Source organism: Halomonas sp. IOP_14, from assembly GCF_021021315.1.
Classification (GTDB): Bacteria; Pseudomonadota; Gammaproteobacteria; order Pseudomonadales; family Halomonadaceae; genus Vreelandella; species Vreelandella titanicae.
The window spans coordinates 1-57,061 of sequence record NZ_JAINWD010000017.1; the positions used below are offsets into that span (position 1 = coordinate 1).

General features: G+C 56.1%; 52 protein-coding genes and 3 tRNA genes (1 of these 55 cut by a window edge). 20 read left to right on the plus strand and 35 right to left on the minus strand.

The features are described 5' to 3' along the window. Positions 1-15 precede the first annotated feature (15 nt). The 3 genes from K7H09_RS13180 to guaB form a co-directional block, all read right to left on the minus strand. Complete coding sequence (locus K7H09_RS13180) at positions 16-831, minus strand: phosphoribosyltransferase-like protein (RefSeq protein ID WP_230804880.1); 816 nt, start codon at positions 829-831, stop codon at positions 16-18. A 137-nt stretch (positions 832-968) separates the two neighbouring features. Beyond that, on the minus strand, positions 969-2,546 hold the full coding sequence (gene guaA, locus K7H09_RS13185; protein WP_035576859.1) for a glutamine-hydrolyzing GMP synthase: 1,578 nt from the start codon (positions 2,544-2,546) through the stop codon (positions 969-971). A gap of 97 nt (positions 2,547-2,643) precedes the next feature. Further along, the gene (gene guaB / locus K7H09_RS13190; protein WP_022519926.1) at positions 2,644-4,113 is read right to left on the minus strand and encodes an IMP dehydrogenase; all 1,470 of its coding nucleotides are present in this window, start codon (positions 4,111-4,113) and stop codon (positions 2,644-2,646) included. A gap of 170 nt (positions 4,114-4,283) precedes the next feature. On the opposite strand from guaB, the gene K7H09_RS13195 reads away from it, so the two are divergent. After that, positions 4,284-4,478: a DsbA family oxidoreductase gene (locus tag K7H09_RS13195; RefSeq protein ID WP_230804881.1), complete on the plus strand. Its 195-nt coding sequence runs from the start codon at positions 4,284-4,286 to the stop codon at positions 4,476-4,478. 97 nt (positions 4,479-4,575) lie between these two features. After that, positions 4,576-5,328 (plus strand): hypothetical protein, encoded by a 753-nt coding sequence (locus K7H09_RS13200; RefSeq protein ID WP_230804882.1) that lies wholly within the window; start codon positions 4,576-4,578, stop codon positions 5,326-5,328. Between the two features lie 20 nt (positions 5,329-5,348). Here K7H09_RS13200 and K7H09_RS13205 read toward each other — a convergent pair whose 3' ends face one another. After that, entirely contained in the window at positions 5,349-5,861 is a 513-nt protein-coding gene (locus tag K7H09_RS13205; RefSeq protein WP_230804883.1) for an opioid growth factor receptor-related protein, read from the minus strand. Positions 5,862-6,023: 162 nt separating this feature from the next. Then, complete coding sequence (locus tag K7H09_RS13210; RefSeq protein WP_230804884.1) at positions 6,024-6,800, minus strand: DeoR/GlpR family DNA-binding transcription regulator; 777 nt, start codon at positions 6,798-6,800, stop codon at positions 6,024-6,026. Positions 6,801-6,911: 111 nt separating this feature from the next. On the opposite strand from K7H09_RS13210, the gene K7H09_RS13215 reads away from it, so the two are divergent. The 7 genes from K7H09_RS13215 to K7H09_RS13245 all read left to right on the plus strand — a co-directional run bounded on the left by K7H09_RS13215 (position 6,912) and on the right by K7H09_RS13245 (position 13,820). Then, entirely contained in the window at positions 6,912-7,559 is a 648-nt protein-coding gene (locus tag K7H09_RS13215; RefSeq protein WP_230804885.1) for a DNA-processing protein DprA, read from the plus strand. A 68-nt stretch (positions 7,560-7,627) separates the two neighbouring features. Further along, on the plus strand, positions 7,628-8,419 hold the full coding sequence (locus K7H09_RS13220) for an ABC transporter permease (RefSeq protein WP_230804887.1): 792 nt from the start codon (positions 7,628-7,630) through the stop codon (positions 8,417-8,419). Beyond that, positions 8,416-9,444: an ABC transporter ATP-binding protein gene (locus tag K7H09_RS13225; protein WP_230804888.1), complete on the plus strand. Its 1,029-nt coding sequence runs from the start codon at positions 8,416-8,418 to the stop codon at positions 9,442-9,444. The genes K7H09_RS13220 and K7H09_RS13225 overlap by 4 nt, the downstream gene beginning before the upstream one ends. 9 nt (positions 9,445-9,453) lie before the next feature. After that, positions 9,454-10,518 (plus strand): extracellular solute-binding protein, encoded by a 1,065-nt coding sequence (locus K7H09_RS13230; protein WP_009286804.1) that lies wholly within the window; start codon positions 9,454-9,456, stop codon positions 10,516-10,518. Positions 10,519-10,527: 9 nt separating this feature from the next. After that, positions 10,528-11,352 (plus strand): ABC transporter permease, encoded by an 825-nt coding sequence (locus K7H09_RS13235; RefSeq protein ID WP_009286803.1) that lies wholly within the window; start codon positions 10,528-10,530, stop codon positions 11,350-11,352. Between the two features lie 92 nt (positions 11,353-11,444). Further along, entirely contained in the window at positions 11,445-12,794 is a 1,350-nt protein-coding gene (gene xseA, locus K7H09_RS13240; RefSeq protein WP_159176111.1) for an exodeoxyribonuclease VII large subunit, read from the plus strand. A 66-nt stretch (positions 12,795-12,860) separates the two neighbouring features. Further along, the gene (locus tag K7H09_RS13245; RefSeq protein ID WP_230804891.1) at positions 12,861-13,820 is read left to right on the plus strand and encodes a hypothetical protein; all 960 of its coding nucleotides are present in this window, start codon (positions 12,861-12,863) and stop codon (positions 13,818-13,820) included. An 88-nt stretch (positions 13,821-13,908) separates the two neighbouring features. Here K7H09_RS13245 and K7H09_RS13250 read toward each other — a convergent pair whose 3' ends face one another. Continuing rightward, on the minus strand, positions 13,909-14,052 hold the full coding sequence (locus K7H09_RS13250) for a hypothetical protein (protein ID WP_022519932.1): 144 nt from the start codon (positions 14,050-14,052) through the stop codon (positions 13,909-13,911). Between the two features lie 424 nt (positions 14,053-14,476). Between K7H09_RS13250 and K7H09_RS13255 the strand changes: the two genes are divergently transcribed. Together K7H09_RS13255 and K7H09_RS13260 are read left to right on the plus strand one after the other, a co-directional pair. Further along, positions 14,477-15,331 (plus strand): SDR family oxidoreductase, encoded by an 855-nt coding sequence (locus K7H09_RS13255; RefSeq protein WP_027957334.1) that lies wholly within the window; start codon positions 14,477-14,479, stop codon positions 15,329-15,331. A 229-nt stretch (positions 15,332-15,560) separates the two neighbouring features. Next, on the plus strand, positions 15,561-15,815 hold the full coding sequence (locus tag K7H09_RS13260; protein ID WP_041157636.1) for a helix-turn-helix transcriptional regulator: 255 nt from the start codon (positions 15,561-15,563) through the stop codon (positions 15,813-15,815). Between the two features lie 90 nt (positions 15,816-15,905). On the opposite strand, the gene K7H09_RS13265 is transcribed toward K7H09_RS13260, so the two are convergent. Continuing rightward, positions 15,906-16,796: a MurR/RpiR family transcriptional regulator gene (locus K7H09_RS13265; protein ID WP_230804893.1), complete on the minus strand. Its 891-nt coding sequence runs from the start codon at positions 16,794-16,796 to the stop codon at positions 15,906-15,908. Between the two features lie 163 nt (positions 16,797-16,959). Between K7H09_RS13265 and K7H09_RS13270 the strand changes: the two genes are divergently transcribed. Both K7H09_RS13270 and K7H09_RS13275 read left to right on the plus strand, forming a co-directional pair. Further along, positions 16,960-18,285: an aspartate aminotransferase family protein gene (locus K7H09_RS13270; protein WP_027957336.1), complete on the plus strand. Its 1,326-nt coding sequence runs from the start codon at positions 16,960-16,962 to the stop codon at positions 18,283-18,285. A 36-nt stretch (positions 18,286-18,321) separates the two neighbouring features. Further along, positions 18,322-18,897, plus strand: a complete 576-nt coding sequence (locus K7H09_RS13275) for a carboxymuconolactone decarboxylase family protein (protein WP_027957337.1) — start codon at positions 18,322-18,324, stop codon at positions 18,895-18,897. A gap of 23 nt (positions 18,898-18,920) precedes the next feature. Here K7H09_RS13275 and argA read toward each other — a convergent pair whose 3' ends face one another. From argA to K7H09_RS13290, 3 genes are all read right to left on the minus strand, one after another. Continuing rightward, positions 18,921-20,234, minus strand: a complete 1,314-nt coding sequence (gene argA / locus K7H09_RS13280; RefSeq protein WP_159176108.1) for an amino-acid N-acetyltransferase — start codon at positions 20,232-20,234, stop codon at positions 18,921-18,923. A 225-nt stretch (positions 20,235-20,459) separates the two neighbouring features. Continuing rightward, on the minus strand, positions 20,460-21,725 hold the full coding sequence (locus K7H09_RS13285) for an inorganic phosphate transporter (protein WP_022519938.1): 1,266 nt from the start codon (positions 21,723-21,725) through the stop codon (positions 20,460-20,462). Positions 21,726-21,735: 10 nt separating this feature from the next. After that, positions 21,736-22,416, minus strand: a complete 681-nt coding sequence (locus K7H09_RS13290; RefSeq protein WP_009286796.1) for a TIGR00153 family protein — start codon at positions 22,414-22,416, stop codon at positions 21,736-21,738. A gap of 137 nt (positions 22,417-22,553) precedes the next feature. On the opposite strand from K7H09_RS13290, the gene K7H09_RS13295 reads away from it, so the two are divergent. Together K7H09_RS13295 and K7H09_RS13300 are read left to right on the plus strand one after the other, a co-directional pair. Next, complete coding sequence (locus tag K7H09_RS13295; RefSeq protein WP_159176107.1) at positions 22,554-23,453, plus strand: CYTH domain-containing protein; 900 nt, start codon at positions 22,554-22,556, stop codon at positions 23,451-23,453. A 51-nt stretch (positions 23,454-23,504) separates the two neighbouring features. Then, entirely contained in the window at positions 23,505-24,422 is a 918-nt protein-coding gene (locus tag K7H09_RS13300) for an ion transporter (protein WP_159176106.1), read from the plus strand. Between the two features lie 106 nt (positions 24,423-24,528). Here the strand turns inward: K7H09_RS13300 and K7H09_RS13305 are convergent, their stop codons facing one another. The 3 genes from K7H09_RS13305 to K7H09_RS13315 all read right to left on the minus strand — a co-directional run bounded on the left by K7H09_RS13305 (position 24,529) and on the right by K7H09_RS13315 (position 27,125). Further along, positions 24,529-25,305, minus strand: coding sequence for a 5'-nucleotidase, lipoprotein e(P4) family (locus K7H09_RS13305; RefSeq protein ID WP_022519942.1), 777 nt, complete (start codon positions 25,303-25,305; stop codon positions 24,529-24,531). 188 nt (positions 25,306-25,493) lie between these two features. Next, positions 25,494-26,117, minus strand: a complete 624-nt coding sequence (locus K7H09_RS13310; RefSeq protein ID WP_138800955.1) for an L-threonylcarbamoyladenylate synthase — start codon at positions 26,115-26,117, stop codon at positions 25,494-25,496. 87 nt (positions 26,118-26,204) lie between these two features. Then, positions 26,205-27,125 carry a PHP domain-containing protein gene (locus tag K7H09_RS13315; RefSeq protein ID WP_230804895.1) on the minus strand — a complete coding sequence of 307 codons (921 nt, stop codon included), beginning with the start codon at positions 27,123-27,125 and terminating at the stop codon, positions 26,205-26,207. A gap of 144 nt (positions 27,126-27,269) precedes the next feature. Here K7H09_RS13315 and K7H09_RS13320 point away from each other — a divergent pair, with 144 nt between their 5' ends. After that, positions 27,270-27,569 (plus strand): YciI family protein, encoded by a 300-nt coding sequence (locus tag K7H09_RS13320; protein WP_022519945.1) that lies wholly within the window; start codon positions 27,270-27,272, stop codon positions 27,567-27,569. Between the two features lie 158 nt (positions 27,570-27,727). Further along, positions 27,728-29,734, plus strand: a complete 2,007-nt coding sequence (mnmC, locus tag K7H09_RS13325) for a bifunctional tRNA (5-methylaminomethyl-2-thiouridine)(34)-methyltransferase MnmD/FAD-dependent 5-carboxymethylaminomethyl-2-thiouridine(34) oxidoreductase MnmC (RefSeq protein WP_230804898.1) — start codon at positions 27,728-27,730, stop codon at positions 29,732-29,734. Between the two features lie 1,239 nt (positions 29,735-30,973). On the opposite strand, the gene K7H09_RS13330 is transcribed toward mnmC, so the two are convergent. From K7H09_RS13330 to ccmA, 13 genes are all read right to left on the minus strand, one after another. Further along, positions 30,974-31,249: a YheU family protein gene (locus K7H09_RS13330; RefSeq protein WP_022519947.1), complete on the minus strand. Its 276-nt coding sequence runs from the start codon at positions 31,247-31,249 to the stop codon at positions 30,974-30,976. Next, complete coding sequence (ligA, locus tag K7H09_RS13335) at positions 31,249-33,282, minus strand: NAD-dependent DNA ligase LigA (RefSeq protein ID WP_230804900.1); 2,034 nt, start codon at positions 33,280-33,282, stop codon at positions 31,249-31,251. The genes K7H09_RS13330 and ligA overlap by 1 nt, the downstream gene beginning before the upstream one ends. 196 nt (positions 33,283-33,478) lie before the next feature. Beyond that, on the minus strand, positions 33,479-35,317 hold the full coding sequence (gene zipA / locus K7H09_RS13340; protein ID WP_159176101.1) for a cell division protein ZipA: 1,839 nt from the start codon (positions 35,315-35,317) through the stop codon (positions 33,479-33,481). A 640-nt stretch (positions 35,318-35,957) separates the two neighbouring features. Next, positions 35,958-39,452 (minus strand): chromosome segregation protein SMC, encoded by a 3,495-nt coding sequence (smc, locus tag K7H09_RS13345; protein ID WP_230804902.1) that lies wholly within the window; start codon positions 39,450-39,452, stop codon positions 35,958-35,960. 24 nt (positions 39,453-39,476) lie between these two features. Next, positions 39,477-40,715 carry a c-type cytochrome biogenesis protein CcmI gene (ccmI, locus tag K7H09_RS13350; protein ID WP_039858736.1) on the minus strand — a complete coding sequence of 413 codons (1,239 nt, stop codon included), beginning with the start codon at positions 40,713-40,715 and terminating at the stop codon, positions 39,477-39,479. After that, on the minus strand, positions 40,712-41,182 hold the full coding sequence (locus K7H09_RS13355) for a cytochrome c-type biogenesis protein (RefSeq protein ID WP_039858734.1): 471 nt from the start codon (positions 41,180-41,182) through the stop codon (positions 40,712-40,714). The genes ccmI and K7H09_RS13355 overlap by 4 nt, the downstream gene beginning before the upstream one ends. Next, positions 41,173-41,700 carry a DsbE family thiol:disulfide interchange protein gene (locus K7H09_RS13360; protein ID WP_041157622.1) on the minus strand — a complete coding sequence of 176 codons (528 nt, stop codon included), beginning with the start codon at positions 41,698-41,700 and terminating at the stop codon, positions 41,173-41,175. Before K7H09_RS13360 ends, K7H09_RS13355 begins: the two co-directional genes overlap by 10 nt. Then, positions 41,697-43,730: a heme lyase CcmF/NrfE family subunit gene (locus tag K7H09_RS13365; protein ID WP_022519954.1), complete on the minus strand. Its 2,034-nt coding sequence runs from the start codon at positions 43,728-43,730 to the stop codon at positions 41,697-41,699. Before K7H09_RS13365 ends, K7H09_RS13360 begins: the two co-directional genes overlap by 4 nt. Before the next feature lie 52 nt (positions 43,731-43,782). Next, positions 43,783-44,292, minus strand: a complete 510-nt coding sequence (gene ccmE, locus K7H09_RS13370; protein ID WP_230804904.1) for a cytochrome c maturation protein CcmE — start codon at positions 44,290-44,292, stop codon at positions 43,783-43,785. Beyond that, on the minus strand, positions 44,289-44,480 hold the full coding sequence (gene ccmD / locus K7H09_RS13375) for a heme exporter protein CcmD (protein ID WP_022519956.1): 192 nt from the start codon (positions 44,478-44,480) through the stop codon (positions 44,289-44,291). Before ccmD ends, ccmE begins: the two co-directional genes overlap by 4 nt. Further along, entirely contained in the window at positions 44,480-45,247 is a 768-nt protein-coding gene (locus K7H09_RS13380) for a heme ABC transporter permease (protein ID WP_230804905.1), read from the minus strand. The genes ccmD and K7H09_RS13380 overlap by 1 nt, the downstream gene beginning before the upstream one ends. Before the next feature lie 14 nt (positions 45,248-45,261). Next, positions 45,262-45,930, minus strand: a complete 669-nt coding sequence (gene ccmB, locus K7H09_RS13385) for a heme exporter protein CcmB (RefSeq protein ID WP_223828158.1) — start codon at positions 45,928-45,930, stop codon at positions 45,262-45,264. A gap of 125 nt (positions 45,931-46,055) precedes the next feature. After that, complete coding sequence (gene ccmA, locus K7H09_RS13390) at positions 46,056-46,676, minus strand: cytochrome c biogenesis heme-transporting ATPase CcmA (protein WP_190373954.1); 621 nt, start codon at positions 46,674-46,676, stop codon at positions 46,056-46,058. A 197-nt stretch (positions 46,677-46,873) separates the two neighbouring features. Between ccmA and K7H09_RS13395 the strand changes: the two genes are divergently transcribed. Continuing rightward, positions 46,874-47,254 carry a LexA family protein gene (locus K7H09_RS13395; protein ID WP_230804907.1) on the plus strand — a complete coding sequence of 127 codons (381 nt, stop codon included), beginning with the start codon at positions 46,874-46,876 and terminating at the stop codon, positions 47,252-47,254. After that, positions 47,254-47,880: an IMPACT family protein gene (locus K7H09_RS13400; RefSeq protein ID WP_022519960.1), complete on the plus strand. Its 627-nt coding sequence runs from the start codon at positions 47,254-47,256 to the stop codon at positions 47,878-47,880. The genes K7H09_RS13395 and K7H09_RS13400 overlap by 1 nt, the downstream gene beginning before the upstream one ends. Before the next feature lie 230 nt (positions 47,881-48,110). Here K7H09_RS13400 and K7H09_RS13405 read toward each other — a convergent pair whose 3' ends face one another. From K7H09_RS13405 to K7H09_RS13415, 3 genes are all read right to left on the minus strand, one after another. Next, positions 48,111-49,433: a sodium ion-translocating decarboxylase subunit beta gene (locus K7H09_RS13405; RefSeq protein ID WP_022519961.1), complete on the minus strand. Its 1,323-nt coding sequence runs from the start codon at positions 49,431-49,433 to the stop codon at positions 48,111-48,113. Between the two features lie 10 nt (positions 49,434-49,443). Continuing rightward, complete coding sequence (gene oadA / locus K7H09_RS13410) at positions 49,444-51,258, minus strand: sodium-extruding oxaloacetate decarboxylase subunit alpha (RefSeq protein ID WP_230804909.1); 1,815 nt, start codon at positions 51,256-51,258, stop codon at positions 49,444-49,446. A 91-nt stretch (positions 51,259-51,349) separates the two neighbouring features. Beyond that, a complete protein-coding gene (locus tag K7H09_RS13415) occupies positions 51,350-51,607 on the minus strand; it encodes an OadG family protein (RefSeq protein WP_022519963.1) in 258 nt (85 codons plus the stop codon). A 159-nt stretch (positions 51,608-51,766) separates the two neighbouring features. Here K7H09_RS13415 and K7H09_RS13420 point away from each other — a divergent pair, with 159 nt between their 5' ends. Next, positions 51,767-52,762: a tRNA dihydrouridine synthase gene (locus K7H09_RS13420; RefSeq protein ID WP_223828023.1), complete on the plus strand. Its 996-nt coding sequence runs from the start codon at positions 51,767-51,769 to the stop codon at positions 52,760-52,762. A gap of 173 nt (positions 52,763-52,935) precedes the next feature. On the opposite strand, the gene K7H09_RS13425 is transcribed toward K7H09_RS13420, so the two are convergent. The 6 genes from K7H09_RS13425 to alaS form a co-directional block, all read right to left on the minus strand. Then, positions 52,936-53,012 (minus strand) — tRNA-Arg (locus K7H09_RS13425). A gap of 142 nt (positions 53,013-53,154) precedes the next feature. Next, positions 53,155-53,231: transfer RNA gene (locus K7H09_RS13430), tRNA-Arg, on the minus strand. A gap of 56 nt (positions 53,232-53,287) precedes the next feature. After that, positions 53,288-53,380 (minus strand) — tRNA-Ser (locus tag K7H09_RS13435). A 133-nt stretch (positions 53,381-53,513) separates the two neighbouring features. Next, positions 53,514-53,702: a carbon storage regulator CsrA gene (csrA, locus tag K7H09_RS13440; RefSeq protein WP_007111501.1), complete on the minus strand. Its 189-nt coding sequence runs from the start codon at positions 53,700-53,702 to the stop codon at positions 53,514-53,516. A gap of 194 nt (positions 53,703-53,896) precedes the next feature. Beyond that, a complete protein-coding gene (locus K7H09_RS13445) occupies positions 53,897-55,147 on the minus strand; it encodes an aspartate kinase (RefSeq protein WP_009286781.1) in 1,251 nt (416 codons plus the stop codon). Between the two features lie 99 nt (positions 55,148-55,246). Next, positions 55,247-57,061, minus strand: partial view of an alanine--tRNA ligase gene (gene alaS / locus K7H09_RS13450; RefSeq protein WP_230804911.1) — the 3' portion only. It continues 795 nt past the right edge of the window; the window shows 1,815 of its 2,610 coding nt (coding positions 796-2,610); its start codon lies beyond the right edge, outside the window; its stop codon occupies positions 55,247-55,249.

Sequence of the window (57,061 nt, forward strand, 5' to 3'; positions counted from 1 at the left end):
AATATCGGCAGTTATTCAGACCTTCCCTAATCCTTTATATCCCTTTCCCATTTTGTTAAAAAACCTTTTATTAAGAAATTTTTCAGCGACTTTTAAATACAACTCCTCAATATCTTCAATTTTTTTAGAGTTAGTTTCGAAAAAGCTATAGCTATCGTCAACAACTTCCACAGGTGAAACTAATAACTTAGGGAATTTTTTATTTACATTGCCTAAGCCTTCTTGATGAGCTAAAAGCGGGATATACAGAAATATTGCTTCCGTATATAAATCATAATTCACGTTTTCAAAAAAACTATTGAACTGATCTCCTGTTGCTAAAGTATCATCGATGAAAATAAATAAGCGAGCTCCTTTCTCATACGAGTCTCCTATAAGCCATGGCCAAGTCATATAATCTTCGGATACTTTTAATAACCGTTTATAAAGTCTAGCAACCGATGGACCACTTTTAGTAGGGGGGTCTGAGTCTCTAATGACTGGCACAATTTTTACATGGTCACCCTGGCTTCGTTTACTTGTTAAAAAATCATAATAGCTTTCATTTTCTAATGCTTCCAGTGGATTAGGATAAAGTGCAGAAGAAATTGCTACATCAATAGCAGTGGCTAAAAGCGACTTAGTCTGCTCGCTAGACCGGTGAATCAAACTCTCTAATAATAGACCTGCTAGAAGCTTCTCTTCAGGTTCTTTAAAATTAGATAACCAATTATCTAAATCATCATGAGTAATAGCATCCCAGATTTTCTCATCAATTAGTATTCTCGCATATTGGGTAGTTTTCACAATATATTCAGGTACTTCATCTAAAAAATCTTTATAAACAGGCACAATTTAAAACCTAATTAATTTAAAAATATTCTTTCATCAGATTATCACCAGAAGATAATTTCAGCAAAATTAATATTAAATATCAAAAAACCCGCCTTCCGGCGGGTTTTTTGCGAACAAAGGTAGCGAGTGTGCACTCACTCCCACTCAATAGTAGCAGGAGGCTTGCTGCTCACATCATAAGTCACCCGCGAAACCCCTTCCAACTCATTGATAATCCGGTTGGAAACCTTCTCCAGCAGCTCGTAGGGCAGGTGCGCCCAGCGGGCGGTCATGAAGTCGATGGTTTCAACCGCGCGTAGCGCGATGACCCATTCGTAACGGCGGCCATCGCCGACGACACCTACCGATTTCACCGGCAGGAACACGGCGAAGGCTTGGCTGGTTTTTTCGTACCAGCCAGAGGCGCGTAGTTCTTCGATGAAGATAGCGTCGGCATCGCGGAGGATGTCGGCGTACTCTTTCTTCACTTCACCCAGAATACGCACGCCCAGGCCGGGGCCAGGGAACGGGTGGCGGTAGACCATATCGTAGGGCAGGCCGAGTTCCAGGCCGAGTTTGCGCACTTCGTCTTTAAACAGTTCGCGCAGCGGCTCGACCAGCTTGAGCTTCATGGTTTCCGGCAGGCCACCTACGTTGTGGTGGGATTTGATCACGTGCGCTTTGCCGGTTTTAGAGGCGGCGGATTCGATTACGTCCGGGTAGATGGTGCCTTGGGCCAGGAACTCGACGCCGTCGATCTTGCTGGCCTCTTCATCGAATACGTCGATAAAGGTGTTACCGATGATCTTGCGCTTGGCTTCCGGGTCTTTCTCGCCCTTCAGCTTGCCGAGGAACAGGTCTTCGGCGTCTACACGAATCACCTTCACGCCCATGTGCTTGGCGAAGGTTTCCATGACCTGGTCGCCTTCCGCTTTACGCAGCAGGCCGTTGTCGACGAATACGCAGGTCAGCTGGGTGCCAATGGCTTTGTGCAGCAGCGCGGCCACCACAGAGGAATCCACGCCGCCGGAGAGGCCAAGCAGTACGTGGCGGTCGCCCACTTGCTCGCGCACGCGCTGTACCTGGTCTTCGATGATTTGTGCAGGCGTCCACAGCTTTTCGGCTTTGCAGATATCCAGCACGAAGTGCTCAAGAATGCGCTGGCCCTGCAGGGTGTGGGTCACTTCCGGGTGGAACTGTACGCCGTAAAACTGTTTCTCTTCCCAAGCCATGGCTGCAATCGGGCAGCTCGGCGTGGAGGCGGTCACGGTGAACTCGGCGGGCGCTTCGGCCACCTTGTCGCCGTGGCTCATCCATACGTCCAGCAGGGCTTTGCCGCTTTTAGCGTCTACGTGGTCTTTGATGTCTTTGAACAGCGCGTTGTCTTCGTCGATCTGAATCTGTGCGTAGCCGAATTCGCGCTGGTTGGAGCCTTCTACCTTACCACCCAACTGCTCGGCCATGGTCTGCATGCCGTAGCAGATACCAAACACCGGCAGGCCCATCTCGAACACGCACTGGGGCGCACGCGGGGAGTCCAGTTCCGTCACGGATTCCGGGCCACCGGCCATGATAATGCCGTTGGGGTTGTACTCGCGGATCTCTTCTTCGGTGATATCAAACGCGCGGACTTCGGAATAAACGCCGATCTCGCGTACGCGACGGGCGATCAGTTGGGTGTACTGCGAGCCGAAGTCGAGAATCAAAATCTTATGGGCGTGAATGTCACTCATGGCGGGGTCTCGGTTAAGCGGTGTGGGTGCCGCTGGTAAGGCCAAAAAGCAAGCGGCGAGCTGTTGTGCCCGCCGCCGTTTTAACTAACTACGCTGGTTAGCTCACCCGGTAGTTGGGGGCTTCTTTGGTGATCTGCACGTTGTGGACGTGGGATTCGTTAAAGCCAGCACCGGTAATTTGTACAAACTCCGGCTTGGTGCGCATTTCCTGAATATCGCGGCAGCCGGTGTAGCCCATGGAAGCGCGCAGCCCACCCATCAGTTGGTGAACGATAGCGCTCATCATGCCTTTATAGGGAACGCGGCCTTCAATGCCTTCCGGCACCAGCTTCTCGGCACCTTCGCTCTTATCCTGAAAGTAGCGGTCGGCGCTACCCTGGCTCTGCGACATGGCACCCATGGAGCCCATGCCACGGTAGGCTTTGTAGGTACGGCCCTGGTAAAGCTCGACTTCACCGGGGGCTTCTTCGGTACCGGCCAGCAGGCCGCCGACCATCACGGCACTGGCGCCAGCGGCAATCGCCTTGGCCAAATCACCGGAGTAGCGCACGCCGCCATCGGCAATCAGCGGAATGTCGTACTCTTTGAGTGCTTCGGCCACGTTGGAAACCGCGGTAATTTGCGGTACGCCAACGCCAGCTACAATGCGCGTGGTGCAGATAGAGCCAGGGCCGATACCCACTTTAACGGCATCCGCCCCCGCTTCGGCCAGCGCCCGGGCTGCACCAGCGGTGGCGATGTTGCCGCCAATCACTTGAATCTGTGGGAAGTGCTCTTTGATCCAGCGAACGCGGTCGAGAACGCCTTGGGAGTGGCCGTGGGCGGTATCGACAATGATCACGTCTACGCCTGCTTCAGCCAGGGCGGCCACGCGATCCGGGGTTTCCGGGCCGGTGCCTACCGCCGCGCCGACTAACAAACGGCCATCGCTGTCTTTGGCGGCCATTGGGTAGGTGCGGGCTTTTTCGATATCCTGGAAGGTGACCAGGCCGCGCAGGTGGAACTCGTCATCAACGATCAGCATTTTCTCGATGCGGTGTTCGCGCATTTTGGCTTTGCTGGTTTCGAGGTCGGTACCTTCTTTGACGGTAACCAGCCGGTCGCGCGGCGTCATGATCGCTTCAACGCTGTCGCCATGGTTGGGCTGGAAGCGCATGTCGCGTTCGGTCACGATACCCACCAGGGTTTCGCCTTCTACCACGGGGAAACCGGAGAAGCCGTATTCACGGGCCATGGCGAGCAGGTCTTCGAGCTTGGCTTTAGGGCTAACGGTGACCGGGTCTTTCACAATCACGCTTTCGTGCTTTTTGACCTTGCGCACCTCAGCGGCTTGCTGGGTCATGGCCATGCTCTTATGGATGATGCCGATGCCGCCTTCCTGGGCCATCGCAATCGCTAGACGCGCTTCGGTAACGGTGTCCATCGCGGCAGAAAGGAGCGGAATATTGAGCGAAAGATTGCGGGTCAGGCGGGTTTTGAGGCTGACATCCTTGGGTAGGACATCGGAGAAGCCGGGAACGAGGAGAACGTCATCGAACGTTAGTGCTTCTTGGGCCATACGTAGCATAGCGGCAACACCCTGATTGAGAGGAAGTGGGGCGTGAAAGGTTAATCGCCTATTATAGCGTTTTGAGGGCCTTTCCAGCAATGCAGTCAGGCTTTTGTGCTTATACCAAATGCTAATGACGTATGCTGTTAGGCTGATAGCTGGCCATTTTTAGTCTTCGAGGGGGCTTTTTGTCTCAACAGATTATTGTTTACACCGATTACGTTTGCCCCTTCTGCCTGCTAGCCGAAAAAGCCATTGTTCAGGCAACCGACGGTATGGGTGTGGAAATCCGCTGGCGGCCCTTTGAGCTGCGCCCTGCCCCGGTGCCCTTAAACGTTTTCTCATCAAGCGCGGGTAATTTTATGGCCTCCCCCACTTCCTAGGCACTCTCCGTCAACCAGCGCGCCAAGCAACCCCTTAAGCGAATAGTATGGCTAAGAGGTGTATCATGCTGTTTATTATTAATAAAAGGGAACAAGGATGGCAGACCAACCTAGGCAGCTCTACTACAGCAATCCGGATAACATCACGGGGGCACGTGTTTCGCGCGATATGATGGTGACGTTATGCAGTGCTTTGGGGGAAGCGCTTGACGATCCAGATACGCGTCATTTCATTCGAAATACACGTATTCCCAATGAGCGGGAACTCTACGGTACCTTTATCAAGGCGCTGCTAAGTGATGGCTTTAATAGCCAGATTGGCCACATTGCCACTGAAGTACAGGTATCTCGTCAGACAGATGAAGCCAGCGGCAAAGGCCGGGTGGACATCATTTTCGACTATCGCAGCACCAGCTTTCTCGTCGAACTAAAAGTCATTCGTGCTTCTGTGAATGGTCGTCAATCTGGTGAAGAATACGCAACAACGACACAGCGACTCGTTCGCCCGTGGCAGAAAGCCGTCAATCAGCTCATCGAGCTTGATGAAACAAGCCTGGGAAAAGCACTAAAGAAGAAGGTTATCAAACTCCCTATCGCACTCTACCTGCATGTGGATAACAGACAGAAGGGCAATACGGATCAATGGGAAGCGCTCAGCGCTGCAACACACGAAAGGATCGTATCTCAGTTAAATACCGACGTGAATAACGATGACCCAGCGAGCCACCATTTCAGCTATTTCCAGCCACTGACAGACCCGGTGACCACATCACGCCGAAGAGGCTGCCTCGTAGAGGGAACGCCAGACGTAAGGCTTTACGGCTTTTCTATTATTGCGGCATGCCAATAGCAACAACTGAGTAATTCAGACTACTCCTTATGTGCCTCGCTCCAATACTGGATCGAGGCATCTGAAACGATACCCTGCTCGGTACCAATACGTATCACCGCTTCCTGTAAAGCCAGCGCCAGATCGTACTGGTGACAAAGTGCCAACGAACGAATCATCCGCGAAATACGCAGGTGATTATGCCCACCTGCTTTGAGCCAAATATGCTCGCGGATATTAAGGCTCGGCTGGGCAGTAATGGTGAGCCCATCCCGAGTTAAACCCAAAAAACTCAGCATGACATCCAGCGAGACTCGCTGTTGCTCACGTAACGCACTATCGTCTTGAAATATGTCACGCTCGCCATCGGTCAGCCGCGGGGCAAAATGGTTAAAGCGGCCAACCTCAGGGATGGGAAAAAGCCACTGAATATAATCGTGGGTATGCTCTAGCCAGAAGTGAGATAAAGCCCAGATGGCATTGATATAGCGCCCTTTATGATCCGGTGCCTCGCCACGGTAAAAAGCGATCAACGGTGTTGGGTGGTGGCCCATAGCATTTCCTCGTCATCTCCTGGGTAATACAATGATATTTCGTAACAACGACGCCATTTTACGCCACTAGCCGTAAAGATTCCCGGATTCCCTAAAGCAAGGGACAGCAATGAACGCACCAACGCCCACTGCCCTCTACGTCAGCCAACTCAACCAGCGAGCCTATAAAGCTTCTTGCCAACGCTCAGGGTAGGTCATGAGCGCCTGAATTTCTTCCGGCACAGGCGCATCACAAATCACTTGATCAAACGCATCAAGATGAGCAACACGCTGGATACCGCGCTGACATAATTTCGCTGACCCCATCAGCAGCACCTTACGGTCAGCGTGGCGCATCATGGTTTGTTTTACTTCTATTTTTTCACTGTCGAAATCGAGCAGATAGCCCTCAGCATCTATACCCGAAACAGCAATCATCGCCACATCCAGCCGATAGCTGGTCAGCTCTTTGATGGTGCGCGACCCAGTCAACGCGCCATCCCGGCCCGCTACCTTGCCGCCCACCACATGGATATCCAACAACTGATGCTGGGCAGCGAGAGTCAGCGCGGCCGTTAAATTATGGGTGACCACGTGCAACCTTTTACGGTAGTTCAACAGCTCGCGGGCAACGTGATCGCAGGTTGTGCCCGTATCCAGAAACAGCGCCTCGCCTTCCTGCAACTGCGATACCGCCAGGGTCGCCATACGCCCCTTCTCTACCTGCTGCGAATCCTGTTTGGTGGCGTAGCCAAGCCTAACCTGGGGTTTTTCGATCCGGGCCCCGCCCCGAAAACGCTGCAGCACATTAGCGTCACACAGTTTACGAATATCGCGCCGCACGGTTTGAGCGGAGCAGTTGAGTCGCTGGGCAAGAAATTCGATCGAGGCATGCCCATGCAATTCAACCAAGGCAATGAGTTCGCGATGGCGTGGGTTCAAATGCGCTAGGTCAGTCATCGGTAACAAACAATCCCCTGATAAAAAAATCCGGCCTTGCGACCGTCCGTCATCAAATTGACACAGCGGGGCGCGACCATAACGTTCAAATTCTTACATTTTGATCAAAACATGACTCAGACATTACAAATTTATCTTGATGAATGCCAGCGTATCATGACGCACGCAGATGAGCCTCTGTCGCCCAAAATGCGTCCGCTTGGCAAGGCCAGTTGGCCAGCTGTACTGCAATCCCCCTGCCTGCCTCACGAAGCGCTGATTGCATTAAAGCACAGCAATACGCCGATGCAGCGCCCCCCAGTAGGCGTTATTGGCCCCCGCGAGGCCACCCAACAACAGCTTGAAATAGCCTATGCCTTAGGTGCAGGGCTGGCCGAGCTGGGCATTCCGCTGTTATGCGGTGGCCGGGGCGGCGTTATGGAAGCGGCCAGCAAGGGAGCCGTACTTCAAGGAGGCGAGGTCATCGGCCTGCTTCCCGATACCCACGCAGAGGCTGCCAACCCCTGGGTCACCCTACCTATTGCCAGCGGCTTGGGCGAGGCACGCAACGTGCTTATCGCCCGAGCCAGTGTGCTGCTGATCGCCGTTGGCGGAAGCTTGGGCACCCACACCGAGGTGGCCTTTGGCCGCCATTTTGACAAGCCTGTACTCACCTTCCCGGACGCCCCCACTGCTGAAGGCATTACACCTGTCAGCAGCGTAGAGGAAGCCCTGCGACTCACGGCTGCCCACCTATGGGGAGTCACACAACCGTCATGAATATATCAACAAACGATCAAAATCTTACATTATGGTCATTTATATTTAATCGTGGTTAGGGGTCAGACATGCGATTGATCACTTATGGTTACTTGGTTTACTTGCTGGCCCCTATCGTACTCCTGCTTATAGGCGCTTTCGGTGACCATTGGAGCAACACGCTGCTACCTGAGGGGCTAACCTGGCGTTGGTTTATCACGGTATGGGAAGACGCCACCTATCGAAATGCGATGGTAACGACCTTCAAGCTGGCCTTGACCACCTGCCTGATCAATATATTACTCGTCGTACCACTGGTGTATGGCGTCATGCTCAAGTTCCCTGCCGTGGCTCAGAGCATCACGCGTCTTTTGGTCATGCTGCCAGTAGCAATCCCTCAGCTGGTGATTGGTTTTGCTTTCATTCTGGCCTTTAGCACGGCCATGCTGCCATGGCTAGGCAGCTCCTGGCTGCTAGTGGCAGGGCATGTGGTGGTGACGTTTCCATACCTCTTTTACACCGTGTATGCCGATATCGAAGCCTCTCCACTCAAGGCGTATGAACGCATGGCCCAGTCCCTTGGGGCAGCCGAGTGGCAACGTTTTGTGCACCTCTATTTGCCACTGGTATATCGCTCGGTATTCACCGGCAGCTTAACGGTTGCAGCGCTGTCGATTGGCGAGTTTGAGCTGAGCAACCTGATTTCAGGTTTTATGACCCAGCCCTACCCAGTGGTGTTGATCCAAGCGTTTTACCGCACGACGGGCTTCGCCTGCGCCGCAACGCTTTTCCTGCTTTCACTCGCTCTGCTGTTTTCGCTGTTTTCCACCCTGGTGCAGTGGCGGCTGGGCCGACCCTCCTCTCAGGAGTTACCGCAATGATTGCGCTTGAAAACATCCAGTTCCACTACCCCCATAGCAGTGTGGGTGTTCACGACATCAACCTGCAGGTAGAAACGGGCGAATTTCTTGTGGTGGTGGGTGCCAGCGGATCGGGAAAAAGTACGCTTTTACAGCTTATCGCGGGCTTCCTCACCCCGCTTCAAGGGCGCGTTCTACTTGATCATCAAGATGTAACTCAGCTCACTTGCGGCGAGCGCGGGCTGGGAATCGTGCTGCAGGATTATGTGCTTTTCAACCATATGACAGTGCTTGGCAACGTCGCCTACCCGCTTAAGGTTAAAGGTGTTCGCCAGGGAGAGCGCCACCGACGCGCCCGCAAGATCCTCCATGATGTAGGCCTTGAGGCGTTGGAACATTGCTATCCATCCCAGCTTTCCGGTGGCCAGCAGCAGCGAGTGGCCATTGCACGCGCGCTGGTATTCGAGCCCCGTGCCCTTCTGCTCGACGAACCGTTTTCGGCGCTCGACGCTTCCCGGCGGGAGTCGATGCGCCAGGAGCTCAAGCATATACAGCGTCAATTCGGCGTCACCACGCTGATGATCACCCATGATCAAGAAGAGGCGCTGATGCTGGGCGATCACGTTGCCGTGCTTGAGCAGGGCGAACTCCTTCAACACAGCGCGCCCCACCAGCTTTACACGCAGCCTGTGAGTGAAGCCGTGGCACGTTTCATTGGTCGCACCAACTTTATCGACGCTCAGGTACTTGATTCGCAGCGGATTGAAACCGCCGACCTGGGCATCCTGGAAGTGGCACCACACGCCTTTACAGTGGGGCAAACCGTGCGCGCCATGATTCGTCCCGAAGCCATTATTGCCAACCCAGCTAGCGATATCGCTAACCAGGCACCTGCCACGGTGATAGAGAGGCAGTTTCTGGGCGCCCAGCAACGTCAGTACCTTCTCTGCGGCACTACCACGTTGTCGCTTGAGTCGGCTTCACCGCCGGAAATCATCACTCACGTGGCGCTTCCTCCCACACATATCCACCTGTTCAATCGCTGAGGTACTACCATGAAACGCTCTTTTGCTTACGGCCTACTCTCCGCCCTTAGCCTGCTGCCTTTATCGGCGTATGCGGCTAACACGCTTGACGCTGAGCTCTACGACGGCGAACAAGCACTCTACGATGCCGCCCAGGAAGAAGGGCTGGTTGTATCGTTCGATACCGGCCCAACCTGGGCCAACTGGCAAAGCCAATTCAATCGTTTCACGGAGCGCTACCCCGGCGTTCAGATTGTCTTTAACGACCTGGGCTCGGGTGCCACCGTGGTCGCTTTGGAGCAGGCCCGCAACCGCCCCCAGGCCGATACCGCCTACTACTACGCTTCTTCAGCAATTAATGCGCATGAGAAAGAGCTGTTAAGCCCCTTTACCCCCATCAATTTCGACAGCATTCCCAATGTCTTCAAAGCAGACGCGGGTGAGTGGTTCACGATCCACTCCTTGAACGTGGCCTTTATCGTTAATACGCAGTTAGTCGATGAAGTGCCGCAAAGCTGGGAAGACCTGCTCGATGAGCAGTACCGTAACAGCATTGTGTACCTTGACCCGCGCTCGACCGGGCAAGGCCAAGTTCTTACCCTGGCCGCCAACTATGCAATGGGGGGCGATCTCGATAATTTAACCCCGGGCATCGATTATCTTGCGGAATTGAGCCGCATCGGTAATGTTGCCCGTGTGGTTGGTACCACGCCCTATGCACAGTTCGTGCGCGGTGAAATTCCTATCTGGATCGGCTATGAAAACGACGGTCTAAAAGCCAGCATTACCGATGGCATGGGCGACAACGCAGCGGTGGTGATCCCCGAAGAGGCGTCGGTCGCAGCGCCGTACGCTATTTCACTGGTCAAGAACGGGCCAAACCCAAATGCCGGGCGCCTATGGCTCAACTATGTCATGTCGGACGAGGGGCAACGTACCTTTGCGGAAGGATTTGTTCGCCCTGTCAACGGAGATATCGAGCTGCCCGACACGCTGGTAGAGGCACCGCAGATTCGCCCGCTGGATGTGCAAAAAGCGTCGAGCATTAGCGCTGACCTCAGCCACCAGTGGACTCAGCACGTCCTTAATCAATAAGGCCACGCCATGCCTCGCCTGCGCTTTTTTAGCGTTTTGCCGCTGGTTCTACCCAGCGGCATTATTTACACGCTGTTTTTTATGGTGCCGCTGACACTGCTGATCATTGCAGCGCTTGAGTCACCTTTGGTCACGGGTGCTCGTCTTCTTGACGAAGGGCTGGTGTTTAAAAGCTTAATAACCAGCGTTGCTTTATCCATTAGCACTGCGCTCTTGTCGGTCATCGTTGGTGTCGTGATTGCTGAGTTTCTCTATCATCAGCCGGAACGGCGACGCTTTTTTCTTCTCTGGCTGATCTCTCTCCCGCTGATTTTCAGCGGCTTGATTGTGGCATATGGTTTTATCCTCTTGTTGGGGCGGGCAGGCTTTATCACCCTGTCCCTGGCATCGCTGGGCGTAGACCCGGCATGGTTTGGCCGCTTTGTGTATACCCCACAGGGATTGGTGTTGGTGTATGCCTACTTCTTGGTACCCCGCGTGGTGTTACTGATGCTGCCGGTGGTTCAAGGGCTTGACCGCCGCCAACTGGTGATGGCCGAAAGCTTCGGTGCCTCTCGGTGGCAGCAAATTCGTGACGTGTACCTACCGCCGTTACTGCCTGCGTTGATCTCCTCTTGGAGCCTTTGTGCTGCAGTGGCTTTTGGCGCCTATGGTACGGCCCTGGCGCTTACCGGTTCACAGATCAACCTGCTGCCGCTCCTGCTTTACAGCAATATTTCCGACGCAGGGTCTGATATGGCTTCTGTTGCTCTTCTTGCGCTGCTAATGATGTGTTGCTGCTTGTTGCTAACCCTTCCCGGCGAATGGATTCGTCGACGTTCTCAGCATCGATAGCGCTTGCGGGGCAACGAATTTGCCCCGCTCTATATTCGATGAGCGCTAGTATTTGATGCTAGGCTACAGTGCCCTGCATTCAGATATCCGCCATGACCCAAACACCCGCCCAAACACTCTCCGTCAGCCAACTCAACCAGCGCGCCAAGCAGACCCTTGAGCGCGATGTGGGCGAGGTGTGGGTAGAGGGCGAGCTCTCTAACGTTTCTCGCCCCGCTTCCGGGCATGTTTATTTCACGTTGAAGGATGACCGGGCGCAGATCCGCTGCGCGCTGTTTCGTCAGCGGGCACGGTTTGTTTCGGCGCCGATGCGCGACGGTGATCAGGTCAAGCTGCGCGGGCGGGTGTCGCTGTTCGAGCCCCGCGGCGACTACCAACTAATTGCCGATGCTGTGCAGGCGGCGGGCCTGGGAGAACTGCTGGCAGCCTTTGAGCGTTTGAAAGCGCAGCTAGAGGGCGAAGGTGTGTTTGCCAACGCCCGGCCGCTGCCCTTCCCGCCCCGCAAGCTGCTGATTTTGAGCTCCGCCACCGGGGCGGCCATTCGCGATGTGTTGGCGGTGCTGGAAGCACGCTGGCCACTGGCGGACGTGACGTTGATTCCGGTGCCCGTTCAAGGTGCCGAAGCCGCCCCAGCGATGATCTCGGCGCTGGCATTGCTTAACCGTCAGGCGCGGCTAGACCCTGAGCGGGACGTGATTCTGATCACTCGTGGTGGCGGTAGCCTGGAAGACCTCTGGGCATTCAATAACGAACACTTGGCGCGGGCGATTTTTCACTCCCGGCTACCGGTGATGTCGGCGGTAGGCCACGAGGTGGATATCACCCTGGCGGATTTTGCCGCAGACATGCGCGCGCCCACCCCATCGGCCGCCGCCGGACGCTTGGTTCCCGACCAACACACCCTTAAGCGCCAGCTTGAACATCAACACAGCCGTTTGCAGAGGGCGATGCAGGCCCGCCTGGAGCGCGACAGCCAGCGGCTGGATACCCTGCGCGCCAAGCTGCGCCACCCCGGCGAGCAGCTCAACCGTCAGCGCCAGCACTTAACCGCCCTTGATCAGCGCTTGAATCGCGCCATGCAGTTAACGCTCGGCCAGCAGAAAGCCCAGGTGACACAGCTGAGCAGGCGCTTAGCCAGCCAGGATATGGCGCGGTTGCACCGTGCAGAAAGCGAGCGTGTGAGCCAGTTACAGCGCCGTTTGGGGAGTGCGATGCAGCGCCAGTTGGAGAGCCGACAGGCACGCTTGAAAGCCGCCGCACGGGAGTTAAACGCGGTCAGTCCGCTAGCGGTGCTGGGGCGTGGCTATGCAATTGCCCAGGATGAGCAGGGCCAGGTCATTCGCCGCGCGAAAGATACCCAGCCCGGCCAGAAGCTGAAACTGAAGCTTGGCGAAGGCAGGCTAAGCGTGGAAGTTAAGCGGCGTCTAAAGTCCGGGGGTTAAAGACCGGGGGTTAAAGTCCTAAGTTAAATGGCCGATATCTTCTAACAATGAGGAGAGGATACCGCCATGAAGATTGGATTTTCGTCATTTACACTAATTAATCAGCGCCAAGATAAGCCGCAGTTTTTAACGCCTACCCGCGTCGCCCCCCAAAAGAGCGAGCCTGCTGAAGACGACCCGTTCACAAAGCGGCTTAAAAAGCAGCAGGAAGCCTTGGAGAGCTTGGCGTCGCTGCCTACTCCAAAGGAAGCCTCCCAGCAGCAGGCCACCGATAAAGTGGGCTTCCTGCGCCAGCGGATTGAAATGCTGAAAGCCATGATGGCCTTCGCCTCTCCTGAACAGCTTAAAAACATGGCCAAGGAGCTCAAGAGCATCGCCCGTGAGCTTGCCGGTGCGGCTAAGCTGTTGAACAACCAAGGTGGCGGTGGTGCAGGCATGACCGCTATCCCGTCCGTGGTTGCAACGCCAGCAGTTCCCACGACAGCAGCTCAACCGGCCGTGGCTCAAACCAGCGGGGCCGAATCAGCCGGGGCCCAGGCAGGTGGCGATGAGAGCGCTCAGGCAACGGTTTCCAGTGACGCGCAGCAAGCCGAAGCCAGTGCGCAAACAGCCGAAGATGATGCTGAAAAGGCTGCTGAGCAAGAGGCCGAGAAGGCAGCGGGCGAGCCTGAAAGCGATGAATCCACCGAGCTCGGCGTATTACCAAGCCTACCTAACCTCATTCAGAATGAAGACAACCGCTCGAAATCCAATGGCCCCAGCGCTAGTGAACACGCACTACGCGGCGTACTGACTGACGCCCAAAAAGCGCTGCGCGAAGCAGTTAACGAACTTAAGGTTCGGCTGAATGAAGAAGATAAAGAAGCTCGTCGTGAGCTAAAGAAAGCTGAAGAAGCCATGGAAAAGACTGATCGAGCGGTGGCAGCATCCACTTCTGAGGCCCTCTACTCCTCATTGGGGCAGTTACTGCCTACCTCGCTAGGTGACGTTTCCGTATCAACGTCCTCTATCAACATAGAGGTTTAGCGCTAATAGAAAAGGCGCTACCGGAAGTAGCGCCTTTGTTGTTTTGCGTTGGCCTAAACAATTCTGCATAGAAACAGTGTTGCATAGATTATTTCTTGGTATCCCTGCCTGACTTTTTATCGTCATCGGACTCCGGGTTTACATGATGAGTATCCGGCATCGGATTGGCCTCATCATGGTGGTCATCCTTCTCTTTAGGGGCTTTCTGGTCTTTATCGGGAACTTGAGTCATCGCTTCTTCCTTACCTTCATGGGTGAGCGAAAGAGTGGGAGGCGTTCGTGGTGCCTCCTATCCCTGGCTGACTTAACTGTAGCCCTTCCCCTTCAACTTGCAATTCACCCTCATAAGCACTCACGACATAACTGCAATTAAACAATATTTAAAACAAACACTTAAAACAAGTAAATAGCTTTATAGCAGCTACATTAGCAATATTGATAGCATCAATAACCTGCCACTATCATTTCTCTGCATGACCAACCGTTTTATTGCTCAGCGTTCGCTTACTGGTTTGCCGTTGTTACTACCTTGGTCTACGTTTACAGCGTGAAGGCACTTGAGGATACGAGGGCCTGAACAGTGGTTAGTAAGTGATGTTTTACGATAACTAACCGTATGTGCAAACCAAATTGTGCCAACAATGGAGTGACCGCACATGAGTGATCAACACCAACCACCCCAGCATCAGGATAAACAGCCTGGTGATGAATACGCCATGCGCCCGGAGCCCGAATACATCCGTGAAAGCTACCGGGGCGCCGATAAGTTACTGGACAAGGTCGCGATTATTACCGGTGGCGACAGCGGCATAGGGCGTTCAGTCGCCGTTCACTATGCCCGCGAAGGTGCCGACAGCGTGATCGTGCATCTTAAAGAAACCAAAGATGCAGAAGAGACCAAGCGGCTGGTGGAAGCCGAAGGTCGTCGCTGCTTGGTTTTGAAAGGCGATGTGGCAGCGCCAGCGTTTTGCCGCGAGATCGTCAAGCGCACCCTCGACCACTTCGGCAAGATCAATATCGTCATCAACAACGCCGCAGAGCAGTACGACTGGGACGACATTACCGAGATCCCCGATGATCAACTGCTGCGCACCTTCCAGACCAATATCTTCAGCCACTTCTATCTGAGCAAATCTGCCCTGCCGCACCTCAGCGAAGGCGACACCATTATCGCCACCTCATCGATCAATGCCTTTAAGGGCAACGATACGCTGATCGATTACACCGCCACCAAGGGCGCTATTCAGGGGCTGGTGCGTTCGTTGGCGATGTCGCTGATGGATCGTGGCATTCGCGTGAACGCCGTAGCACCAGGGCCGGTATGGACCCCGCTGATTCCCGCCAGCTTTGAAGATGAGAAGGTAGCGTCATTCGGCGGCCAAGTGCCCATGAAACGCGCCGGGCAGCCCAGCGAAATGGGCCCTGCCTATGTCTATTTGGCCAGCGAGGAGTCTTCCTACATGAGTGGCCAGACCATGCACCTGAATGGCGGGGTTATCTTAAATACCTAAGCGTTTCTTATATAAGATATAGCGCGCATTCCCAGGGTGGCTTTGAGCCACCCTTTTGTTGGAACACTGTGCATAAAATCACTGCAACGCCAAAATATTCCCGCTCGGGAATATTTCCTTCCAGAAAGCCTCTCTAATCACTAAAAATTACCGATCGGGAATAATCATAGCGTTTTGATCACTAATATGGTCTATCATTACCGTACGGTAATTTTATCGGACAGTCGCTATGACCTCCCAGATAGAGAGCGCAAAACGTATTCGCAACAGTGAAGAGCTGGGCAAGCTAGTTCAACAAACCCGGCGTGATCAATCATTGCTGCAAAGTGATATTGCCGGGCTTGCGGGTACAGGCAACCGCTTTATCGTCGATCTTGAGCGCGGCAAGCCAACCCTGCAGCTACAAAAAGTACTCGATGTTTTGGATCTAATGGGACTGGAAGTGATTATACAGCGCAAAGGGAATCACCATGGCCGCCCATAGCGAAGCGCTTGCCTGTTGCATGAATGACAAAACGCTGGTCGGCTTAAGTAATGATCTACCCAGATCAAAATGACTGACTGGCCTCGCTTCTCACTGCCGCCTGGGGATAGCCGTCGCATACGTATTGAGATGCGAGAGGTGTTCATCCGCTTGCTGCAAAGCGTCTAGCGTCTTAGGCCTATCGAATTCCGCCAATAAACTGCACAGCACTTCGGAGACGGCTAATGTCGGGGTTAGCGTGTGAAAAAAGCTATCGGTTTCCGTGGGGCATAGAATCGTCTGCGCTGACATCCCCACCAGCGGCGACACTTCACTATCGGTGATAGAAACAATGCCTACCCCCTTATCTTTTGCCAGTTGGGCCAGTTCCAGCGTCCCTGTTGCATAAGGTTTGATGGAGATAACGAGCAATACATCCTCAGATGTGGCACGAATTAGCCCATCTCCGCCGGTACCCCCAGGCCCATCCAGATGCACCGAGCGCTCGCCCAGTAGGGTCATCACGTAATGGAAATGCCAGGCAACGGCATGGCAGGAACGTAAACCCAGCACGTATACCTTTCTCGCTGATCTCAGCCTAGTGGCGGTGGCTTCCAGCTGCCGTAGTGAATCGGGTTCGCAGAGCTTAGCAAGCTGGGCACTCAGCCCTTGAAGCATATGCGAAGCGGTATCGCTGACTCCCCTTTCACTGCTGCCTTCATCTACCCGCTGGCGAACCTTGGCCGCAAAGCCATCGCCCCCCTGACGTAACACCGCTGCATACTGCGCCCGAAGTTCATCGTAGCCTGGCAACCCCAAGAATTTGGCAAGCCGTGTCATGGTGGCGGGTTGCACACCCGCTAGGCGCGCTACCTCTCGCATGGACACCAGCGCCACTTCCTCCGGATGCTCAAGCACGTAGCGAGCGGCCTGTTGCAGCTGCGCAGACATGGCATCGTACTGGGCAATAATCTGCTCTCTCAGCGAATCGCTCGGCTGCATAGTAGTTGGCTCTGTGAAGAAATAGTCGGTTGGCTCTGTGAATATATGATCTACATGTTTCACATTATATTTAAATGATTTATTTGTTGCAAACATCTTTGTGAGTGTGCCAATCTCATTGTCATATGAATTACTCACCGTTTGATAATGAGGGAAAGAGGCTATGACGCGTATTCTTCACCGCGGTATCGGCGGGAAACTGCCTCATGCTGCGTCGGCACAAGGCGTCTATATCACGGACACCACGGGGCGCCGCTATCTGGATGGCTCGGGAGGCGCTGCGGTCACCAGCGTAGGACACGCCCACCCGGAAGTGCTGGCCGCCATGCGCTCACAGATCGATAGCCTCTGTTACGCCCACACCTCATTTTTCACTACCGATGCCGCCGAAGCACTTGCCGAAAAGCTCGTGGATTTAGCCCCCGCAGGGCTGGATTACGTCTACTTGGTGTCGGGTGGGTCAGAAGCCGTCGAAGCGGCGCTGAAAATGGCCCGGCAGTACTTTGTAGAGATTAATCAGCCCCAGCGACGGCATATCATTGCCAGACGCCAGAGCTACCACGGCAATACCATCGGCGCGTTGGCAACCGGTGGCAATGCCATGCGGCGCCAGCAGTTTCAGCCCATTTTGCCAGAAACACACCATGTATCGCCCTGCTATGCGTATCGCGACAAGGGCACCGACGAGACGCCCGAGGCCTACGCTGCACGGCTTGCCGAGGAGCTTGAGGCAAAGATTCTGGAACTTGGCCCTGAAGAAGTCATGGCCTTCGTTGCCGAACCCGTCGTCGGTGCCACCTTAGGGGCGGTCGCCTCTGAGGCGGATTACTTCAAACGCGTGCGTGCCATTTGCGATAAATACGGCGTACTGCTGATCCTCGATGAAGTAATGTGCGGCATGGGAAGAACCGGCACAGTCTTCGCCTGCGAACAAGATGGGGTAGTCCCGGATATCGTCACGATCGCCAAAGGTTTGGGCGGCGGCTACCAGCCTATCGGCGCGGTGATGCTATCGGCCAACATCTACGCCAGTTTCGCCAATGGGTCTGGGCTGTTTCAGCATGGTCATACCTATCTTGGCCACCCTGTGGCCGCCGCGGCCGCTAACAAAGTGGTTGAGATCATTGCACGGCCAGAGACGCTGGCGAACGTCAATGCCATGGGCACGAGGTTACAGAGCGGCCTTGAAGCGGCGCTCGGCGCATCCCCCCATGTGGGCGATATTCGCGGCAGGGGCTTGTTTCGCGGTATCGAGATTGTCGCGGACAGGGAAAACAAAACACCTTTCGATCCGGCTAGAAAGATTTACGCCAAGATCAAGCGACAGGCCATGGCGCGTGGCCTGATCAGCTACCCGATGGGCGGCACTATTGATGGCATTAACGGTGATCATATCTTGCTGGCTCCGCCCTATATCATTGCGCCTGACGAAGTAGACCTGATCATTGAGCGTATTGCCGAGGCCATAACCGCCGCCATCGCAGAGTGATGACACAATCAATAACATCTGAAAGGAGACCCACCCATGCCCTCTTCTCCCTGCCCGCCTATTTCCGATGCCGACTGGCCTGAGGAGATCCCTGATTTACGCGAGGGCTTTGCTGGCGCACTCAACGTTTATCGCACCATGGCCCATCACCCGGCCTTGCTTAGAGCGTGGGCGCCCTTGCGCCAACACGTTGTTAAGGAGAATGCGTTAGGCCCGGAACTGACCGAAGTGGTGATTTTACGCGCGGGTTTACGTATGGGCTCAGCCTACGAGTGGGCCCATCATGTTAGTCGTGCACTTGCCCTGGGATTCTCCGAACACCGGATCACGGCTATTCGCGGTACTCCCGAAGGTGTTGACGGTCTTATCGTCAATGCCGTGGATGCGTTATTCGATGAGCGCATGCTGGCCAAGGAGCAGGAAGCAGAACTTGCCGAGGCGATCGGACGCAAAGCAGTGATCGACCTGATCGCCATGGTGGGTTTCTATTCGGTACTGGGCTATCTACTCAAAACCTACGACACACCGATTGACGACACTATTCAACAAGAAGCGCAAAAGCAGCCGGAGCTGTTTTCGCTAATGCCACGTTCAACCAGGGCTGCTAATTAGCCACCCAATTTTCAATAAGCGAATTACGCTAATTGCTTAACCAACACCTTCGATTTACGGGCGTGATTGTAGGTTTCGCGTTTCAGCGGCGGGAGGTCTTCCAGGCTGGCGGCGCGGAAGCCGTGTTCCACAAACCAGTGGGCGGTGTGGGTGGTCAGCACGAACACTTCAGTTAAGCCGCGCTGGCGGGCGCGGCGCTCCATGGCTTCCACCAGGCGCTCTCCCCGCTCGCCACCGCGGTAGCTGTCGTGCACCGCCACGCAGGCGAGTTCGGCAATGGTGGTATCCGTAAATACATGCAGCGCAGCGCAGCCGATCACCATACCGTCACGCTCGATCACCATGTAGTCATCGATTTCGTGCTCCAGGCGTTCACGGGAGCGCGCTACCAGCATGCCCCGGCGCTCTAGCGGTTCCAGAAGTTCCAGCAGACCCGCTACATCGTTGAGCGTTGCTGGACGCAGCTGTTCGTAGCGGTGCTGGGTAATCATGGTGCCCACGCCGTCCCGGGTGAACAGCTCACCCAACAGGGCGTCATGGTTGCGCCAGGAGAGCAAGTGCGTGCGCGCCACGCCTTCCCGTGCGGCGGTGCAGGCGGCCTGTAAGTGGCGGGCTAGCTCGCTGCCTGGCACTGCGGCGCTTAAACGCGGCTCGGCCTCCGCTGGCGAAAGCTGGCGCAGCAGCGCGCCCTGCTCATCTTCCAAGCCTTCGGATTCCCCCAGCAAGATCAGCTTATCGGCTTTCAGCGCCACGGCGGCGTGTTGAGCGACTTCAGAGGCGTCTAAATCAAAAACTTCACCGGTACTGGAGAACCCTAGCGGCGGCAGCAGCACCAGCGAGCCTTTTTCCAGCAGGCCTTCAATGGCGCTGGCACGCACCCGACGCACTTCGCCGCTGTGGTCGAAATCCACCCCTTCGCGCACGCCTAATGGCTTGGCGGTCACTAGGTTGCCGGAGATCACGCTCAGTTCCACACCGTGCAGCGGCGTGCTGGGCAGGCCAAGGGAGAGCCGTGCTTCAAGCCATAGCCGCTGGTGGGCAGCTACCTGCTCAACGTGAGCCATCACCGCGCGATCCGCGACCCAGCGGCCATCGATGCGCGTGGGCTCTACGCCAGCGGCAGTCAACGCTTCATGCACCTGGGGGCGAATGCCGAACACGACAACCAAACGCACGCCCAGGGTATGCAGCAGCGCCAAATCCTGAATCAGTTGCTCCCCTCGGCCAGACGCCATGGCTTCGCCTTCAATTAAGATGACAAAGGTTCGCCCCCGGTGGGCATTGATGTAGGGGGAAGCGTTACGAAACCAATCAACAAAAGGGAAGCGCGTATCCAAGGGCCGCTCTCCGGCAGCAGGTGAAAGAAACAATCTCAAAAACAATTTCAAAAACAATCTCCAGTTACTTTACCAGAGCACGAAAAACAGCGGCACCTTCAAATGCAAATCTGCTCGATCTAATGCAGATAAACATGAAGATGCCGCTGTGATCTTATCGCTCAGATGCTTCTAAAGCCTTTCGAGCCTTGGCGTACTACGTTTACAAGTGCTGTTTATTATTCGTTAGCCGAACATACCCTTGAACATAAAGAAGAACAGAATCGCCAGGCCAGCGCCTGCTGGTAGCGTGATCAGCCATGACATGGCAATCGTGCCGATGACCCGCAGGTTCAATGCCGCCATGCCGCGTGCCAGCCCCACCCCAAGAATCGCGCCGACCAGGGTGTGGGTGGTGGAAATCGGCAGGCCAGTGCCCGAGGCCAGCACCACCGTCGTGGCTGCCGCCAGGGTAGCGGCAAAGCCACGGCTGGGGGTCAGTTCCGTAATCCCGGTACCCACGGTAGCGATGACCTTATGGCCGTAGGTGACCAAGCCCACTACGATACCAGCTCCACCCAATACGAGTACCCACCAGGGCACCAGTGCGGAACCACCAATTTCACCGCCGGTTTGCACCACGCTGATGACTGCCGCCAGTGGGCCAACCGCATTCGCCACATCGTTGGAGCCGTGGGCAAAGGCCATGGCGCAGGCGGTGAAGATCATCAGCACGCCGAACACACGCTCAACATTGGCATAGCCGAAGTGGTCGTTGGTATTGTGCTCGAACTTGATACGCCGCTGCATGATCAGGCCAATACCCATGATCACCAGGCCCAGCAGGATCGACAACAACAGGCTCTGATTGAAGGTTAGATCCAACCCCACATGAGATAACCCTTTGGTCAGCGTGACCATCGAAACGATGAAGCCCACCAGAAACACATAACCGGGTACGTAGCGTTTGGCGGCCGTGAACGGGTTGGCGTCCTCGAAAATCAGGTGGTGTACCGATTTAAACAGCACGAAACCGATGGTACCTGCCAACAAGGGGGAGACCACCCAACTGGCGGCAATCTTGCCTACCGCACCCCAGTCCACCGTGGCAGGGCCTAGCCCTGCAACCGCAAAGCCTACGATCGCGCCGACAATCGAGTGCGTCGTGGAAACCGGCCAGCCTTTCATGGAGGCCACCAGCAGCCATGTCCCCGCCGCCAGCAGGGCTGCCAGCATGCCGTAGACCAGCAATTGTGGGTCGTCCTGTAGCAGTTCGGGGTCGATAATACCTTTACGGATCGTATTGGTAACTTCGCCACCGGCTAGCCAGGCACCCAGGAATTCAAAAATGACCGCAATCAGGATAGCCTGTTTGATGGTGATCGCTTTCGACCCCACCGAGGTTCCCATGGCATTGGCCACGTCGTTGGCGCCAACGCCCCAGGCCATGAAAAAGCCAAACAAACAGGCCAGGATGATAAAGATTTCACCGTGCTGGGCAATAATCAGCATGAAAGTCCCCTTAGCGGGCAGTCAGGATCTGCAGACGGCTACCCACGCGCTCGGCGCGGTCGGATAGTTCGCCAACCCATTCAATGATCTTGTAGAGAAAGATCACGTCCACTGGTGGTAGCTGGCTCTCAAGCTTGAACAGCTGGCGGCGAATGGTGATCTGTTGGTCGTCGGCTTGGTGTTCGAGAGTGTGCAGCTCACGGATCATCTTCTGCATCACATCCGAGACATTTTTGCCAAAGCCGGACTCGAGCAGATCCTTGAGCTCTTCTAGCGCTTGACGCGCTTGCGCCACGCAGGCAACGCTGGTTCGAATGTAGTCGCGCATCGGCGCGGCCAGCTCATCCGGCACGCGCATTTTACGCCCCAGCATAATGCCGGTAATGTCACGCACCTTGTTGGCGATCTTGTCCTGCACGCTGATCAGATCAAGCAGATCGGAGCGCGACACCGGAAGAAACATGGTGTTGGGCAGGTTCAACCGTAGTTCTGTTTTCAGCGTATCGGCGTCATGCTCTAGGCGGGTGACGTTTTCGCGCAGCTCAGCCGCTTTGTCCCAGTCATCAACCAGGGTTGCTTCAAAAAACGGCAACAGCTGATCGGCACACTCATTCGTCTTGACGATATGGGCCAATAACGGCTGGAATGGCGAGCGGCCAAACATCGAAGAAAAAGGATTGGAGGTAACCATAATGCCTTTTAGCCTGTTTTCGGGGAGCCTGGAAATGGCGGCGCCAGTATAAAGAGTGCGCCTGCCGCCGTCATGAAAAGTTCACAAATGTAATCAAATATTCATTTAAATGTCACGATAACGAGGTGGCTAGCGTCATGAAAAGCCCAAACCCCATGGAAGTGGAACTTAAACTGGCCCTTGCCCCGACAGGGCCTGCGGCGCTGACTCAACACCCGTATCTCGCTTCACACGCCGTGCGTAAACAAACGTTGACCAATACCTACTTTGATACCCCTCAGGGTGATCTGGCGAAAGCACATATTGCGCTGCGACTTCGCCAGGTAGACGGCCAGGTGCTGCAAACGGTGAAAACCGCTGGCCAAGGTGGTGGCGGGCTTTCCCAGCGCGAAGAGTGGGAGTGGCAAGTGGCTGGTCCGCAGTTGGATCTCGCTTCAATTGCCAAACTCCCCCCTTTTCAAGGCGAACTTAGCGGTGTGCTAGATGCCCTCGCTCCCCAACTCAGCACCGATTTCACACGGCGTAGCTGGCAGCTAAAAGAGGGCGGACAAGGTCAGGAGAGTCATGTCGAGCTGGTATTGGATGAAGGCGAAATTATTAGCGGTGACTACCGCACGCCGATTCGCGAAGCAGAGCTCGAATTAAAAGGCGGCGAGCCTGAAGCTCTGTGGGCGCTGGCATTGACCCTTGCTGAACAGGTACCCCTGCGACCCTCGGACAGTAGCAAGGCGGCCCGTGGCAATGCGCTTAGTAGCCAACACTGGCCGCTCCCCGAAGCGCACTCCCCGGCAGAGTGGCTGCACCGTGCCACGCTGGCGCTGGACGCCTACCACGACAGCCAACAAGCCAGCTTTTTAAACGATGCCCAGCAGGCGCTGGCCACTCTCGCCGAACATCCCGAACTGGATGCCACCGCACGCGCTTATGCCCAGGCGCTGCCTGGCGCGCTCGATGCGGACGGCCAGCCCAATGCAGCCTACGGTAAAGCGGCGTTAGCGCTCGCCCATCGCTTGGCGTACCAAACCGCGCTACGCTAGGTCCTAGCGCACTTTTCAGGACGGCATTGAGGTCCACTTCAGGATGATGCAATGAATTTAAACTTAACCCCCGGCGCGGAAGGCCTACGCACCCGCCTGTTTCATATCATATTTGAGTCTGACACGCCGGGAGCCAAAGCGTTTGATATCGCCTTGATTGTGGCGATTCTACTCAGCGTTGCGGTCATTATGCTGGGCAGTATCGAGACTTATGCCGAGCGGTACGGTGAGCTATTCTTCTATCTTGAGTGGGTCTTCACGCTATTGTTCAGCATTGAGCTGATCTTGCGCATTTACTGCCTGGAAAAGCCGACGCTCTATTTAAGAAGCTTTTACGGGATCGTCGACTTGATTGCCGTGTTGCCCCCATGGCTAGTGCTTTTGGTACCAGGCGCCCATGGATTGGTGATCGTTCGTCTGCTGCGAGTACTGCGCATTTTTCGTATTCTGCGCCTGATGGAGTTTGTCGGCGAGGCGCGTCTTTTAATGGATGCCCTTAAACGCAGCATGCGCCAGATATTGCTGTTTTTTAGCGCCATATTAATGGTGATTACCCTGTTCGCGGCGCTGATGTACACCATCGAATCCTCTGAGGCGGGCTTCACCAGTATTCCGATGTCGATGTACTGGGCCATTGTCAGCATGACCACCGTCGGCTATGGCGACATCGTCCCCGCTACTGCGCTGGGTAAATCGATTACGGTGGTACTCATGCTGCTCGGCTACTCGATCATTGCCGTGCCCACCGGGGTGTTTTCCGCTCAGGTGATTCGCTCGATCCGTGAAGAGCGTTACTCCGAAGAAGCCTGCCCCGGCTGCGGTCACGAACGCCATGAAAAACGCGCCCGCTACTGCCTACGCTGCGGCACCTGGCTGGATGAAGACAGCGAAGACCCGCGCAAGAAGGATGACGACAAAACAGATGACGCTCAAGAAAATCGCCACGAGAGTGACGAAGACAAGAACTAAGACAAAAACGCGCCCCAAGACAGCTAAGCTAAATCGTCAAACAAAATAGCCAAATCTGGGGCGCGCAGCGTTTATTTAATGCGGTATGGAGTGGTTATCTAACCGATCACTCCACTTCGTGCGGGGCTTCCCAGGCGTCTAACTCAGCCTCGCTCCAGGCACCGTAAGTAGCGTTGGGGAACACGATCCAATCGTTGCCAAAACGCTCGGCATTCTCTTCAACAAGCGCATGCTGCTGGTCAAGGTCGGCGCCCGCGAAGTCACCCGCGAAATCGTGAAGGGAATCCCCCAGCTGCATCACCAGAGTGTGGTTATCCACCACTTCCGCGCGACGTTCTGCCTTGGCAGGCCCCAGCAACATCACGCTCTGTTCAGAGACTTGGGGTAGCTCTAGCGCTTCCAAGGTGGCGATAGTGTCGGCCTCGTTCTCCTGGTAGCGATCAGAGACGTAAAAAATGGCCACGCCCTGCTCATCCGCGTAATCCAGGAACGCTTTGGCACCCGGCATCAAACGCGGCTCGCCTTCACGCTCCCAATGCTTCCATGTGTCCCAAGTGGTGTAGTCGTGGCATGCCTGCATGTCGCGAACCAACAGAGCGCTATTATCCAGCACCGTTTCATCCAGGTCGGTAATGATCGCCAAGTCGTCGCTACCACCATGCGCCTCAATCTGATCCTCAAGCCGGTAGGTGGCGAGGGCAAAACCCTGACGCTGCAGAGCAGCGGCTTCAGCAGACTGCTGTTGATAGCGCAGGCCCATTGCATAAGCTTCCTGGGCACATATTTCTGCGTCATCACTATTTGCATGGCTGGTCAGCGGTAAAGCGGTGAGGCTGGCTAGAGCAGCAAGGGTGCAGAGGCGAGAAGGGAATGGCTTCGTCATTGAATGATCTCCTGGGCTAGGCGATCTCAAAAAGACGAGGCGATTCCTCGCCTTAAAGGATCACAATTTATTATCGAAAAGAACCGTTAGGATCATATTTTATTTTCATTGAACATTCAAATAATGAAAAATAGACAAACTCCCTGCTCATTAAAGCTAAAAGCAGGGATTTGCTCTGAAAAGTGTTTTTAGACGACGAAAGGAGAAATATCGCCGCGCCCTTCACGGATGATTTTCGGCGGCAGTTCGCGCAGGTCGATGACGCTGGTGGGGTCTAAATGGCAGGCGCCGCCGTCGATAATGGCATCCAGGTGGGCGCCAAAACGCTCGCGGATCTCTTCCGGGTCGTTCATGGGCAGGTCATCGCCCACCGGAATCAACGTTACGCTCATCAACGGCTCGCCTAATGCGGCCAGTAACGCGTGGGTAATGCGGTGATCCGGTACGCGCACGCCAATGGAGCGCCGCTTGGGATGCAGTAGCAGGCGCGGCACTTCTGAAGTGGCATCCAGAATATAAGTATAAGGGCCTGGGGTATGGGCTTTCAGCAACCGAAATACATCGTTATCCACCTTGGCGTAGGTGCCAATTTCCGAGAGATCGGAGCACACCAGGGTGAAGTTGTGTTTATCGTCCAGTGAACGTAGCCATTTTATCTTCTCAATGGCTTTCTTCTCACCCAGATGGCAGCCAAGCGCATAGCCCGAATCAGTGGGGTAAGCAACCACACCGCCTTTACGAATGATCTCAATCGACTGATCGATGAGGCGTTTCTGAGGGTTTTCCGGGTGAATCTGAAAATATTGGCTCATTGGTAACTCCTGTCCGTAGGCCCTGCCTATACAGCATAGCCGACTTGGCTTTTAACTGACCGGGCTTTGCAATGACCCGGCTGTGATTTAACCGACCGCCAGCAGGCCGGGTGACGCATCGCGCAGGTGCAGCAGCCGGGGATGCTGCCATATGGGGGGCGCCGCAGTGCGCGGCACTAGGCTCATGCTGCCGGGGGCCGCATGACTGCCAGGGAAGTGAAAATCGCTGCCCATAGAAGCGTAAAGGTCGCGCTCCACTAGCTGACGCGCCAGGTCGCGGGTGCTATCCGGGTTCTGCTGGCCGCTGACCAGTTCAACCGCTTGGCCGCCCGCCGCTTGGAAGGTATCCATCAACAGGCCTCGCTTGCGCCGGGTTAAGCCGTGGCGCAGTGGATGGGCAATCACGGCCACACCGCCGGAATCGACAATCCAGCTCACGGCTTCGCTGATTTCCGGCCAGTGGGCTTTAACATCGCCCTTTTTGCCGCTGCCCAGATAGCGCTTGAAGGCGCTGGCCCAGTCGGGCACCACGCCTTCCGCTACCAGCGCGCGGGCAAAGTCCGGGCGGCCTAGCGGGCGGTCACTGCCAGCGTGCAGGCGCGCTTTTTCCAGCGCGTTGGATAAACCGACTTTTTCCAGCCTTTCGGCGATCACTGCTGCACGCTGTATCCGAGCTTCACGCTGCTGAATCAGGCCTTCCACCATTGCCCCCTGCAAGCCACCGGGCATCAGCGCCACCACATGGATATTGACGCCCTGCCAGCGTGTGGATAACTCACAGCCGGGGATAAGACACAGCCCTGCTTGCTCCGCCGCGCGGCCCGCTTCTTCAATGCCGTCCATGGTATCGTGATCGGTGAGCGACATGTGCGTCAGCCCGCGTTCGGCACACAGGGTTACCAGCTCGGTGGGCGTTAACGCGCCATCGGAAGCGGTTGAGTGCATGTGCAAATCAACTGGGTAGCGCTGATCGGCATCAAAGGTATAGGGAAGTCGAGGCATAAGCATGACGCCGTGTGGCCAGTTTGTCAGAATGCGCTTTTCAGCTGTGAATGAACCCTTCGCAATGGGTAAGATATGGTGCGCGCTTATGCCAGTGCGGTCAATTAACGGTCACTTTGCATCCTCGTCTTATCAAGGAGTTATACCCAAATGCTGTATGCCATTATGAGTGAAGATGTACCCAATAGCTTAGAGCGCCGCTTAGCGGCCCGGCCAGACCACTTGGCACGCCTGGAAGCGCTGCGCGATGAAGGCCGCCTGGTACTGGCTGGCCCTCACCCTGCCATCGACGCTGAAAATCCTGGCGATGCAGGCTTTTCCGGCAGCTTGGTGGTAGCGGAATTCGACAGCCTGGAAGACGCCAAGGCGTGGGCCGACGCTGACCCATACATTATTGCAGGGGTGTATGCCAAGGTAATTGTTAAGCCGTTCAAGAAAGTTATGCCTTGACGCCAATAGGCAAGTATGGAGGGTTCGTCGGCTTTTTCACAGAGCCTGTGGAAAACTCTGTGCAAACCCGGCGGACGCTTTGCGCTAAGCCAGAGATAACGCCAGCGCTAACAAATTGATCATTTTTTAACCACCTGTTCATCAATACGGATACCTGCGTGACCCAACGTTCAAACGCTTTGCCACCGCTTGCGGCATTAACGACGCCAACCCTTACCTGGAACGAGGGAGCCCCCCACGCAACAGCGTTTGATGACATCTATTTCACCCGTGGCGATGGGCGCGCAGAGACCGAACATGTCTTTCTGGGTGCCAATCACCTCCCCGAACGCTTTGCCGCCTGGGAAGCCGCGCGGCCCTTTGTGATTGGCGAAACCGGCTTTGGCACCGGGCTCAATATGCTCTGCGCCTGGGCCTGTTTTGAACAACATGCCCCTTCTTCTGCACGACTGCACCTGTTATCCACAGAGAAGTTTCCCCTTGAGCTAGCTGCCCTTGAACAAGCATTAGCTAGCTGGCCCTCGCTGGCGACTTATACACAGGCGCTCTGTGCCCAGTGGCCCGCCGCGGTTAGCGGTATTCACCGCCTGCACTTAACCGATCGCGTCACCCTTGATCTGCATTTCGGCGATACCACTGAGCGCCTGGAGCAGTTGGATGGTCAGGTCGACGCCTGGTTTTTAGACGGCTTTGCGCCGTCTAAAAACCCCGATATGTGGCAGCCTGAATTGTTTAACGCCATGGCCGCCCGTTCACGCCCCGGCGCGACTTTCGCCACTTTCACCTGCGCAGGCATCGTTAAGCGGGGCCTGAAAGCGGCGGGCTTTAACTGGAAGAAAGTGCCGGGCTATGGCCGCAAGCGGGAAATGCTAGCGGGCAGTATCGAAGCTCCACCAGCGGATCACCGCCGCCAGGCCACTCCCTGGTTTATCCCACCGCCTGCGACACCGGCCAAGCACGTTGTGATAGTCGGCGCCGGGTTGGCGGGAAGCAGCGTAGCGGCAGCGCTGGCACGGCGGGGCATTAAGGTGACAGTGGTGGAGCGCGAAGCACCCGGTGCGGGCGGTTCGGGTAATCGCCAGGGCGCGCTATATGTAAAGCTTGCCGCCGAGACCAATCACCAAAGCCGGGTTTATCTTGCTGGGCTGTTGTACAGCCAGCGCTGGTTAACGCAGCAAAACTCCCCCCAAAGCTTATGGCAGCCCTGCGGCGTGGTGCAGTTGGCAAGCAGTGATAAAGAGGCACGCCGCCAGCAGCGTTTTATCGAGCAACACCCGCTGCCACCTGAAGTCGTCACGGGCATGGAGAACCCGACGTTAACCGAAACGGCGGCAATCACCGTCAGTGCACCTCACGGGCTTTATTATCCACAGGCGGGGTGGGTAAGGCCTAAGGCGCTGTGTGAGTACTTGCTTAGCCAACCAGGCATTAGCTTGCAGCAAGGCGACGTTAGCTCCCTTACCCAACTAGAAAACGGCTGGCAACTGAACTTGGCCGATGGCAGTACGTTGCGGGCGGATCAGGTGGTGATTGCCAGCGCGCATTTGGCTAACTGCTTTACGCAAACGGCGGAATTACCGCTACAGTCGGTGCGCGGCCAGATTAGCGAGCTAACGCTACCCAATGAGGTAGCGGGCCCTAAACGCGTCGTCTGTGCTGGCGGCTATGTGGCGCCCGCTTTAGAGGGTGTGCTGACCTTCGGGGCTAGCTTTGTACCCAACAATGCGACAACTGATGTGACGGATGACGACCATCAGCGCAATATCGATGAGCTGCGCCAGACGCTGCCCGCGTTGGTAAAGGCGTTGGAACAGGCAGGCATTGAGCTGAGCCCTGAGAACCTTAAGGGCCGTGCCGCCGTGCGTGCAGCAAGCCCCGACAAAACCCCTTACGCTGGGCCGGTGCCGGTGGCAGAAGCATGGCGGGCAGACTATTCGCTGCTGAGCAAAGATGCCACCCGCGTGGCGGAGATACCTGGCAGGCACCATCCAGGCCTGTGGATATCCACCGCCCACGGCTCAAGGGGGCTCGCCAGCGCGCCGCTTTGTGCCGAGGTAATCGCCTCACGAATCTGCGATGAACCAATGCCACTAGAAGCGCCGCTGGTCGATCACTTACACCCAGGGCGGCGGATTATTAGTGCAATTATTCGTGGGCAGACTTAATAGACAAGCTTGAGATTGCCGCGTCGCTGCGCTCCTCGCAACGACATTTTTGGGTGGGCGCCTGGCTACAACACTCTCTTGTCATCGCGAACGAAGCGCGGCGATCTCGGATTTGCCTGCCAATGCCAGCAAAGATTGCTGCGTCGCTGCGCTCCTCGCAACGACATATTGGGTGGGCGCCTGACCACAACATTCTTTTGTCATCGCGAGCGAAGCGCGGCGATCTCGGGTTTACCTGCCAATGCCAGCAAAGATTGCTTCGTCGCTGCGCTCCTCGCAACGACATATTGGGTGGGCGCCTGACCACAACATTCTTTTGTCATCGCGAGCGAAGCGCGGCGATCTCGGGTTTACCTGCCAATGCCAGCAAAGATTGCTTCGTCGTTTCACTCCCCGCAATGACACATTGGCTGGGCGCCTGGCTACAACATTCTTTTGTCATCGCGAGCGAAGCGCGGCGATCTCGGGTTTGCCTGCCAATGCCAGCAAAGATTGCTTCGTCGTTTCACTCCTCGCAATGACACATAGGCGTCATTGCGAACGAAGTGAAGCAATCTGGGGTGGGTGCCCCGACAGGCTGAGATTGCTTCGTCGTTTCACTCTCGCCATGACACATAGGCGTCATTGCGAACGAAGTGAAGCAATCTGGGGTGGGGGCCCCGACAGGCTGAGATTGCTTCGTCGTTTCACTCTCGCCATGACACATTGGCTAGGCGCCTGGCTACAACATTCTTTTGTCATCGCGAGCGAAGCGCGGCGATCTCGGGTTTGCCTGCCAATGCCAGCAAAGATTGCTTCGTCGTTTCACTCCTCGCAATGACACATAGGCGTCATTGCGAACGAAGTGAAGCAATCTGGGGTGGGTGCCCCGACAGGCTGAGATTGCTTCGTCGTTTCACTCTCGCCATGACACATTGGCTAGGCGCCTGGCTACAACATTCTTTTGTCATCGCGAGCGAAGCGCGGCGATCTCGGGTTTGCCTGCCAATGCCAGCAAAGATTGCTTCGTCGTTTCACTCCTCGCAATGACACATAGGCGTCATTGCGAACGAAGTGAAGCAATCTGGGGTGGGTGCCCCGACAGGCTGAGATTGCTTCGTCGTTTCACTCCTCGCAATGACACATAGGCGTCATTGAGAACGAAGTGAAGCAATCTGGGGTGGGTGCCCCACAGGATGAGATTGCCGCGTCGCTGCGCTCCTCGCGACGACATATTGGGAGGCTTTTCGCAAGATGAGGCTAAATATCGCCCTCTTCTTCGTCGTCGGCGACATCGCGCCCAAACGAGCGCCACTGAGCCAGGGTCATCACTTCGGTCATCTCTAGCTCAAGGTCGTGAGCGATAATCAGTTCATTGCGCTCAAGCTGCTTTTTCAGTTCGGCTACCCAGCCGTGCATGCCCTCGCCCGTGGTATCAGTAGTGTCGTAGCCCTGGCGGGTCACAAACGCCTCTAGCAGGGCATTGAGGGTGTCCGGCGGCAGCATTCGGGCGGGTACTTCAATAAAACGGCTCATTAACGCTGCTCCCACTCAGCCAAACGTTCGATAAAGGTGGCTTCGTCCACGACTTCCACGCCCATCTGTTCAGCTTTAGTAAGTTTACTGCCCGCCGCTTCGCCTGCGACCAGGCAGGTAGTCTTCTTCGATACACTACCCGCCACCTTAGCACCCAACGCCTGCAAGCGTGCTTTACCCTCATCCCGGGTCATACTCTCCAGCGAGCCGGTGAGCACCCAGGTCTGGCCTTCCAGCGGAGTAGGGCCTTGGGTGACTTCCGCCTCCTGCCAGGTAATGCCCGCATCAATCAGCGCGGCAATGGTTTCCTGATTGTGCGGTTGGCGGAAGAAAGTATGCACATGGGCGGCCACTATCGGGCCGACATCGTTGACCGCTTCCAGCGCTTCCAACTCAGCGGCTTGAATGGCCTCAAGGGTACCAAAGTGGTTGGCGAGATTGGCCGCCGTCGCCTCGCCTACTTCACGAATACCTAAGGCGTAAATAAACCGCGCCAGCGTAGTCGATTTAGCAGTTTCAAGTGCGTTGACCAAGTTGGTGGCTGATTTCTCGCCCATACGCGGCAGGCTTTGAAGCTGTTCGACAGACAAGTGAAACAGCGCCGCCGGCGTTTCTACCCAGCCCAAATCAACTAACTGCACGATCAACTTTTCGCCCAAGCCGTCAATATCCAGCGCTTTGCGACTGGCGAAATGCTTGAGCGCTTCTTTACGCTGCGCCGCACAGTAAAGGCCCCCCGAACAGCGAGCGACCGCTTCACCTTCAATACGCTCGATATCCGAACCGCACACCGGGCAATGTTCGGGAAAAATGATCTCCCTTGCATCCTCTGGTCGCAGCTCGGTATGCACGCTCACGACTTGAGGAATCACATCACCGGCCCGGCGAATCGACACCGTATCGCCGATCATGACATCCAAGCGTTTGATCTCATCGGCGTTGTGCAGCGTCGCGTTAGACACCGTTACCCCGGCCACGGTGACTGGTTCCAGGCGCGCCACGGGCGTAATCGCCCCGGTTCGGCCGACCTGGAACTCCACATCGTTAAGCGTGGTGACCTCTTCCTGAGCCGGATACTTGAACGCCACCGCCCAGCGCGGCGCGCGGGCAACAAAGCCAAGTTCGCGCTGGTGGCGCAGGTCGTTCACCTTGATCACCACACCGTCGATATCGAAACCTAAATCATCTCGCCTTTCGCCTAACTGGTCACAGTAATCGGCAACGGCCTGAGGGCCTTTGACCACCTTCAATTCTGAACTGGCGCGAAAGCCTAACGTGGACAAACGCTGCATTAGTTCGCTGTGCGCAGTATCCCCTAAGTCTGGCTCCAAGCGCGCAGCCTGATAAGCATGAAACTCTAGCGGGCGTTTTGCCGTGATGCGTGGATCCAACTGGCGCAGGCTGCCTGCCGCCGCGTTGCGGGGGTTGGCAAAGACCTTGCTGCCCTCTTCCCGGGCGCGCTCGTTCAGCGCCTCAAAGCCCGCATGGCGCATAATGACCTCACCCCGTACTTCTAACAGCGCAGGCACGTTTTTACCCATCAGCTTGAGCGGTACCGAGCGCAGCGTGCGCAGATTAGAGGTAATGCCTTCGCCGGTGCGGCCATCGCCGCGGGTCGCACCGCTCACCAACATGCCCTGCTCATAGACTAGCGAGACGGCCGCGCCATCCAACTTTGGCTCGCAGGTAAATTCAAGGTCGTCTGCCGTGCATTCGAGGCGTTCGGCCACCCGTTCAGCAAAGGCGAGGATATCGTCACGGCTAAAGGCGTTATCCAGCGACAGCATGGGGATAGCGTGGGCCACCGATGGAAAGCCATCCGCAGGGGCAGCGCCCACACGCTGAGTGGGTGAATCGGGAGTGACCAACTCCGGATGCTCAGCCTCCAACTGCTGTAAACGCTGAAATTTACGATCATAGTCGGCATCCGTCAGCGTCGGTTCATCCAGTACGTAGTAACGGTAGTTGGCCTCGTCCAGGGCGGCCCGCAGTTGGTTAATCTCTTCCAGAGATTGAGAATCAGACTGACTCATTGGGGTGGGTTCCAGTACTAGCTAAAATCGGCAGCGAAAACGCAAAAGCTAAATTTCAAAAGCTAAATTTCAAAAGCTAAATTTCAAAAACATAAAAAATGACAAAACAACAGCGTATTGAACAGAAACACCCGCCTCCTGGCAAGAAGGCGGGTGTTTCACAGCAAGTGCTGCTTCGTCGGTTAGTAGGCGACGATTAGCGGGCTTGCAGTTGACGATGCAGGCGATGGCGGCGCTCAAACTCACGCACCCGCTGGCGGGCAAACTCGATCGTTTGTGCGGTCATCACGCTGCGGTTTTCGTCTTTTAGCTCGCCGCCCATATGGCGAACCACCACCATGGCGGTTTCTACCATCGCCTCAAAGGCAGCGGCGCTATCGATGGCGCCAGGTAGCGGCATCAACAGCGTGATACCGGGCGTCATAAACTCACCCATCTCTTCAATGGGGAAAGTACCCGGTTTAACCACATTCACCATCGAGAACTGAAGCTCACTAGCATCGCTCTCGGTTTCAAAGCGGTGGAAAACACCCATTTCACTGCTGTAGCGCAAACCGCACACCATCATCAGCTCAAGTAGTTTGGTGCCATCGAAGCCTTCTGGATCACGGGACAGAACGCTAATCACCACGACTTCTTCGGCATTGGACAGCGTCTCTTTAGCGTGTTCACCGTTCACATCATGGCGCAGAGCTTTTTCTAACGTTGGGTGTACGCGGACTCGCTCGTTCATCCCACGCTCGCCGGCCGTTTGGCCGTCATAAGCGTCTGCCTCGAAGCTTTCTTCAAAACCTTCTTCGTGGGCTGCATACTCATGGCTTGCGTAGCGACGCGCCTCTTCATCGGCAGCATGCTGCTGGGCGGCTAGCCTTTCGGCGGCAGCCGCTTCTTCACGAGCTTGGGCCTGCTCTTGAGCAAGGCGGGCACGCTCTGCGTCAGCGGCTTCTTTGGCTTCACGCTTCTGCTCTGCTTCCAGCGCTTTGCGCTCGGCCTTCTGTTGGGCCAAGGCTTGATCACGCACCGCTTTCTCAGCTTTTTTGCGCTGCTTCTCTTTACGCCGCGCAATCAAACGACGCTTCAGCGAGCGCCCCATGCCTTCAAAGTCGACCAGGCGATACTCATCAACTTCGTCATCATCCAACTCGTCGTATTCGCCCGCTGTATCAGAACGCAACTGACGCCGTTTCGGCGAATGCTCATTGGCGTGTTTAGCAAATACTGCATCTTCTGGCTCAGCCCGCAGCACAGGCTCCTGGGTGTGCTCTGGTTCCTGCTGAGTGCGAGGCTGTGCCGCCATTTCGCTGTCTGTTTCAGTGGCAGCTGCGTCACTGGCGGTGAACGAGATAGCATCTGAAGCAGCAGGTTGAGACGCTTCAACGTTCTCTTCTGCCACCGGAGAGCTAGGCGTTGCAGCAGAAGACGCAGGCTGCTCAATTTGTGGTTCCGGCTGCGAAGGTGCTGTCGCCTTGACCTGCGGCCTCTCGGTTTGAGGAGAGCCAGCTTGAGGAGAACCAGTTTGTGCAGAGTCAGTCATTGAGATACTGGGCTCGCGGCGCTCATGTTCAGTGGGCGCATTGTGGGCAGCATAACTAGCAGAAGACGTCGCCGCAGAAGTGACTGGCGGCTCTGTCTTAACGGCTACGCTTGGTGCTGGCTTAGCAACTGATGCTGCTTTATCGAGTTTATCTGCCTTATCAGCTTTGCGCTTGGCGGCTTTAGCAGAGGCGGAACGTCTAAACTCTGAAAGCACTCTAGAAGGCCCAGGATGCTCTTGACGTTCTAACTTTGGTTTATTACCTAAGCCACTATAGTCTGCGGGTTTAACAACTCGAGCACCGCCATTTGGAAGTTCCCAATTGATCTCCGCAGCTTTAGCAGCCTCCTCGGGATCATCTAGCGAACTCCCGGATAGGTCTTTCTCCGCCTGATCCAGACGGGGTACACGACGCTGCCGTTGAAGTCTTCGCACACCGTCAATAACGATGAGCGATACCAACGCCAGCCCTAAAATGATTAGCCACTCTCTTAGTTCCATGTCGAACGTTCCATGGTCGTCTTGCCGGTTGCTAAGGCACGGTGTCTAAAATGTCATGCCTGAATATAGGTAACGGCTATTGAATAATTACCTGCTATCAATAAAGCCAAGCATAGCGCGATTACTACCAAAAGGGCCAATTTTTGCTGCATTTAACGCGATTTTCACGCCATGGCAGAATTCTGCCTCTCTTTAGGCCAGAGAAATCTGACCTTAACTTCAAACAAAAGTGCCGCAATCATTAGATCTAACATCTATAAATAGCTTTATAAAGGAATCCGAGAAGCAAGAAAAGCCGTTTTGACAACCGACACACCCGCCATTGCGTATTGCCTCTATAAGCCGTTTAACCATCTCAAGCGCGCTATTAGTAGGGTTAATATAGTTAAGAAGAACGCTTTAGGACATTTTTTTACGCATTTTTCCAACAAAAAGTTTATCTACTTGGCGTTTGCCGCTTCAGCTTTGCTCACTCTACTATCGCCAATAGTGCTTTCGCTAACTCTGCTTTCGACAATAGCCTCCTTGGAAAAACGCTCTCAACAGAAGTGCTCTTCCAAGAACTCTGCTGCTTAGTCTTCGTTCTCCCAGGTCTCAATCAGAATGCTTTCACTGCTGCTTGGTAGGATAGGGAGTTAGTTTAATCGACCAGCGCCGCCGCTTCTTCAATACCCACCGAGACTAACCGCGATACGCCGGGCTCTTGCATGGTGACACCCATCAAGCGCTCGGCGGCTTCCATGGCAATCTTGTTGTGGGTGATGTAGATAAACTGAACGTTTTCAGACATCTCTTTCACCAGCCTGGCGTAACGGCCCACGTTGGCGTCATCCAAGGGGGCATCGACTTCATCCAGCATACAGAACGGCGCGGGGTTAAGCTGAAAGATCGCAAATACCAGCGACAGCGCAGTCAGCGCCTTCTCGCCGCCCGAGAGCAGATGAATGGTGCTGTTCTTCTTACCCGGCGGGCGGGCCATAATCGCCACGCCGGTTTCCAACAGATCATCGCCGGTTAGCGTTAGCCATGCAGCACCGCCGCCGAATACGCGAGGGAAAAGGGTTTGTAGCCCAGTGTTCACCTGATCAAAGGTTTCGCGGAAACGCACACGGGTTTCTTGATCGATACGCTTAATCGCCCTTTCGAGGGTTTCCAGCGCTTCGGTCAGCTCAGCATGCTGCGCTTCCAGATAATTTCGCCGCTCGGCCTGCTGGTCGTACTCCTCAATGGCAGCGAGGTTGATCGCCCCCAAGCGGCGAATTTTATCCGTGGTGCTTTCCAGGCGTTCCTGCCAACGGGTTTCCGTCGCTTCCTGGGGTAACTGTTCGGCAAGAGTCTCGACGTTATGACCAAGCTCAGCTAACTGCTCATCCTGGGTGGTGGCTTTAAGCGCCAGCGCCTGCACGTCCATGCGCCGCTGCTGGAGCTGCTCGCGGCTCTGTTCCAGGTTGCGCTCGTGCTGCTGGCGGGCAAGTTCATCGTTACGCAGCTGTTCTGCCAGTGCCTGAGCCTGCTGACGAGTGGCGTTTAAGCGCCCTTCCTGCTGCTCGCGCTGATGAAGCAGCTCTTCAAGCTCTTCACCGGCCAGCTCGTCGGGTTCGATCAGCATTTCCCGTGACTCTTCCAGCTCGGCAATCCGCAGCGAGAGCCGCTCTTCAGAGTCACTTGAACGCGCCTGCTGTGAGCGCAGACTATCGCGCTCGGCACTCAAGCGTTCACGCTCCAGCGCCAGCGCCTGCTGCTGCGCTTTGAGCGGGGCGTGCTGCTGGGTCAACTGGTCACGCGCTTCACGCTGCCGGTTGCGCTGTTCGGCGCTGGTTTCCCGCGCTTGCGCCGCGCTTTCCAACTGTTCCATCGCCACATGCCAGCGGGCACGCTGCTCGTCGATGGTAAGCGCCAACTCCGCCTCATCTTCTTGCAGCTGGGCAAGCTCTTCATCGAGTTCAGTGGCGCGACTCTCCAGATGTTCCAAGCGCTGGGCCAGGCTGCGCTCTTTTACCGCCAGCTGTTGCAGGGTGGCGGCGTGGGCGCGCTCCTGTTCGGCCTGCTGTTCACGGGCCTGTTCCAGGGTTTCAATGGTTTCACTGGCCGCTTCACACTGCGCTTCTGCCAGCGCCAGCGCCTCTTCTTCGCTTTCGCGCTGGGCGGTCAGTTCGGCGTAGCGGCGGCGCGTTAATAGCAGCCCGTCGATACCTTCGCCGTTGGCCTGCTGGTTCAGCCAGCCGCGGCCCAGCCAAACGCCATCCTGGCTTACCACGCTTTCGCCAGGTGCGAGGTGCGCTACCTGCGCCTCCGCTTGTTCTGCCGTTTGCGTATAGTGAATGCTCGCTAACCATTCACCCAACGCACCGGCGCCTTTGACCAAGCTGTCTAATCGCTGGCCAGAGGTTGAGGCGGCGGATGGTGTTTGATCAATCAGCCGCCACTCCGTGGCTAAGGCTTCAGGTAAAGCGGCCAGTTGGTGGCGGTTCACCAGGCGGGCATTGAGCCAAGGCGCGAGCAGCCAGGACACCAGCGTTTCCCAGCCGGGCTCAACCTGCAGTGCTTCGCCCAGTTGAGGGGCATCCGCTAAACCATACGCTTCTAAGGTCGTGCCAATAGCAGGATCGTGATCCACCAGGGCGGCATCAATCAACGCTTGAAGTGAGGCCAACTCACCCTGGCGCTGACTGAGTTCAGCGCGCTGATTGTCCCGCGTCTGAGTGGCCTGCTGGTAGGCTGCTTTAGCATCGCCGTAGCGCTGCTGCCATTGATCCCGCTGGGTTTGAAAACCTTCCGACTGCTCCTCGGCCTCGGTCAACTGCGCCTGGCACACAGCGTGCTCTTCACGCAGCGCGGTGAGATCGGCTACCTCGCTGCGCTGCTGACGGCGGCGCTGATTTTCCGCCTGTAAGCGCTGAATACGCTGTTCAAGGTCGCGCAACTGATCCTGGCTGCGATCCGCATCGCGGCTGGCATCCCGCCAGCGGGTTTCGGCATCGGCCCACTGCTGCTCGGCGGCTTCCAGTGCGGGAGATGCGTCGGCCAACGCCTGCTCCAGGCTTTCGAGCTGCTCCTCCAGCGCTTCGTGTTCGGGGAGCAGATCCTCAAAGCGCTCGTCAATGGCGGCTAAACGCTCCTGATCGCCTTCGCTAACGCGGCGCTGCTCGTCCAATTCGCGCCGAGCCGTGGCGATGTCGCTGGCCAGCTGGGTTTCACGGCTACGCCGGTGGGCCTGATCCTGTTCTAAACGGGCGATGCGCGTAGTGGTTTCAAAGAACTGCTGCTGATGGCGATCGAGCACCTCAGAAAGTTCGTCGTGCTGCTCCCGGGCCTGCTCCAGGCGGGTTTCGCACTGGCGGACGCCGAAGACATCTTTTTCTACCGCTATTTCCAATTCGCGAACGCGGCTCTCTTGATGCGATTGCTCGGAGCGCAGGGCGCGCCCGCGCAGCAGCGCCAGCTCGCCCTTGAGCCGATACTCCTGCTCCTTGAGATCCTGATAGCGTTTGGCGGCTTCGGCCTGACGCTTGAGGCGCTCTAGCTGTTTATCCAGCTCTTCGCGAATATCGTCCAGACGCTCCAGGTTCTCCTGGGTTCGCCGCATGCGGTTTTCGGTTTCCCGGCGGCGCTCTTTGTACTTGGAGATACCCGCGGCCTCTTCAAGCGTTGAGCGCAGATCGTCGGGGCGGGCTTCGATCAGCCGCGAGATCATCCCCTGGCCGATAATCGCGTAGGAGCGCGGCCCCAGACCGGTACCCATAAACAGGTCGGCGATATCGCGCCGACGGCATTTCTGGCCATTAAAGAAGTAGTTGGATTGTCCGTCGCGGGTGACCAAGCGCTTAACGGCAATTTCCGCGTACTGGGCGTAAACGCCGCCCATGCCGCCATCGCGGTTGTCGAACTTGAGTTCTATGGACGCCTGGCTGATCGGTTTACGGCCGGTGGAGCCGTTAAAGATAACGTCGGCCATGGATTCACCGCGCAGGGTTTTGGCGGATGACTCCCCCATCACCCAGCGCACGGCGTCAATAATATTGGATTTACCGCAGCCGTTGGGGCCTACGATGGCGGTCATATTGCCATCGAAGGGCACCGTGACGGGATCCACAAAGGACTTAAACCCGACTAAGCGAATCGACGTTAAGCGCATACCGAAGCGGCGTTCCTGTTGCGATTATTCAAAGACACGGTTAATCACCACTTCGGCCGCTTCGTCGTCTTCAATTGGCCCGATGCTGACGCTCTCAAGGTCACCAAACAGATCCCCGGGCTGGGGCGCTGCTTGGCCAGAAGGAGAAACACGCACCACTAAACGGGCTTCCTGTACCTGGGATATTTGCGCCTGGGGAGACATCGCGACACTGTTATCTAGCGTCACGGTCATAGGCAGCTCGGATACCTGTGCCCGCACCACGGCCAGGGGCGGTAACTCGCCCTCAATATCGCGGGCGGTAATAAAGACGCTGGCATCGCCATCTACGCGCCCGACGAGCTCCTCATCCAGCGAGACACGCACACGAATGCCGGTGCCCTCGGTGACGGCTTCTTCGGGTTCAATACCCAATCGCTCCTGAGCCACGCGAATGCCGTCGCGTAGCGAGGACACAGTGTTGGGATCCTCGATATTGGCAATCGCCCGGCGCCAGTGGTCAATAGCCTGCTCGTAATCGCCGTTGTCGAAGGCATTAATGCCCAGCAAGCCCAGCACGGTGGGCTGGCGGGGATCCTGCTCCAACGTCTCGTCGACCAACGCTTGTACTTCGTCGGTAAGCTCGCGCTCAGCCATAAAGAAACGAATTTGCGCCAACTGCGCAAGCAGCGGTGGAATGCGCCCTTCAATCTCGATCAGGCGCTCCAGGGCGTCCACGGCCTTGGGCATTTGTCCGGTTTCACGGTAGAGCGGAAACAGCTCGCTCCACACATTAGGGTTATCCGGCTGGCGTTCGGCCTGCTCCTCCATGCGCTCGATATACATGGCAAGCGATCCATCAGGGTCGTTCTGCACTTCTTGCTGCACGGCCAGTAGCACCAGGTCGCCCTCAGCGCCCTTTTGCTGATACCAAATAACGCTAACAGCGACCACAGCGAGCATCACCACAGGCACGACAATACGGCCGGCGCTGGCAGCCTTTAGCGGCCGACGCTCGCGAAAAGCAGTGTCTTCCAGCAGGCTGCGCTCGAGTTCCAGCCGGTCTTCCTCAAAGCGTGCGGCATCTATGTCGCCGCGTTCAAGAGCCGCTTCCAGTGACGCCAAGCGGCGCTTGAAAATCGCCACGTTCTGCTCGGCGGAGGTGTCGTTGGCTTCAAAATCGCGCTGCTGGTCATGCAGGGCACGCGCGTTTCTTAGCGGCGAAACCAGCAGCCACAGCGCGGGGAGCAGTAGAATGGCAATGGCTATCCAGAGCAGCGTCATGAAGACCCCTTACGGTTAGTCAGCGCGTCTATGCGCTGGCGTTCTTCGGCGCTCAACGCTTTAGCAGAGGCGTTACGGCGGGCGCGAATCATCAGCACAACCACCATCGCACCTAGCAACACCAGGGCGATGGGCAAGCCCCAAAGCAGGTAGGTACGGCTCTCTAAACGCGGGTTGTAGAGAATATATTCACCAAACCGCTGCACCATATGGTTGATAATTTCGATATCCGACTGCCCGTCTTGCAACAGTTGATAAACCCGCTCACGCATATCTGCCGAAATGGGTGCATCGGAATCGTTTATGGCTTGGTTTTCACACAGTGGGCAGCGCATGGAGGCGGTTAAATCGTGATAGCGCTTCTCCATGACCGGGTCGTCAAATTCGCGCAGTTCGATACCACCTGCCGCTGCACCAAACGCTATGACCAGCAGTAGTAGCGCTGCCATGGTTCGCATTAGCGCCATTTTTCCACCTCCGGAAGAATTCGCTCGCGCACGTCTTGCGGTGATACGTAGCCTTTATGGTGATAGCGAATGACCCCGTCGGCATCGACCAGGAATGTCTCCGGGGCGCCGTAGACGCCAAGATCAAACCCTAGCTCGCCTTCCGGATCAAAAATATTAACTTCAAACGGATCGCCAAATTCGCTGAGAAACTGCATGCCTTTCTCGCGGGTATCGCGGTAGTTGACCCCGACCATGCGAATGTCGTTATCAGCCAGTTCCAGCAGTTGCGGCATCTCCTGCTTACAGGCCGGACACCACTCGCCCCACACATTCACCAACGTCACCTCACCCTTTAACAGCGTTTGGTCAACGCGGCGATTCTCATCACGCAGCGTGCTGGCTTCAAAGGTCGGGAACTCCCGCGCCATCAGCGCTGAATCCCGCTGGGAGGGGTCTAGCGAGAGGCCTTGGTAAAAGAACAGCGCCAGGGCTAAAAAACACACCGGCAACAGTAATAGCAGTAGCCGTCGCTTCATGCAGTGGCCTCCCGTGCGCCATTTTGAGTACTGTTCTGAGTACTATCATCCTGGCTAGCCACTTTGGGCGCTTCACGGGTGGATGCGGTACGGCGGTAGCGCTTGTCGAGCACCGCCAATACACCGCCAAACGCCATTAGCAGTGCGCCCAGCCAGAGCCAACGGACGAACGGCTTATACTGCACCCGCATTGCCCAACTGCCATCGCCCAGGTTCTCACCCATGGCGACATAGAGGTCGCGGAACAGCCCTGGGCGCAGGGCCACTTGCGTCATCGGCATACCGGTGGCCAGGTAGAGACGCTTTTCGGGCCGCATGGTAAAGCTGCTGCCTGAGTCGCCGCGCTGCACTTGTAGAATCGAGGTGTCCGCCAGGAAGTTAGCGCCACGACGCTCGGTTAACTCGGTCATGGTGAACTGATAGCCCGCGACTTCGACCGTGGTGCCCGGCGACATGCGCACGTTGCGCTCAATGTTGTAGTTGGACACTACCGTCACGCCGACGATAGTGACCGCAACACCTACGTGCCCCAGCACCATGCCCCAATAAGCCAGGGAGAGCTTACGAACACCGGCCAAAAACGAACTGGCGTGGCGGGTTTTATCGAATACATCACGCACCATCGGCAGCACAATCCACAGTGCAGAGACAATGCCCAGGGAGACAAACAGGTTCCACTCGCCACGGTACAGCAGCGGCATTAATATGCCGATCACCAATGCGGCCACACCGGCTAACCACAGTTTACGAATCAGGTCGCGTGCCGCCATGCTCTTCCAGCGCGTTACCGAGCCAAGCCCCATAAAGATACACATCAACACGGTAAGCGGCACAAACAGGGTATTAAAGTAAGGCGGGCCCACGCTGATTTTCCCCAGCCCCAGAGAATCCAGAATCAGCGGATAGACGGTACCCAGTAGCACGGTGACGGTCATAATCACCAGAAAGATATTATTAACCAGCAGCAGCGCATCCCGGGAGAGCCAGTTAAACCCCACCTTATGACTTACCCGCGGAGCGCGCAGGGCAAACACCAGCAGCGACAGCGTTACCGTAATGGCCAGCAGCATCAGGATAAAGAAACCGCGGGCCGGGTCGTTAGCGAACGCATGCACCGAGGTCAGCACCCCAGAGCGCACCAGGAAAGTGCCCATTAGCGACAGCGAGAAGGTCGAGATCGCCAGCAGCACGGTCCAGCTTTTAAACGAGCCGCGCTTCTCGGTGACCGCGAGTGAGTGAACCAGTGCGGTTCCCGTCAGCCAGGGCAGCAGTGAAGCGTTTTCGACCGGATCCCAGAACCACCAGCCACCCCAGCCAAGCTCGTAATAGGCCCACCAACTGCCTAACGCGATACCCACGGTCAGGAATGCCCAGGCCAGATTCGTCCAGGGCCTTGCCCAGCGCGTCCAGGCCGCGTCTAAACGACCGCCCATCAGCGCTGCAATGGCAAATGCAAAGACCACGGAAAAGCCCACATAGCCCATGTAGAGCATCGGCGGATGCACCACTAGCCCGAAGTCTTGCAACAGCGGGTTAAGGTCGGCGCCATCCTGGGGCATACCGGGCAGTAGCCGCTCGAAGGGGTTCGATGTCATCAGAATAAACAGTAAGAAGCCGACGCAAACCATACCCATCACGCCCATTACTCGCGCGACCATATCCCGCGGCAGGTTGCCGGTAAACAGGCTGGCCGCACACCCCCAGCCCGCGAGCATAAAGCTCCACAGCAGCACCGACCCTTCATGGTTGCCCCACACCGCGCTGAACTTGTAGTACCAGGGCAGCAGCGAGTTGGAGTTGTTGGCCACGTTCGCCACGCTAAAGTCGTCCAGCATATAGCTGGCGGTCAAACAGGCGTAGGCAATGGCAATGAACACAAACTGCCCCACCGCCATGGGCTGACCATAGGCCATCCACAGCGGGCGCCGGGTGGCCGCACCGGCCAGCGGCATCACGGCCTGCACCGCCGCCATCAGCAGCGCGATAATGAGGGCAAAGTGGCCAATTTCAGGAATCATTTTGATAAACATGTGCGCTCCGAACCAGCACTGGCGGTAAGGCAAGGCGGTTAAACTGTGGGTCTTAGTATTCGCTTGCTTGGGGTACGCCTTCTTCGTCCAGGCGTTTACCCACTTCCGCGGCTTTGGCCTGGTAGTCGGCTGGCGAATAGCCCGCCTCTTCAAGTGCCTGGGCGACTTCAGGGGGCATATAGTTCTCATCGTGGCGCGCAAGCACTTTATCGGCGTACAAACGACCATCGGACTGAAGCTCTCCGATCACTACCACGCCTTGGCCTTCGCGGAACAAGTCGGGCAGGATGCCGCTGTAGTAGACCTCCAGGTCATCAACGTAATCGGTGACGACAAACTCGACGTCCAGGCTCTCGGGGTCACGGGATACTGAACCCTCTTTCACCATGCCACCGGCGCGAATCTGCCGCTCGATGGGCGCGTCGCCCTGGGCGATCTGTACCGGGCTGAAAAACAGATTGATGTTAGCGCGCAGCGCGTACAGGGTCAGCCCCACGGCAATCGCGGCCAGCGACACAAGGCCCAGGATAATAAAGAGTTTCTGTTTACGTTTAGGCGTCATTGGGCGTTTCCCCTTGCGCTGTTTGCGCGTCTTGCACGGCGTTTCAAGCCTTTGATCAATTGGCGCTGTTCAGCACGCGCATGCCATACGGTGGCGAGCAGCAGTAGCGCTGTCACGCCCCAGGCAGACCACACATAAGGCGCGTGACCACCCATGGCGAGAAATTCGGAAAATGAGTCAAACGCCATTAGCGAGCCTCCTCTGCCGGTAGTTCCACCACTTGGCCGGTCACCAATTCCTGTACCCAGCGTTTGTTAGCTTCGCGGCGCAAAATTTCACTGCGTGTGCGCATCAGCGTTAAGGCAATGAAAAAGCAGTAGAAACCCAGCACCATAATGACCAGAGGCAGCCACATTTCAGTAGGCATGGCCGGGCGCGAGGTCAGCGTAAATGAAGCGGGCTGGTGCAGGGTGTACCACCAGTCCACCGAGTATTTGATGATGGGAATATTGATCACCCCCACCATGGCCAGCACCGAGGCTGCCCGTGAGGCGCTATCGCGGCTGGTAAAAGCCCCACGCAGAGCAATTACGCCCAAGTACAAAAACAGCAAGATCAGCATTGACGTTAGCCGTGCATCCCACATCCACCAGGTTCCCCAAGTGGGTACACCCCATACGGCACCGGAAAACAGCGCGACAAAGGTCATAGCTGCGCCAAGAGGCGCCATCACCGCCGCCGCCATATCGGCGACTTTAATTTTCCAGACCATAAACACCAGGCCGGAAACCGCCATGGCAATGAAGATAGACTGAGCCAAAAAGGCCGCCGGCACATGGACGTAAATAATTCGGAAGCTATTACCCTGCTGGTAATCCGCTGGCGCAAACGCCAACCCCCACAGCGAGCCAGTGACGATCAACAGCGCCGCCGCGGCCCAAAACCAGGGCTGTAATTTGGCACTAATGCCGTAGAACCACTTGGGTGATCCCAGCTTATGTATAAAGGCCCACATAGCGTGTCCTGTCCTTAACCGTTAATACTGATACGCAGCGATGCGGCAATCGCCCACGGCGCCAACATGAGTGAGGCGGCGAGCAGCGCGCCCAGGATAGCCAGGTGTGCGGAGACACCCTCTCCAAAAATGGCCGCCTGCACCGCGCCTGCGCCAAAAATGAGCACCGGGATATACAACGGCAGCACCAGTAGCGAGAGCAGCACTCCACCCCGTGCCAAGCCAACGGTTAACGCCGCACCGATGGCGCCAATCAAACTCAAGCTTGCCGTACCCAGGGCAAGCGACAGCGCCAGCACGGCGTAGCTGCCCGCTGGCAGCGCCAGCATAATACCCAATATCGGCGCCATCAGCGCCAACGGTAGGCCTGTCAGCAGCCAGTGCACGGCCACTTTGGCCAAACTTAGCGCGACTAACGGCTGCGGCGCCAATAGCAGTTGCTCCAGACTACCGTCGTCATAATCGCTGCGAAACAGGCTGTCTAATGAAAGCAGCGCGGCTAACAAAGCTGCGACCCACAGCAAACCTGGAGCAATCACCGCTAACAGCTCAGGGTCGGGCGAAATAGCGATCGGGAACAGCGTGATCACCAGGGCAAAAAACACCAGTGGATTGAGCACTTCGCCACGGCGTCTCAGCAATAGCGTTAAGTCACGCACTAGCGTGGCCTTCACTGCGGTCATTAACCCACCATTATGCTCACGCAGTGGCACTGCTGAAACCTGTTGAGCGGTCTCCGAACTTTGTGAAGAGCCGTGTGAAGAGCTATTTGAAGCGCCATGTAAAGAGCTGTGCAACCCTTTCTCCTTTACCCTAGGGATATCCGTCTGAGCAACGGTGAAGCGGTTAACTCGTGGTGTGTCGTTACTAACACACAGCCCCCCGCCTGAGCGTGGGCAACCAGCTGTCTTTCTAGATCAGCGACGCCGTGGCGATCAATCGCGGTGAAAGGCTCATCCAGTACCCATAGGGCGCGCAGCGTTAACGTTAAGCGCGCCAGGGCAACACGGCGCTGTTGCCCTGCTGAGAGTTGCCCTGCGGGCACATCTTCAAAGCCTGCCAACCCAACCCGTTCAAGAGCTTCCAGGCGCTGATCTTCATTACCACTTTCCCCGCTTAACGCCTGATACCAGGCTAAATTTTCTAACGGGGAAAGCCCTGACTTAATGCCCGGTGCATGTCCTAAATAGAGCAAATTCGCGAGAAAATGTTCACGTGCTTCGTTCATCGCAGCGCCATTCCAGAACAGTTCGCCCTGGTAGTCACTGAGCTGGCCGGAGAGAATTTTCAGAAGGCTGGTTTTACCACTACCATTGGGCCCTTCAATTCGCACTATCTCGCCGCTGCGAACCTCCAGATCTAACCCTTGAAACAGCCAGCGGTCATCGCGTTCACAGGCAAGCTGGCGGGCTTGTAGACACAGGCTCAAGCGTCTCTCCTGGCATATTGATTTCGCGTCGAACTCTACACGTAAAGCCCCTTTCTCGCCACTCACACAATGCGGCGCTGGGTCGCAGCGTGATCTTCATCAATATGTCGTGAGAGCAATTATCTCTGGCACTGTATGCAAAAACAGGTCTACAATGAAAACCACTGTATGAAAGAACATGCAATGGAGATTCTTTGATGACCCTATCGATGGCAGCACCTACCGTTACGTTTGGCCGTAGACAACCGGCACCGCACCCTTACGCAATGGCGCCTAGCATTACCCGACGCAATACCTATGCACTCAAAGTGCGTGGCAATGCACTGTGTGATTGCAACTTGTTCGATGGCGATGTCATTATTATCCGGCGCTATCAACACGATACCCAGACAGAAACTGCCGTTGCCGAAATAAACCAGCAAACGATCGCCTTGAGGCAGCTCTCTATCAGCCGCTTTGGCGTAGAGCTATGGCCAGAAGATACTTTGCAGCCAGCGCTATTTTTGCACAACCGGGATATTCAGGTACTCGGCATGGTAATGGGTGTGAAAAGTGAGACTACCTTTACGGAGCATTAATGCGCTATCGGGTTCCCGAGTTACCCACAGGGTCATGGCACACGGCTGACATTGAAGTAGAAAAGAGCCAATTTATCACCTGGATCTGCCACGCTCCCGATATCAACGCATTCACTACTCTGCTGAATGCGGCGAAAACCGCGCATCCTAATGCCAGCCACCACTGCACTGCCTACATTGCCGGGCCACCCGGCGAGCAAAATCTGATTGGCTTTTCCGATGATGGCGAGCCTGGCGGCACCGCTGGCCGCCCCATGTATCAGGTTCTCCAGGGGAGCCAACTGGGCCAGATTGGCTGTGTGGTCATTCGTTATTTTGGCGGTACAAAGCTCGGCACCGGTGGCTTAGCCCGCGCCTACGCTCAGGCGGTTAGCCATGCCCTTGAGACACTCGCTACCCGGGAAGTGGTTGAGCGCGACACCTACACCCTGCGCCTTACTTTTGCCAATGAAGCGATTGCCCGCGCCTGGTGCGAAGAGCACGACATCCCTATTGAGCAAGCCGACTACGATGGTGATGGCGTTCGCCTGACCATTGGCTGGCCACGGGACTGCCCGCTTGACCTTGCCCCGCTAGAAAACCGCTTGAAGAGTGCTATTGAGGTTCTCTCTGCACCAAAGGCATAACGCAGCAGATGAAAGGGCCCCATATGTCATTGCGAGGAGCTTGCGACGCGGCAATCTCGTTCTGCGGTGGCAAACAAACCGAGATCGCCGCGCTTCGCTCGCGATGACACTCACCGGCCATTGCGAGGAGCCTGCAACGAAGCAATCTCAAGCCTACCCTGAGAACCAACCCCAGATTGCTTCACTGCGTTCGCAATGACACCCCTATGTCGTTGATGGCAGAGGACTAGTTAACCCAGGTATTTAATCATTACCCCGGCCGCGACTGCCGACCCAATAACACCCGCCACGTTGGGGCCCATGGCATGCATCAGCAGGAAGTTATGTGGGTTGGACTCCAGCCCCACCTTATTCGCCACCCGCGCTGCCATAGGCACGGCGGAAACGCCCGCGGCACCGATCAATGGGTTGATGGGCATTTTGCTCACCAGGTTCATCAGCTTGGCCATCAATACCCCAGCGGCCGTGCCGATACCAAAGGCGACAATACCCAGACCTAATATCCCCAGCGTCTCAAATGCCAGGAAACTCTCGGCCATCAGTTTGGAGCCTACCGACAGTCCCAGGATAATCGTGACGATATTGATCAAGGCGTTTTGCGCGGTATCCGACAAGCGCTCGACTACGCCACACTCACGCATCAGATTACCAAAGCAGAACATACCGAGTAGCGGTGCCGCATCGGGCAGAAACAGCGCGACCAGAATCAGCAGCATCAGCGGGAAGATGATTTTTTCCAGCTTGGAGACCGGCCGCAACTGGGTCATCTTGATTTGACGCTCTTTATCGGTGGTCAGCAGACGCATGATGGGCGGCTGTATCAGCGGCACCAACGCCATATAGGCGTAGGCAGCCACCGCGATAGCACCCAGCAGCTCCGGCGCCAGCACGCTGGAGACGTAGATGGAGGTCGGGCCATCCGCCCCGCCAATAATACCAATGGCGGCGGCCTGATTGAGCGAGAAATCCATGATGCCCATCGAGGTGAGCGCCACGGCACCAAACAAAGTGGCAAAAATGCCAAACTGAGCGGCCGCACCTAAAAACAGCGTGCGCGGATTGGCCAGCAGCGGACCGAAGTCGGTCATGGCGCCCACACCCATAAAGATAATCAGCGGGGCGATACCTGAACCAATTGCTACTTTATAGAAGTTGTAAAGCATGCCATCGCTATAGCCGACGCCCACGGCGATATCACGTGCGGCACGCACCTGATCCGGTGCGACGCCATCGTGGGCTATCACTTTTAACGATTCACGCCAGGCTTCCGCATTCGCTAACGGATCCAGCGTCGCGCCCAGCGCTGCCGCTATCTGCTGTAGCACTGCGGGTTTCGCCACCTCGATCGCTTGGTCTAGCGCTGAAATCGCCAACCCTGCTTCGGGAATATTGGCCAGAATGCCGCCAAAGCCAATCGGCACCAGCAGCAGCGGCTCAAACTTCTTATAAATGGCCAGGTAAAGCAGCAGTAGCCCCACCATGATCATGACGGCTTGGCCAAGCTCAAGGTTATATAGCCCAGAGCCTTCCCATAACGTTACTAATTTATCCATTACTGGGCCCTTAGAGCTCGATCAGCGCATCGCCTACGGCTACGCTGTCGCCCTCGCTGACGTTAACCTTAGACACAGTGCCTGCGATACTGACACGCACTTCGGTTTCCATTTTCATCGCTTCAAGAATGATCACCACATCCCCTTCAGCGACTTTATCGCCAGGGCGAACATTAACCTTGAAGATATTGCCGGCCAGCGGCGCATCAATGCTCTCACCAGTGGGTGCAGACACTTCCTCTCTGGGGGCGCCAGTGCTGGCCGCCGTTTGCTCCTGCACTTCGCCCAGTTCACCACCTTCAGACACTTCCACCACGAAGGCTTTACCGTTGAGCTTAACGGTATAGGTTTCCGGGCCACTGCTAGCCACCGGCTCTTTGCTTTCCACCTTGGCGGGTGTCTTTTCAGCACTTGCGTCAGTTGCCTGGGGGGCAGGTTCAAAGGCGTCGGGATTGTCGCGGTTTTTAAGGAACTTCAAGCCGATCTGCGGGAACAGCGCGTAGGTCAGAACATCATCTACTTCGCGCTTGCCTTCGGCCAAGCGAATGCCTTCAGCGCTAGCCTTCTCTTTCAGTTCGGCAGCCAGCCTATCCATTTCCGGTGAGAGGTTATCCGCCGGGCGACAGGTAATCGGCTCGCCGCCTTCCAAGACGCGCTTTTGCAATTCGGCGTTGAAGGGTGCTGGGGCAGCACCATATTCACCTTTGAGCAGCGCCTGAACTTCCTTGGAGATCGACTTGTAGCGCTCGCCCATCATCACGTTCATGACCGCCTGGGTGCCGACGATTTGCGAAGTGGGCGTCACCAGCGGAATAAAGCCAAGATCTTCGCGCACGCGGGGAATCTCGCTTAGCACATCGTCCAGCTTATCGCCCGCGCCCTGCTCTTTGAGCTGGCCTTCCATGTTGGTCAGCATACCGCCGGGCACCTGAGCAATCAGGATGCGCGAATCAATACCGCGCAGCGAGCCTTCAAAGGCGGCGTACTTCTTGCGTACTTCGCGGAAGTAACCGGCAATATCTTCCAGCAGTTCAAGATCCAGACCGGTATCGCGGCCGGTGTCTTTCAGCATTGCCACCACTGACTCGGTGGGGCTGTGACCGTAGGTCATCGACATGGACGAGATCGAGGTATCGACGTTATCAATGCCTGCTTCCACTGCCTTCAAAATGGTTGAGGTAGAGAGGCCGGTGGTGGCGTGGCAGTGCAGGTGCACCGGAATCGATAGCTCTTTCTTGAGCCGGGTGACCAGATCGAAGGCCGTATAGGGCGTCAGTAGCCCCGCCATATCCTTGATAGCCAATGAATCTGCGCCTAAGCCAGCAATGGTTTTGGCGAGATCAACCCAGCTATCCAGGGTATGTACCGGGCTCACGGTGTAAGAGATGGTGCCCTGGGCGTGACCTTCGACGTTACGCACCGCCTGAATGGCGCGCTCTAAATTGCGCGGGTCATTCATGGCATCGAAAACACGGAAGACATCAACGCCGTTGGTTTTCGCCCGCTCGACAAACTTATCGACAACGTCATCGGCGTAGTGGCGGTAGCCCAGCAGGTTCTGACCACGTAGCAACATGGCCTGAGGCGTATTGGGCATAGCCTCTTTTAATGCACGAATGCGCTCCCACGGATCTTCGCCCAAATAGCGGATACAGGCGTCATAAGTGGCCCCACCCCAGGTTTCCAGCGACCAATAGCCAACGCGATCCAGTTTTTCGGCGATCGGCAGCATATCGTCCAGCCGCATACGTGTAGCGAATAGCGATTGATGGGCATCGCGCAGCACGACATCAGTAATGCCTAGAGGGCGTTTTATTTCGTTCATTGTCATGGCTCACAGTAGAGAGTTGTAAGTTTGTAGTAAAAATAACAAAAAAATAGCCACAAGAGGGCCAAAATGAAAAAAATCGAGAAAGTTAACGACGCCGGCTTGAGCGATAACGATGCACTGCAGCACTGATCACCGCCATGACCTCGTCATTTTGCGCAGAGGAACCCGAAGATGGCGACGATTTATTGCCCGTATTAACAGCCACAGGGGCGGGCTGAAAACGCCCAACAAGCTTCGACATCAGCGTAACGCTAATGACCAAAACAGTAAGAAAAACAAACACTACGCCCATACCGAGCGCCATCAACGCCAGCCCTTCTTGCAATAGTTCTAGATCCTGCATAAAGCGATCTCCTTGAAGCCCGGTGTCTTGAAGCACAGCTCAAGTACCATTTTTACGCACATCATGACGCCAATACGGTGAAAGGCGCTTGGCGCAGTAAGGGGAATGCACTAACCTGCCACACTCAGAATAGAATGCAATGGCGCGATAGTGGAAGTCATGGTTGTTAATTTACTACAAAACGGCAGAATCGGCCTAGCCCCGATGGAAGGGGTAATCGACGCCCTGACTCGTGATCTGCTGACCCGGCATGCCGGGTTCGACTGGACGGTCACCGAGTTTGTACGTGTGGTCGATGCGCGCCTGCCGCCAAGAGTGTTTTATAAACACTGCCCCGAGCTTGCGCAACCGCCTGTGGCCACACCAAGCGGCATTCCCGTGCATTTACAGTTACTGGGCTCTGACCCAGTCGCCCTGGCGGCTAACGCGCGCCAGGCGCTTAGCCTGGGCGCGGTGAGCGTCGATCTTAATTTCGGCTGCCCTGCCAAACTGGTTAACCGGCACGATGGCGGCGCCTCGCTGTTACGCCAGCCTGATCGCGTCTATAAGGCGGTTAAAGCCGTTCACGACGCTTTAGAGGGGGAAATCCCGGTAACCGCCAAGATTCGCCTGGGCTTCGCTAATCGCCGTTTAGCGGTGGCCTGCGCCCAAGCCACCGAAGCGGGCGGAGCAGCACAGCTGGTCGTTCATGCACGCACCCGAGACGAGGGCTACCGCCCACCGGCACACTGGGAGTGGATCGGCAAAATTCGCCGCCAAGTGAGCATCCCCGTGGTCGCCAACGGCGATATCTGGACACTGGAAGATTACTGGAAAGCCCGCACCCTGTCAGGGTGTCGCGACGTGATGCTGGGACGGAGCGCCCTGGCCGATCCTTGGCTGGCGCCACGCATTCGCCACTGGCTGCAAACCGGCGAGCGGCTACCTGAGAGTAGCTGGGCGATGCGCGCCAACGTGCTCAAAGAATACGCCGCTCTACAGCGTCAAAAGCTACCCGACCGCGTCGTGGTCTCTCTGGTAAAGCAGTGGCTTGCCCAAATGCGCCAAGGCAGCAGTGAAGCTGAACAGAATTTTCAGCGCGTAAAGCGCATCACCGAGTTAGACCAACTGCTCGACAGCCTTGTTGTCGACGAACAGCAAGCTGCAATGGCTTAGCCCTTCTTTCGCACCACCCCTTTAACAGGCAAAAAAAAGCGCCCTACCGCAAAGCGGGGGCGCTACAAACGATCGCAAGACCGGGGCGCGAGCGACTTCCGGTCAGGCTAGAAACTGGCGGTCAGACTGGAAACAGAAAACCCGCTCTCAATAAGAGAGCGGGTTTTGGAATCTGGCGCGCCCGGGAGGATTCGAACCTCCGACCCCCTGATTCGTAGTCAGGTACTCTATCCAGCTGAGCTACGGGCGCGTAACGTTTTACTAACGTTTACTTTTACTGCGACCAAGACTATTACAAATACTGATTAATGCAATTAGCCTCTGGTACAACTAACTTTAAATACAGCTAATCTCAAATACGATTAACCATAAATGCAGTCAGCATAAAAAGGTGGCGCGCCCGGGAGGATTCGAACCTCCGACCCCCTGATTCGTAGTCAGGTACTCTATCCAGCTGAGCTACGGGCGCATACCTTGTGACCATGCACTTTTTAACAAAGTAAAAGCACTTACTGGCCATGCGATTGGCGGAGAGAGAGGGATTCGAACCCTCGATAGGGCTATAAACCCTATACTCCCTTAGCAGGGGAGCGCCTTCAGCCACTCGGCCACCTCTCCTCAACGGCACGGCGCGAATATTACCGATTTAGTCTTCTTGTGTCTAGTCTTCTACGGATTTTTTTCGCACCGGCCATATCTTACATATAAGCTTACGCTTTAAGCATCGTTTCATCATGCGAGCTCGCAAGGCTTATTCCACTTCATTTTCACTGTTTCGTTCACGCTGAATACGCTGGTAAATCTCTTCACGGTGAACTGCCACATCTTTAGGCGCATTTACGCCGATACGTACTTGATTGCCTTTCACACCTAGCACGGTGACGGTGATTTCATCACCGATCATCAGCGTTTCGCCAACACGGCGAGTTAGGATGAGCATGGCTGATCTCCTTTTCAGACGTTTTATGCAACGGGATATGTCAGCCGGAGGCAACACCATGCCATTATGCGACATAGTGTTCCCTGTCACCAATGACTCCGGCTCCATGACACCTTATACCTCCCGTTGAAAGAAAGCTCACCACCACACGGCAGTAAGTACCCCTTCAGCGTAGAAGGTTTAAGGTATTAATGTTATTCAGATTCGATATCTGCCTTATCTAAACCAAAAGCTTTGTGTAATGCATTAACAGCAAGCTCCATATGCTTCTCATCAATCACGACCGAGATTTTAATCTCAGAGGTGGAGACCATACGGATATTGACGTTTTCGTCGGCTAGCACACGGAACATTTTCGACGCCACACCGGCGTGAGAACGCATACCGACACCCACTAAAGAGACCTTAGCAATATTGTCGTCGCCACGCAGCTCACCGCCGCCCAAATCAGGAATCACCGTCTCTTCAAGCAGCTTCTTAGTGGCTTTGTAATCGCCCTTAGCAACCGTAAAGGTAAAGTCGGTATAGTCTCCGGCCGGCGCCACGTTCTGCACGATCATGTCCACTTCGATATTGGCATCGGCAATGGGGCCTAGAATGCGTGACGCCACACCCGGCACGTCCGGTGTATTCAGCAGGGTTAATTTTGCTTCATTTTTGGTGAAAGCGATACCGGAGATCAGTGGTTCTTCCATAGCGTCCTCGTCTTGGTCGGCTTCTGCAACAATTAGGGTACCGGGGCCGTCTTCAAAGCTCGACAGCACCCGCAGGGGTACGTTGTACTTTCCGGCAAACTCTACCGCGCGGATCTGCAGCACTTTAGAGCCGAGACTGGCCAGTTCCAGCATCTCTTCCACGGTAATGCTCGTTAAGCGCTGGGCTTTGGAGCAGACGCGGGGATCGGTGGTGTATACCCCGTCAACATCGGTGTAAATCTGGCACTCATCGGCGCCTAGCGCGGCGGCTAGCGCCACCCCTGTGGTGTCAGAACCACCACGGCCCAGGGTGGTGATATTGCCGTCTTCATCGACCCCTTGGAACCCGGCCACAACCACTACCTGACCAGCGTCCAGATCGGCCTTGAGGTCTTCGGTTTCAATGCGCTGGATACGCGCCTTGGTATAGGCACTATCGGTATGAATACCTACCTGGGCGCCTGTGTGCGAAGTGGCTGGCACACCGATTTGCTGCAGCGCCATAGCGAGCAGTGAAATAGTTACCTGCTCGCCGGTCGACAGCAGCATATCCATCTCGCGCGGTGCGGGATCGTCGTTAAGCGCCTGTGCCATGTCCGTCAGGCGGTTGGTTTCGCCACTCATGGCGGAGACCACGACCACTACCTGATGGCCTTGATCGCGGAAGCCCTTAACCTTTTCCGCTACGGCCTTGATACGCTCGACAGAGCCCACCGAAGTGCCGCCGAACTTCTGTACGTATAGTGCCATATGCCGTTTTTCCTATGCGTTCGGGAATGGAGGGTGAAAGTGTCACAAGTTTTAAATAAATAATAAGGCCGGTGACAATAATGCCACCGGCCCAGAGGTTTAGCTAAGAACGTTTTCCAACCATGCTGGTACGCTCTTCAACGCATCCGGCAGGGCGTCGGGTTGACTACCTCCCGCTTGGGCCATGTCGGGGCGGCCACCGCCCTTCCCTCCTACCTGGGAGGCAACATGGTTCACCAGCTCGCCGGCTTTCACTCGGCCGGTCAGATCCTGGGTGACCCCAGCGATCAAACTCACTTTGCCCGCCGCCTGGTCGGCAACGCCGAGGATAATCACTCCAGAGCTTAGCTTGTTCTTAAGCTGGTCAAGGATGCCGCGTAAATCTTTGCCTGATACGCCATTCAGCTGCGTCGCCAGCAGCTTCACGCCATTGACCTCCTGCACCTGGCTGAGCATATCGCTACCCGCTGCACTGGCTAGTTTGGCCTTGAGCTGCTCAAGCTCTTTTTCCAGGCTACGGTTGCGCTCAACCAGTGATTCTACCCGCGCTTCGACCTGTTCAGGCTTGGTCTTCAAGCGCTCACCCAAGCGCTCGAGGCGGGCTTCCTGCTCGCGAAAGTGGGCCAGCGCATTTTCGCCGGTGATCGCTTCGATGCGGCGCACGCCAGAAGCAATGCCCACTTCGCTCATCACATGGCAGCAGCCAATATCACCGCTGCGTGCCACGTGGGTACCACCGCATAACTCGATCGAGAAGTCATCGGCCCCAATGGTCAGCACGCGCACGTTCTCGGCGTATTTGGCCTCAAACAGCGCTGCTGCGCCCTTGGCCTTGGCTTGATCCAGGCTCATCTGCTCGATCTTGGTCGGCGCATTAGCCAGAATCTGTTCGTTGACCAGCCGTTCGACTTCCGCCAGTTGCTCAGCGGTCATCGGCTCGAAGTGGCTAAAGTCGAAGCGCAGGCGCTCGGCGTTCACCAGCGAGCCTTTCTGCTGTACGTGATCACCCAGCACCATGCGCAGCGCTTTATGCAGCAGGTGGGTGGCTGAGTGATTGCGAATGGTGGCTGTGCGCAGGCTGGCATCCACTTCACCACGCACGCTTGCGCCAACGCTTAGCGAGCCTTCTACCATCATGCCCTGGTGAAGATGATGACCGCTCTGCTTTTGGGTATCAGTTACCTGGAAACGGCCGCCGTCGACATACAGGTAGCCGGTATCGCCCACCTGGCCGCCTGACTCGCCGTAAAACGGCGTGCGGTCTAGTACCACGACACCCTTCTGCCCCGCTTCCAGCGCTGCCAGTGGATTGCCCTCGCTGTCGACCAGCGCGGTTACCTTGGCCTGATCTTCCAAGCGGTCGTAGCCGGTAAAGGCAGTTTCGCCCTCCAACTCGATGGAGGCGGTGTAGTCGGCACCAAATTGGCTGGCCGCCCGTGCGCGTTCACGCTGGGCCTCTAACGCCTGCTGAAAGCCATCTTCGTCCAGGCTAACGCCACGCTCACGACAGACGTCGGCGGTAAGGTCGAAGGGAAAGCCGTAGGTATCATAAAGCTTAAACACCGTCTCACCCGGCAGCACCTTGCCATCCAACTCGGCCAGTGCCGCATTCAAGAGCCCCATACCGTGATCCAGGGTGCGTGCGAACTGCTCTTCTTCTTTCAGCAGTACACGGGCAATTTGATCGCTCGCTTCACGCAGTTCCGGATAAGCATCGCCCATCTCCGCATCCAGCGCCTCCACCAGCTTGTGGAAGAACGGCTCAACCGCGCCCAGCTTGTGGCCGTGACGAATTGCACGGCGAATGATCCGACGCAGGACATAGCCGCGCCCTTCGTTGGAAGGCAGCACGCCATCAGCAATCAGGAAGGCACAGGAACGGATATGGTCGGCAATTACGCGCAACGAAGGCGT

Bases quoted from the DNA above. Each gene is read 5' to 3' on its own strand.
- guaA (WP_035576859.1), bottom strand. From the start codon at position 2,546: ATGAGTGACATTCACGCCCATAAGATTTTGATTCTCGACTTCGGCTCG.
- guaB (WP_022519926.1), bottom strand. From the start codon at position 4,113: ATGCTACGTATGGCCCAAGAAGCACTAACGTTCGATGACGTTCTCCTC.
- K7H09_RS13200 (WP_230804882.1), top strand. From the start codon at position 4,576: ATGGCAGACCAACCTAGGCAGCTCTACTACAGCAATCCGGATAACATC.
- K7H09_RS13205 (WP_230804883.1), bottom strand. From the start codon at position 5,861: ATGGGCCACCACCCAACACCGTTGATCGCTTTTTACCGTGGCGAGGCA.
- K7H09_RS13210 (WP_230804884.1), bottom strand. From the start codon at position 6,800: ATGACTGACCTAGCGCATTTGAACCCACGCCATCGCGAACTCATTGCC.
- K7H09_RS13215 (WP_230804885.1), top strand. From the start codon at position 6,912: ATGACTCAGACATTACAAATTTATCTTGATGAATGCCAGCGTATCATG.
- K7H09_RS13220 (WP_230804887.1), top strand. From the start codon at position 7,628: ATGCGATTGATCACTTATGGTTACTTGGTTTACTTGCTGGCCCCTATC.
- K7H09_RS13225 (WP_230804888.1), top strand. From the start codon at position 8,416: ATGATTGCGCTTGAAAACATCCAGTTCCACTACCCCCATAGCAGTGTG.
- K7H09_RS13230 (WP_009286804.1), top strand. From the start codon at position 9,454: ATGAAACGCTCTTTTGCTTACGGCCTACTCTCCGCCCTTAGCCTGCTG.
- K7H09_RS13235 (WP_009286803.1), top strand. From the start codon at position 10,528: ATGCCTCGCCTGCGCTTTTTTAGCGTTTTGCCGCTGGTTCTACCCAGC.
- xseA (WP_159176111.1), top strand. From the start codon at position 11,445: ATGACCCAAACACCCGCCCAAACACTCTCCGTCAGCCAACTCAACCAG.
- K7H09_RS13245 (WP_230804891.1), top strand. From the start codon at position 12,861: ATGAAGATTGGATTTTCGTCATTTACACTAATTAATCAGCGCCAAGAT.
- K7H09_RS13250 (WP_022519932.1), bottom strand. From the start codon at position 14,052: ATGACTCAAGTTCCCGATAAAGACCAGAAAGCCCCTAAAGAGAAGGAT.
- K7H09_RS13255 (WP_027957334.1), top strand. From the start codon at position 14,477: ATGAGTGATCAACACCAACCACCCCAGCATCAGGATAAACAGCCTGGT.
- K7H09_RS13260 (WP_041157636.1), top strand. From the start codon at position 15,561: ATGACCTCCCAGATAGAGAGCGCAAAACGTATTCGCAACAGTGAAGAG.
- K7H09_RS13265 (WP_230804893.1), bottom strand. From the start codon at position 16,796: ATGCAGCCGAGCGATTCGCTGAGAGAGCAGATTATTGCCCAGTACGAT.
- K7H09_RS13270 (WP_027957336.1), top strand. From the start codon at position 16,960: ATGACGCGTATTCTTCACCGCGGTATCGGCGGGAAACTGCCTCATGCT.
- K7H09_RS13275 (WP_027957337.1), top strand. From the start codon at position 18,322: ATGCCCTCTTCTCCCTGCCCGCCTATTTCCGATGCCGACTGGCCTGAG.
- K7H09_RS13285 (WP_022519938.1), bottom strand. From the start codon at position 21,725: ATGCTGATTATTGCCCAGCACGGTGAAATCTTTATCATCCTGGCCTGT.
- K7H09_RS13290 (WP_009286796.1), bottom strand. From the start codon at position 22,416: ATGGTTACCTCCAATCCTTTTTCTTCGATGTTTGGCCGCTCGCCATTC.
- K7H09_RS13295 (WP_159176107.1), top strand. From the start codon at position 22,554: ATGAAAAGCCCAAACCCCATGGAAGTGGAACTTAAACTGGCCCTTGCC.
- K7H09_RS13300 (WP_159176106.1), top strand. From the start codon at position 23,505: ATGAATTTAAACTTAACCCCCGGCGCGGAAGGCCTACGCACCCGCCTG.
- K7H09_RS13305 (WP_022519942.1), bottom strand. From the start codon at position 25,305: ATGACGAAGCCATTCCCTTCTCGCCTCTGCACCCTTGCTGCTCTAGCC.
- K7H09_RS13310 (WP_138800955.1), bottom strand. From the start codon at position 26,117: ATGAGCCAATATTTTCAGATTCACCCGGAAAACCCTCAGAAACGCCTC.
- K7H09_RS13315 (WP_230804895.1), bottom strand. From the start codon at position 27,125: ATGCTTATGCCTCGACTTCCCTATACCTTTGATGCCGATCAGCGCTAC.
- K7H09_RS13320 (WP_022519945.1), top strand. From the start codon at position 27,270: ATGCTGTATGCCATTATGAGTGAAGATGTACCCAATAGCTTAGAGCGC.
- K7H09_RS13330 (WP_022519947.1), bottom strand. From the start codon at position 31,249: ATGAGCCGTTTTATTGAAGTACCCGCCCGAATGCTGCCGCCGGACACC.
- ligA (WP_230804900.1), bottom strand. From the start codon at position 33,282: ATGAGTCAGTCTGATTCTCAATCTCTGGAAGAGATTAACCAACTGCGG.
- zipA (WP_159176101.1), bottom strand. From the start codon at position 35,317: ATGGAACTAAGAGAGTGGCTAATCATTTTAGGGCTGGCGTTGGTATCG.
- smc (WP_230804902.1), bottom strand. From the start codon at position 39,452: ATGCGCTTAACGTCGATTCGCTTAGTCGGGTTTAAGTCCTTTGTGGAT.
- ccmI (WP_039858736.1), bottom strand. From the start codon at position 40,715: ATGACGCTGCTCTGGATAGCCATTGCCATTCTACTGCTCCCCGCGCTG.
- K7H09_RS13355 (WP_039858734.1), bottom strand. From the start codon at position 41,182: ATGGCGCTAATGCGAACCATGGCAGCGCTACTACTGCTGGTCATAGCG.
- K7H09_RS13360 (WP_041157622.1), bottom strand. From the start codon at position 41,700: ATGAAGCGACGGCTACTGCTATTACTGTTGCCGGTGTGTTTTTTAGCC.
- K7H09_RS13365 (WP_022519954.1), bottom strand. From the start codon at position 43,730: ATGTTTATCAAAATGATTCCTGAAATTGGCCACTTTGCCCTCATTATC.
- ccmE (WP_230804904.1), bottom strand. From the start codon at position 44,292: ATGACGCCTAAACGTAAACAGAAACTCTTTATTATCCTGGGCCTTGTG.
- ccmD (WP_022519956.1), bottom strand. From the start codon at position 44,480: ATGGCGTTTGACTCATTTTCCGAATTTCTCGCCATGGGTGGTCACGCG.
- K7H09_RS13380 (WP_230804905.1), bottom strand. From the start codon at position 45,247: ATGTGGGCCTTTATACATAAGCTGGGATCACCCAAGTGGTTCTACGGC.
- ccmB (WP_223828158.1), bottom strand. From the start codon at position 45,930: ATGACCGCAGTGAAGGCCACGCTAGTGCGTGACTTAACGCTATTGCTG.
- K7H09_RS13395 (WP_230804907.1), top strand. From the start codon at position 46,874: ATGACCCTATCGATGGCAGCACCTACCGTTACGTTTGGCCGTAGACAA.
- K7H09_RS13400 (WP_022519960.1), top strand. From the start codon at position 47,254: ATGCGCTATCGGGTTCCCGAGTTACCCACAGGGTCATGGCACACGGCT.
- K7H09_RS13405 (WP_022519961.1), bottom strand. From the start codon at position 49,433: ATGGATAAATTAGTAACGTTATGGGAAGGCTCTGGGCTATATAACCTT.
- oadA (WP_230804909.1), bottom strand. From the start codon at position 51,258: ATGAACGAAATAAAACGCCCTCTAGGCATTACTGATGTCGTGCTGCGC.
- K7H09_RS13415 (WP_022519963.1), bottom strand. From the start codon at position 51,607: ATGCAGGATCTAGAACTATTGCAAGAAGGGCTGGCGTTGATGGCGCTC.
- K7H09_RS13420 (WP_223828023.1), top strand. From the start codon at position 51,767: ATGGTTGTTAATTTACTACAAAACGGCAGAATCGGCCTAGCCCCGATG.
- csrA (WP_007111501.1), bottom strand. From the start codon at position 53,702: ATGCTCATCCTAACTCGCCGTGTTGGCGAAACGCTGATGATCGGTGAT.
- K7H09_RS13445 (WP_009286781.1), bottom strand. From the start codon at position 55,147: ATGGCACTATACGTACAGAAGTTCGGCGGCACTTCGGTGGGCTCTGTC.